The organism is Bacillus sp. BC08 (genome assembly GCF_054326875.1).
The window spans coordinates 115,343-173,013 of the sequence record NZ_JBTGPA010000027.1 but is presented as its reverse complement, the minus strand read 5'-3'; the positions used below and the strand labels follow the sequence as shown (position 1 = coordinate 173,013).

Below are 57,671 nucleotides of genomic sequence, written 5' to 3'. Positions count from 1 at the left end.
GATTCTACATTCTTTGCACACTGGAGAGAAGTTGAATTGTCATGGGAATGGGTACAACCAATCCTTGAAGCATTCGAGGAAAACTTGTTACCACTTCATGAATATAGGTCGGGTTCGTATGGTCCAGATGCTGCGAATGCCCTATTGCAAGAAAGTGAATTTAAATGGTGGTTAGATGAGGGATTGAAAAAATAAGTACATCCTTATAAGTAAAGCAATATGACAAAAAGATATTCATCATTTTATTAACATGTATTTATGATGAAAGGTAATTCAAGGAGGAATTATATTATGAGAGTAGGATTAATTGGTTTAGGTAAAATGGGATTAAATTTAGGGAAGAATTTAATTGATCATAAACATGAAGTAGCAGCATTTGATTTAAATACGAGTGCGGTGGAAGAAATGAAAGAGTACGGTGCTACAGGTACATCTAGTTTAAGCGAACTTGTTCAATCATTGGAATCACCAAGAATTCTTTGGGTAATGGTTCCGCATGCTGTTGTTGATTCTGTTATTAATGAGATTACACCGCTTTTATCAAAAGGAGATATTTTAATTGAAGCTGGTAATTCGCATTATAAAGAATCTATCCGCCGATATGAGCAATTAAAGAAAGATGGTATTCACTTTATGGATGCAGGAACTTCTGGCGGAATGGAAGGCGCTCGTAATGGTGCATGTTACATGATCGGAGGAGATCAAGAAGCTTGGGATATCGTTGAACCTATTTTCCGTGATACAGCTGTAGAAAATGGATTCTTATATGCTGGAAAAGCTGGTAGTGGTCACTTCTTAAAAATGGTTCATAACGGAATTGAATACGGTATGATGGCTGCTATTGGTGAGGGATTTGAAATCCTAGAGAAAAGTGAATTTGACTACGATTATGAAAAAGTATCAAGAGTATGGAACAACGGTTCAGTTATTCGCTCTTGGTTAATGGAATTGACTGAAAATGCATTTTCTAAAGATGCAAAACTGGATGAGATTAAGGGTGTTATGCATTCTTCTGGTGAAGGGAAATGGACAGTAGAAACAGCTTTAGATCTTCAAACAGCAACTCCTGTTATCGCAATGTCTCTATTAATGCGCTACCGCTCATTAGACAATGATACGTTTACAGGAAAAGTTGTCGCAGCACTGCGCAATGAATTTGGTGGACATGCGGTAGAAAAGAAATAATATAACTCGTTAACGTTAAAAAATGGAGGGAATAAATCATGAAGTTTTTTATTGATACTGCAAATCTCGAGGACATAAAAAAGGCATATAAACTAGGTGTTTTAGCTGGCGTTACAACGAATCCTTCTTTAGTAGCAAAAGAGGGCATTAAGTTTGAAGACCGTATTGCAGAAATTTGTCAGGCAGTACCTAACGTTGAATCTGTTTCAGCAGAGGTAACGCCAGATGCTGTTACAGCTGAAGAGATGATCACTCAAGCAGAAGAACTGATTAAAATTAACGGTGGCGATGAAAAAGTTACAATAAAACTTCCGATGACACTAGCAGGATTAGAAGCTTGTCGTTACCTTACTGAAAAAGGTGTGAAAACGAACGTTACACTAATTTTCACTGTGAACCAAGCTCTTTTAGCTGCTCGAGCAGGTGCAACGTACGTTTCTCCATTTTTAGGCCGTTTGGATGATATTTCTGAAGATGGCGTACTATTAGTTGCTAAAATCGCTGAATTATTCGATATTCATCTATTAGATACACAAATTATTGCGGCTTCTGTTAGACACCCAGACCATGTCACTCGTGTAGCAATGGCAGGTGCACATATTGCAACAATTCCTTATAAAGTCATTGAACAACTTGCTATGCATCCATTAACAGATCAAGGTATTGAAAAGTTTGCTGCGGATTGGGCGAAGGCGCCTAAGTTATAAGAAAGTAAAGTTTTCACAAATTGCTTTTTCATGAGAGGACCAATCTCTATGTAACTTCATCCTGTAAAATAAATTCCGATTTTGGTACCTTATTACGTGAAAGCAGCGATATGAAAAGATACCATGCAGTTTCAATACAGCACAATGGTTATAAAAAGGATCCCCTTATGAGAGTGAAGTATATGAAAACGTAGCTCTCATAAGGGAGAGTCTTTTTTGTTATCGGAATAATTTGAAAGGGGTTTCATAGTGGGTTCGAAATATATGATTGGTGTAGATATTGGAACAACTAGTACAAAAGCAGTTTTGTTTTCGATTGATGGATCTGTTATTGCAAGTCATGGAATTGAATATCCTTTATATTCTCCTACGCCAGAAACAGCAGAACAAGATCCAGAAGAGATTTTTCAAGCGGTTATACATACGATTAAAGAAACTATACAATCAAGTAATGTGCAGCCAGTTGATATTCTTTGTGTTTCTTTTAGTTCGGCCATGCATAGTGTCATTGCTGTAGACGAAGCAGGGAAGCCGTTAACGAGATGTATCACTTGGGCAGATAATAGAAGCGCGAGCTGGGCAGAAAAAATAAAAAATGATATGAATGGTCATGAAATTTACCTTCGTACTGGGACACCAATCCATCCTATGTCACCAATTTCAAAGTTAGTTTGGCTTAAAAATGAGCATGCTGAACTGTTTGCCAAAAGCTATAAATTCATCTCTATTAAAGAGTATGTTTTCTATAAGTTATTTAAGGAATATGTAATTGATTATTCTATTGCATCAGCGACAGGAATGTTCAATTTGAAATCTTTAAAATGGGATGAAGAGGCCTTGCGTGTTGCAGGAATTACAGATGAAAAGCTATCTACAGTTGTTCCAACGACGCACAGTTTAATAGGGATACATGAAGAACTTGCAAGAGAGATGAATGTACTTGTTACTACTCCTTTTATAGTCGGTGCCAGTGATGGGGTACTATCGAATTTAGGTGTAAATGCAATAGAACCTGGAGTAGTTACTATTACAATTGGTACAAGCGGTGCGGTGCGAGTTGTCACAAATCAGCCTGTAACGGATCCGAAGGGTAGGACTTTTTGTTACGCGTTAACTGAGGAACTTTGGGTAATTGGTGGACCGGTGAATAATGGCGGTATGATTTTTAGGTGGGTTCGTGACCAGTTATGTGCGTTAGAAGTTGAGCAAGGGGAGCGCTTAGGAAAAGGTCCTTATGAATTGCTTACGGAAATAGCAGCAAAAGTGAATCCTGGATCTGACGGTTTATTATTTCATCCGTATTTAGCAGGAGAAAGAGCTCCCTTATGGAATGCGAATGCACGGGGGTCTTTCTTTGGGCTTGGACTACATCATAAGAAAGAACATCTTATCCGTGCTGTTTTAGAGGGAATCATTTATAACTTGTATACAGTTCTTCTTGCTTTAAAAGAGCTAATTGGTGAACCGAAAAAAATTCAAGCGACAGGTGGCTTTGCAAGATCGAAACTTTGGAGACAGATGATGGCAGATATTTTTCATCAAGACGTATACGTTCCGGAAAGTTTCGAAAGCTCTTGCTTAGGAGCGGCAATTCTCGGGTTATATAGTTTAGGTGAAGTAGACTCATTACACGTAGTTTCTGAAATGGTAGGTGCCAACTTTTATCATGAGCCAAACATGGAAAGTGTGGAGAAATATAAAGAATTAACACCGATCTATATTCGTTTGGCCCGTCATCTGGAAGAAGAATATGAAAGTATAGCAGCTTTTCAAAAAAAGTGGGTTTAGAGGCTATTTGGCAGGAAAATATGGTAACGTATAAAGAGGTACTCAAGTTTTTTAAGATGTTCTTTCAAAAAATAGTTTAAGGTTGTTCTGTAAAAAATATGATGAACAAAAACTATAGGGAGAGGGTTATGAAAATGGCGGATAACAAAGAGTTTATTGGATATGTTGGAACGTACACGAAAGAAAATAGTGAAGGAATATATAAGTTTACGTTAGACACGAAAGCAAAAAAAATTAGTAATGTAACACTTGCGGCTAAGCTGGATAACCCTACATATATAACGATTAGCAAAAATAATGAATATCTCTATTCTGTTGCTAAGGAAGGCGAATCTGGTGGTGTAGCTGCTTATTCGATTCATAGTCATACTGGAGAGTTAACAGAACAAAACAGACAGGTAGTAGAAGGGGCTTCTCCTTGTCATATTAGTGTCGATAGTGGAAATCGTACGGTAGTTACAGCGAATTACCATAAAGGAACGATTGAGTCTTTTGTAGTAGATGAGGAAAATGGGACTGTTAATGCTGCCTCTATTATTACACATGAAGGTTCAGGTCCGAATAAAGAAAGACAAGAAAAACCACATGCACATTACGCGGGATATACTCCTGATGAAAAATATGTAGTGGGTGTTGATTTAGGGATTGATAAAATACTTACGTATGAAATAAAAGATAGTAAGTTAAAAGAAGTGAATAGCTTGTCTGTGAACCCAGGAAGTGGTCCGAGACATATTGCTTTTCACCCGAACGGAAAGTACGCTTATGTGATGACTGAACTTAGTTCGGAAGTCATTGTGTTAACGTATCATCCGGAAGAAGGGTCCTTTACAGAGTTGCAGTATATTTCTACTGTTCCGAAAGAATTTGATGACAATAGTCAAGGAAGTGCGATTCATATTTCTTCTGACGGCCGTTTTGTATATGCAGCGAACCGCGGCCATAATAGTATCGCTGTTTTCAGTGTGGATCAAAATTCAGGTCAGCTTACATTTGTTGCACATACATCTACAGAAGGAAATTGGCCGAGGGACTTTGTATTAGACCCGACTGAAAAGTTTCTTATTGCTACAAATGAAAAGTCACATAACCTTGTGCTATTTTCAAGAAATGAAACGACAGGAAAATTAACACTGCTACAGTCTGATGTTGTTGTACCAGAGCCTGTTTGTGTAAAGTTTTTGAACGTTTAATTGGAGTTTCAATGCATATAGAAACGTCGTTATTTGTCGGTAAGTCGATATCCTTTGTCGAAACGTCGATATATTAAAAAAATCGTTGATATAATTTCAAATCCCCAAAAACAGTAAAAAGCAAAGCGATATCGCTTTGCTTTTTACTGTTTCTTTTTCGGTCTACGTACTAATTCGCCGCCGCAGTTTGGGCAAACGTTGTGTCTTTCTTCTGTACATGGTGCACAAAATGTACATTCATACACGCAAATGTAAGCTTCGGAATTTGATTCGAGAGATTGATCGCAAATTTGACAGTTTGTTTTCATTTCAAGTGCCATAGTAAGTCTCCTTTTAATTTGAATATTTGTAATTTAATTATAATTCATTTGATAGAAGCTGTCTTTTTCAATTGAAAGGAAATTGCATGATAAAGTTATGATTTGAAATGAAAGAGGCTCTTTTATTTTAAAATTGATTATTTCATGCAGTTGGAATATTATGAAATAGTCAAAAGACAACAGGGGGTATATATTTTGACTAATCATAACGATCATTTAAAAGCAAACTGCGAAAAATGCTTCGGTCTATGTTGCGTGGCGTTACCGTTCGCAGCATCGGTAGATTTTGCGGTGAATAAAGATGGTGGGAAGCCATGTTCTAACTTACAGTCAGATTATAAATGTAGCATACATAAAAATCTTAGAGAAAAAGGTTATAAAGGTTGTACAGTATTTGAATGTTTCGGCGCTGGGCAGAAGATTTCGCAAGTTACGTTTAACGGGATTGATTGGCGGAAAGATGCTAAGCATGCGAGAAAAATGTATGATGCTTTTCCGATTATGCATCAGCTTCATGAAATGCTTTGGTATTTGAATGAGGCTATTCTTTTACAGGCGACACAATCGATTCATAAAGAACTAAGTAAAGCAATTGAAGAGACGGAGCGTCTTTCAAATTTACATGCGGATGAGTTAATGAAAGTAAATATTCCGTTACACCGTGCAGAAGTAAATGTGTTACTTTTAGAAACGAGTGAGCTAGTTTGGAAGGAAATGAATGCCACGCATAAGAAACGAATGAGTCACCGCGGGGCAGACCTTATGGGGGCAAATTTGAAGAAGAAAGATTTGCAAGGAGCGAATTTAAGAGGAGCATACTTAATTGCGGCTAACTTAAATGGAGCAAACTTAAGAGGAGCAGATCTTATCGGAGCAGATTTGCGAGATGCAGATATTCGCGGGGCGGATTTTACAAATAGTATTTTTCTGACGCAAGTTCAAATTAACGCGGCGAAAGGGGATACACATACGAAATTACCGAAAATGTTGTCCCGTCCATCGCATTGGAGTGCGTAAAGAGTATGGAACAGGCAGAGATTAAAAATCTCTGCCTGTTTTTTATTTCTTTTCAAAAGTAGTAATGAAAACACTACATATAATAAGAATACCACCAATAAAAAAGTTACTATTTAATGTTTCATTTAATAAGAGCCAACCAAGCAATGATCCGACGATAGGTTGGAAGAAGAAAAATAAGGAACCGATGCTTGCGTCCATTAATTCTAATCCTTTATTCCAAAGGAAAAAGGCACCTGCTGTTGAGACGACTCCTAAGTAAACTACGCCTAATATTACGTACGTATTTACTGTTTCGATAGAGGTTGATTGTAGTTCCCATATCATAAAAGGTGTAATGAAAAAGAGTGAAAAGAAAATGGCGTACGTTGTAATAACTAAAGATGAAAATCGAGTTGAAGCGATTTTTACATAAATGGATAGTAAAGCCCACGTAATAGCTGCTCCAACTAATATGATTGTACCGATAAAATAGGAGCCAATTTCAATATCCCATCCGATTACGATAATGACACCGATTGTCGCTATGATAGTAGATAGCAGTCTACGAGCGGTTAGTTTTTCTTTTAAAATAATCGCTGCAAATATAACCATAAATGCAGGTGTAGCTGATGTTACTAACGAGCCTGTATGAGCGTCAGATAATTTTGTTCCGATAAATTGACATGTGATCGAAATGAAGTATCCGATAAATCCAATCCAAGCGAATAAAAGCCAATCTTTTTTGCGAATGGTTACTTTCTTCTTTTGCTTTTTCTCAGCTATTTTCAAAATTGCATATAAAACAACAAAAGCGATAATAAAGCGTAGCCAAACGAGTGTCAGTGGTGGGATAAAGTCGAGTACGTATTTACTAACAACATACATACCGCCCCATATACTAGCTGCTAGTGATAAACATATAGCTCCTAAAATTGTTTGTTTCATGTAAAGTACCTCCGTCTATTTTTAGGGTATTATGAGTTCCCTAAGACGAGGCAAAGTGTGTATGTTTTATAAATGCCCGCCTTAGTTTATAGACGGCCTACAGGTTGATCGTTTTCGAATGAAGTGTTGTAGTACATGAGTGCATTCCTCCTTCATATTTTATAATGATATTATAACTTAATTTTCAGTTTATTGGAGGTGTTTCTTTAGAAAATGGTGGTTGTTTAAGAAAGCATAGTATATGGTAGAAAAACATATTTTTAAAATAACAGAAACCAATTACATAACTGATAAGTATAGTAAGAGTAGGATGAAAAAGTAGATTAATAGAGAACGAGGAGGAGATTTACATTACTACAACCGTTATTTCTCATTTTTATAACGAAGAGTATTTATTGCCGTGGTGGCTTGCTCATCATACGAAACTGTTTGATCATGGTATTTTAATTAATAAAGGTTCAACAGATCGTTCGGTTGAAATTTGTAAAAAATTCGCACCACACTGGGAAGTACGAGATTCTGCAAATCCAGAGTTTGATGCGCTAGCGACAGATCATGAAGTAATGATGGTAGAACGAGAAGTAGAAGGATGGAAAATGATTTTAAATACGACTGAGTTTCTTTGTGTGCAAGATAAAAATCAGTTTTGGAAATCACTGAATGAATTGGGAGGGAGGATGTATTGGCTGGAAGGGCTTATTATGGTCGATGATCTTAACTATAATTATCCAGACCTTAACTTTGGAATACCTTTAATGAAACAGCGATTTCACGGTTATTTACCAGAAGATTGGCCGTTATGGAGAAGAGGTAGATTTATTCATAATCATGAACACGGAAGTTATACGGTTGGAAGACATTTATCTGCACATGAATCTATGATTTATCCGCCACTTGCTTGTATATTATGGTTTGGATTTAGTCCGTGGAACGATGCGATGAGAAAGAGAAAGTTACAAATTGGTCCGACTCTTTCTGAAGCTAGTAAGCATGGTGGGATGGGAACGCATCATATTATTACACCTGAAAAATTAGAAGAATGGTATAAAGATTTAGCAAGAGGGACGAAGGATTTACGTTTTAGTGGTGCGTATCGTTATGTTTTTTTATAAATGATTCCCACCATAAAATTGTTTCTTCGATTCCTGTATTTAGATCGTATGTTGGTTTCCAGTTTACTTCAGTTTTTAAACGTTCTACATTAACGCCGACGAATAAAGGTTCATTTTTAGAGAAAGGGATTGCGCCTAGTTTAATTAAATGTTCTTTTCCTATCTTTTTAGCAATGATAGAAGCTAATTCTTTAATTTGTACAGATTGACCAGAAGCGATATTGATTGTGCCTGTAACGTCGTGTTCTAATATTGTTACGAGAGCATCAGCGACGTCACTCACATGGAGGAAATCTCTTGATTGTTTTCCATGTGTACATAGTGCTTCCTCATTCTTTAATAAGGAAGTGATAATGTTAGAAACGAGCCGATTCCCTTGTTCGTGAGGGCCATACATATGAAAAATGCGGCCCCAACACATGCTGAGGCCTGTTTGCTCAGCATATGATTGTAGCCAGGAGTGTAGTGCGTTTTTACATAATGAATACGGGGTTTTATAGGAAAGAAGCGGTGAATCTTCAAATAGTACGCCGTTATACCATTCATATTCTGCGCCAGTACCTGCAACAGCGACGCGCTCTCCGCCGCATGTTGTGAAGTGTTGAATTAATGAGATGCTAGATGTAAGCCAATAGTAATTATGAATCGATACATAACACGCTGGCGGCACTGCTTCCCAAGCTAAATGAATGAGATGACTAGGCTTCATGTCGTAAATGAGTTTTTTTACTTCTTCATCGCAAAGTAAGTTTACTTTATGCCAATGACAAGAAAGGTGAGAGGGTTTATTTGTATTGTAAGTGGCGTGCACTTCATAGCCCTTTTGTATAAGAGAATTTACAACATATTTACCAATCCATCCACTACCGCCTGTTATAAGGATTTTTTTCATGGCTCAATTACCTCAACTTCTGGTATCGTTACTAAAAATTTGCCGCCCCATTCACGAATGAAAGAGCATTCTTTCATAATTTCATCTTTTAAATTCCAAGGGAGAATGAGGATGTAATCTGGTTTTGTACGCTTAATTTTTTCTGGAGATTGTATTGGAATACGAGTTCCTGGTAGAAGAAGATTTTGTTTGTGAGGGTTTTTATCTACTGTATAAGCTAGAAATTCTTTTCCAATCCCGCAATAATTTAAAAGGGTGTTTCCTTTAGCGGGAGCACCATAACCGATAATTTGTTTGTTTAAAGCTTTCGCTTCGATAAAAAATTTTAAAATATTTATTTTCAATTGTTCGATGTGTTTAGAGAAAAGGAGATAGCAATCTAATGTATTTAGCCCGTGATCTATTTCTTTTTGGATTATATTTGTAACAGTGGAATGGATTGTGGATGAATTACTGTGATGGTTTACAAAAATACGCAAGGAACCACCGTGCGTTGCAAGCTCTTCTACATCGACAATTTGTAAATGATGATGAGCTAAAACTTTTTGAAGACTTATAAGTGAGAAATAGGAGAAATGCTCATGGTATATAGTATCAAACTGTTTAAATGATATGAGATTTAATAAGTGCGGGAATTCAATTGTTATCGTGCCATCTTGTTTTAATAACGTTTTTAAACCTGCGACAAAATCATGTAAGTTCGGAACGTGTGCTAATACGTTATTTGCGACGATTAAATCTGCTTGAGGTAACCTTTTTGCTAAGTCATTGCTGAAAAAATTCACTTCAGTAGGGATTCCTTTTTGGATAGCGATTTCCGCTACATTTTTTGCTGGTTCAATTCCTAACGTCTCGATATTTTCTTTTTGAAAATATTGTAATAAATACCCGTCGTTACTTGCGATTTCAATCACTTTCGAATGGTTTGTTAAGTTAAAACGCTTAATTGCCATTTCTACATATTGCTTAGCGTGTAGTAGCCAGCTTGATGAGTAAGAACTGAAGTATAAATAGTCATGAAAAATATTGTGCGGAGATTCAAATTCATCTAATTGTACAAGCAAACAAGAGTTACAAACAAATGTGTGCAGCGGATAAAATGGCTCCAATTTATATGAGTTTTCAGGAGCTACAAATGAGTTAGCGAGAGGGGAAACTCCTAAATCTAAAAAAGTATTTGTTAGTAATGAGTGGCAAAAACGGCATTTTTTCTGTTCCATTTTATAGCCCCCCTTATAAATTTTTGAATGCATCGATTTGTTGTCGCGTGAAAGATTCCATATTTTCACCAGATGCATATTTTTTGTACCAATCAACGGTCCAAGCGATAGAATGGTCTGTTGATAACTTAGGTGTCCAACCGAGTTTATTTATTGCTTTTGTACTATCGAGTGTTAAGATAGGTGATTCATAAGGAGTGTTTGTATGAGGAGAAAGGATGGTTAGTGGTTGATTCCATAATTTCATTATTGATTGAATGACATCATGAACGGTTCTGTTAGGTTCATTCATCGGACCGAAATTCCACGCTGTTGCATATTCAGCGTTTTTCCAAAGCTTTTCAGCTAAAAGGATATATCCATGTAAAGGATCTAATACGTGTTGCCACGGGCGAATAGCGTGTTTGTTTCTAATATTTAACGTACCATCTTGTAAATACGCACGAATGACATCTGGGAATAATCGGTCTTTTGCCCAATCACCGCCGCCGATGACGTTACCTGCTCTTACTGAGGCAAGTTTCTGAGTGTTAGTGCGGAAGAATGATTTTTGATAGGATGTTGCAACTAGTTCAGCACACGCTTTACTAGCGCTATAAGGGTCGAAACCACCTAACCGGTCAGTTTCCACGAATGCCTGGTTACCGCTCCCGTCATTTTCATAGCATTTATCACTTGTAACATTAATGATACTACGTATACTGTCTATCTGTTTTGCAGCTTCTAATACGTGGACAGTACCTAAAACATTTGTTTTAAATGTTTCGATAGGATTTTTGTATGAAATGGTGACAATCGGCTGGGCTGCTAAATGAAAAAGTATGTCCGGGTTATGTTGTTTCAGGGCACGGAATAAAGGATCGTAATCTGTAATGTCGCCATTAATGGTTATACAATCTTTTGCTACGTTACCTTGTTCAAAAAGGTTAGGGATGGATGGAGGCTGAGAAGAGTATCCGATTATTTCTGCACCTAATGAAGTTAAAAAAAGAGTGAGCCATGAGCCTTTAAAGCCGGTATGTCCTGTAATAAATACTTTTTTCTTATTCCAAAAAGATGATGAAGCCATATTACCAAACCTTCCACGGAGCGTTATTATTTTCCCATAGCTCGACTAATTTATTTTTATCGCGCAATGTATCCATAGGATGCCAAAAATCAGTATGTTGATATGCGGCTAATTCGTTTTTGTTTACTAACTGAACTAAAGTGTCTGTTTCAAAAACTGACTTATCTCCACTGATGTAATTGAAAACATCAGGATTTAAAATGAAAAATCCACCGTTAACCCACCCACCATCACCTAATGGCTTCTCTTGAAAAGATGTGACAGACTGTTTATCTAAGACAAGAGAACCAAATCTACCAGGAGGTTGTACGGTTGTAACAGTAGCTATTTTTCCATGTTTTTTATGAAATGCAATAAGATCTTGTATATTTACATTGCTTAATCCATCACCATAAGTAAGGCAAAAAGGTTCGTCCCCGACGTAATTTTGTATTTTTTTAATCCGTCCACCTGTTTCAGTATTTAGACCGGTATCGATCAGTGTAACTTTCCACGGTTCAATACGATGAGAATGACTAGTAATTGTATTGTCGCTTAAATGTATTGTGAAATCTGACATGTGTAAGTTGTAATTTAGAAAGAATTCTTTAATTGCATATCCTTTATAGCCTAAGCAAATAATAAACTCAGTAATGCCGTAATGGCTATACAAACTCATAATGTGCCATAGAATAGGCTTTGTTCCAATTTCAATCATAGGTTTTGGTTTTAAATGTGTTTCTTCCCCAATCCTTGTTCCGTATCCACCTGCAAGAATAACAGCTTTCATTTTTTCCTCCTAAAATAAAAATTTATAATATATACAGTATTCATATGAAATACAAATGGTTTGGTTTTCAGCTAAGTGCGTAAAAATGTGTGGTACATGATAGGATGAGAAATATTAAGGTTTGAATTTAGGGAATAGTTGTTGATACTCGGGGTGATTACGTAGATCTTGTGTCGTCTTAGTTAACAGTAAAAATCGAATTTCGAGTTCTTCAGAGGACTGACCATAATGTGTTTGAAGTCCCATTTGAACGGCCTCTTTTGAGAGGGTAGGTGTAATTTGTAATTTTCTTGCCTTTGTATGTTCGTTCCAAGGGCTAAAATAAAATTTAAAAATGGATGAAGGGGAGTTATAAACAATATGTTGGTGCTGCGTAAAATGTCTACCAGGTAAATATGCGCCGTCAAGATGGTTGTGTATAAATCTCCAGGCACATCCGATTTCTGGTTTGTAAGGAAAAAGACCATGGTATCGTTGCTCTACTAATGGAATAGAATATCTTAGTTTTGAATAATTGTAATTATGCTTATCAATCATGACAATCATTCTAATCGCATACATATTTTGTTCTAACGTATGAAGTGATGAGAAAAATTCTTCTACATTGTTACAATAAAGAAATTCCGTAGTATTTAATACCATTTTCCAACCTGAAACTTCTCTTTCAATTTCCATCACCTCAATATCAGTATTAGTGGGATCGAAATCAAGGAATCTTGAATTTCGAACTTCCCAGTGGGGAGCAAATAATTTGCAAATTTCAACAGAACGATCTGTAGAACCTCTATTAATTAATATGCCGTGATCAAATATTTTTGTATGATGCATAAGCCACCATGGTAATAAATATTCCTCATTATAAAAGTGAGAGATAATTGTCCTGGTGATTTTAATCTCCTCCAATTACATAAATGATGATTTTATTTCAATATTATCATCATATGTTTTACATTAAGTAAGGTTGAAAGAAACGTGTGATTCCATTTTTACATTTTGGTATGGGCATATCGGAAAAACAGTAATCTAACTATATAGATAGAGTTATAGAGTGTGAATATACTACATACTTAGATGGCATGTGGAATTTTGTATAAATTATGAAAAAGAAACCGTCACGTTTGACTGTACAGTTTATGTATTGTATGATGGTAGTAATATAAACAAGGGGGGAAGATCGTTGGGAAGGTGTATCGAATCGGACAGTTGGCTCTCATGGCTCACGTGTCGAAACGAACGATTGATTATTATACGAATCTAGGAATCTTAAAAGCGGAGCGATCTCAATCTAATTATCGCTATTACGACGAAACAGCATTTGAGACATTACAATTTATTGAGAAGTGCAAAGAAATGCATATGCCGCTTTGTGAGATTAAAGAGAAAATCGAGGAGAAGAAGAAGCTGCTCGGTATCAATGAACACGTTTCGAAACATGTGAATGAAGTGACAGACCATATTCATCGATTAGAAGCAGAATTAACGGAGTTAAAGCCGTTATTAGATGGATTGACTGATTCACAACGTGAAAAAATATCGAAATCTTTATCTGGTCAAACGACAGCTTTAATACAGACACTTGCTCTATTATTATAGAAAAAAGTGAAATCCGACCTCTTTAATTTTTGTATCGGGCTATGTTTTCTAAGAAACAAATAAGAAAACATTATAGTATACAGGAGGTGGACACCTTAGTTTTTTAAACTAAGGGGATTCATTGGAAATATTTAATTTAGTCATGGTTGCGATTTTAATCGCATTTACTGGATTTTTCGTAGCAGCAGAGTTTGCGATTGTAAAAATACGTTCAAGTCGTATTGATCAGCTTGTTGCGGAAGGAAAACGCGGTGCTTTAGCAGCGAAAAAAGTAACAACAAATTTAGATGAATATTTATCTGCTTGTCAATTAGGTATTACAGTTACAGCTATGGGATTAGGTTGGTTAGGTGAACCGACAATCGAAAAGTTATTACATCCGTTATTTGAGAAATGGAACTTAAATCCTTCTATTTCATCAGTATTAACATTTGGTCTTGCTTTTATGTTAATGACGTATTTACACGTTGTAGTAGGGGAATTAGCTCCGAAAACGATGGCAATTCAAAAGGCTGAAAAAGTAACGTTGTTATTGGCAACACCGTTAATGATGTTCTATAAGATCATGTATCCATTTATTTGGGTATTAAACGGTTCAGCTCGTGTTGTAACTGGCTTGTTCGGTTTAAAACCAGCTTCAGAACATGAAGTAGCTCATACAGAAGAAGAATTACGTCTTATCCTTTCAGAGAGTTATGAAAGTGGCGAAATTAATCAAGCTGAATACAAGTATGTAAATAACATTTTTGAATTTGATAATCGTATTGCAAAAGAGATTATGGTACCGCGAACAGAAATCGTTGGTTTCTACCTGGAAGATTCAGTAGAAGAACACATGAAAGTAATCCAAAATGAGCGATACACACGTTATCCGATTTTTGGAGAAGATAAAGATGATATTATCGGTATGGTCAATGTAAAAGATTTCTTTATTCGATATATGACCGAGGATCAAAAAGATTTATCATCTATTCGCTCGTATATGCGTCCGATTATTGAAGTGATGGAAACAACTCCAATTCACGATTTATTACTTCAAATGCAGAAGAAGCGAATTCCGATGGCTGTTTTATATGATGAGTACGGAGGAACAGCTGGAATTGTAACGCTTGAGGACATCTTGGAGGAAATCGTCGGCGAAATTCGTGACGAATATGATGAAGATGAAGCACCACCAATTCAACATGTAAATGAGCAACATATCATTGTTGATGGAAAAGTGCTTATCTCAGAAGTGAAAGATTTATTTGGATTGCACATTGAAGAAGACGATGTGGATACAATCGGTGGTTGGATCATGATGCAAAATCATGAAATTGAAGAAGGACAACATGTTGAGGCAGAAGGCTATGAATTTAAAGTGTTAGAAAAAGACGCTTACCAAATTAAACGTGTTGAAATTCGTAAGATGGAACAAGAGCAAGAAGAAGAGAAAGCAGCAACTGTGTAAGTTGCTGCTTTTCTTCTAAAGTATAAAATGCAAAATTAGGAGCGGATATTTTGATTCAAGCAGCCTTACGTGTATATCGATTACAATTGTATGCGATCTTTAGTGGTTTACTACTTATGTGGACGATTACTCCGTTTGGAAAACAAGTAACAGGGTTTGGTATCGGGTTAGCTGTAAGTGCATATTGTCTTTGGTTATTAGCTCGCAGAGTGGAGAAACTGGGGAAAAGTATCGTAATGAAAGAAAAGGCTCCTGGATTAGGAGTTTTAAACCGATTTGCAGCAGCCATTTTAGGGGCCATTATCATGTATGAAATTGAGCATGAAATGGAAATGTGGGCATTTGGTACAGGCATTTTAGGTGGTCACTTTTTAATGATTGCAAATTTAGCTTATGCGAATATGCAGTTAGTGAAAGAGGAAGAGAAGCAAAGGGAACATGCTTCGAAAAACATAGAGCTATGATGAAAGGGGCCTAATGGGGTTCCTTTTTTGTATTTAAGCGAGCTAATGAAAGGAATCAAATTTGCGACAAATATAATACGCTTCTTTTTTACGTTTTTCAATAGTATGAAAAATAATGTGAAAAAATTTAAAAACCCATCGATTTCTAAAGGTTATGTATGTTATTATGACAAAAGACTTTTTGAAAGAGGTGGATACCAATGTTACAAGCGTTACTTATTTTTGTGCTTCAAATTATTTACGTTCCAATTTTGACAATCCGTACGATTTTGCTTGTAAAGAATCAAACAAGATCCGCTGCTGGTGTTGGATTGTTAGAAGGAGCTATTTACATTGTCAGTTTAGGTATTGTGTTTCAAGATTTATCAAATTGGATGAACATCGTTGCCTATGTCATTGGCTTTAGTACAGGACTATTATTAGGCGGGTATATAGAGAATAAATTAGCAATTGGTTATATTACGTATCAAGTTAGTTTACTAGACCGTTGTAATGAATTAGTAGATGAATTACGTCACTCTGGATTTGGCGTTACAGTATTTGAAGGTGAAGGTATTAATTCAATCCGCTATCGCTTAGATATCGTTGCAAAGCGTTCTAGAGAAAAAGAACTGTTAGAAATTATTAATGAAATTGCACCGAAAGCGTTTATGTCTTCTTATGAAATACGCTCATTTAAAGGCGGATATTTAACGAAGGCAATGAAGAAGAGAGCATTAATGAAGAAGAAAGATCATCATGCATCGTAAAGACGAGGGAGTAGTGCTGCATTAAAAGTGCAGTATAAGCCGATATGTAAAAGAGAGGAATCTATTTGATATAGATTCCTCTCTTTTTTATACAAAAAATGTATCTGTTAATTGAAAAACTAAATCGTATAATTATTTTTTCTACTCATTCTCAAATTAATGATTAGCCATATAACTTGAATAAATACAGGTATGATAAAAGTGATTAATAAAACGATAAGTGATATGGATTTAAGTTCAGGTGTTTGAGTAACACCAGCACCATCAACATCTCGTATCCATATAATAGCAGCCCATATTCCAAAAATGATAATCCAAAATAGGTTACCAATCCACCAAGAAATCCATTGTTTTTTCATGTTAACACCCCTTACATTTCTCCTCTGTTAAAAGTATATTTTCGTTCGTTATATTTATAATGAAATGAATATTAAATTAATTTTTTTTAACGGTATATCTAACTTGTTTAAAGGTTACCATTTCTCCATCTTTATCATCATCTTCATTCTGTAAAAGTTGAACTCGTGGCTTGTAGTCTGTCCGATGAGCATCCTTGATACCTGTAATATCAAGTTTGTAGGATTCACCATTCTTTATTTTTTGTTCGAATACTTTTGTATTGGCAACATAAATAAAAGTCACTTTATTTTCATCAATGCCCTCGGTCTTAATTTCTAATTCATTATCTTTTGTTGTAATCGTCGGTGTTAATAATTCAATACTGCCGTTTCCGGTTTCTAAAGAATTTTCTACTATAGTTGAACATCCGGATAATATGATTGCGGTGAATAGCAGAACCATTAATTTCTTTTTCATAACATCCCCCAATTTCAAGTGATTTTTGATTTTGGTAATACTAGACTGCTAGTGTTTTATGTAGATGTTTAGTTAACATTCTTTTTGATTATACCATAATATGTAAAGTTAAACAGGCTGTATATCCAATTTAAGGGAGATTGAAAGTTTACTTATTGCCGTAAATTAGTATTTTTACAGTAGGTATATATCTTCTTTAGGAAATCCTTTTTCATATTTAAAATATGTAGTGAAATAAAACCAATAATTCCTATTCCACCGAGAATAAGCCATAGTGTATACATTCCGCTTAAGTTGGCTGTAAAAGATGTACCGGTATAATTACCGATGATAAAACCAAATGCAAGTGATAGTTGATAAAATCCGAAGTAAGTAGCTGTATAGGTTTCGTTACTGTAATTTGCAATAGCAATATCAGCGTTAGGTAATACGAGTGTTTCACCAATTGTAAATAAAATTACACAAATAAATAACCAATATGGATGCTGGAATAAAGGGATGAGTAAAAAGGAAATGCCCATGAATAAAATACCGTATTTAATAATCGACAGCGTGTTGTATTTGTGAAATAGTTTTCGAAATAACACCATAAATATGACGCCTGTTATTGCATTTATCGTAATAACGAGTGTAGCAAGCTGATTGCTATTACTAATGTTTTTCATATGAAGTGGGAGTGCGACAGTAAGCTGAGTAAACATAATATAGAAGAAAATCATAATAAATGAAAACAGAAGAAAAGACTTGTTTTGTAAGATAGCCTGTAGCCCTAATGTAATAGACGTGTTTTCAGTAGTGACTTGGAAGTGATTTTTAAGTAAGTAAAAGATAAAAGCGAATAACAGCATAAGAGATCCTGTTAGAAAAAAAGCATAGATGGGATCGAGTAAGAGTAAGAACCCTCCGGCAATTGGTCCAATTATTGCACCGCAATTAAAACTAAGGTTTAAATATGTAAATAAATTTTTTCTTGTATGAGCTGGTTGTGAGCCGAATATAGCGCGCGCAGCAGGTTCGTAAAATGCAGTTCCGAAGCCGATAAGTGCAGAAGAAATAGAAATTGTATAGAAATCAGAGCATATTCCTAAAGCGATAAACCCAATTCCTCTTAAAGATAATCCGGCTATCATCATAATGATATAGCCTATTTTGTCAGCGATTAATCCTGAGAATAAAGGGACAATTCGTGATGTGATTGTCATAACCGTCAACACTGTTCCTACTTGGACAGCAGAAAAATGAAGAAAGGTTAATAGATAAATAGCTAAAAATGCGTATACTGCAAAATACCCAAAAGACATAAAAAATGAAGAAATAAGCATGAAACGTATCGGTATTGAGAAACTTTTCATAGAACTCCTCCTAATATTGTAACCAGTAAAATAATTTGATGGTTAACTATTTTATATTATAATTATACATAAAGTCAGAAAAAAGTGAAATTTAAGAAGAAGGTGGATGGAATTGAATCAAAATGCACCAAATGAACTAGAATATATTCGGGAATTTTTAAATACATGGAGAATACCAAATGATACGAGAGAAGCAATTGATTTATTGCAGACCGAAGATGATATAAATCAATTTATGAACAAACATTTTCATGAAGAGTTTCCGTTTCATACGATAGAGGAATTAAATAGTTTTCGAGAAGACATTCGGATGACGATTGAAGGCGAAGGATCATTGCAAAAGTGGTTAGAGAAATATCCATTTCATGTACATGTAAAGGAAGATATGAAAGGTATTACATATGAACCAATGCACGAAGAAAATATATATACAAAAGTATTAAGCATTGTTTTAATGGCAGTTCAAGAAAATTTGTGGGGGAGGTTAAAAGCATGTCCAGATTGCCGCTGGGTATTTTATGACAATTCACGAAATGGAAGTAAAAGATGGTGCGGTATGTACGCTGGAGAAGAAGGAGGAAGAGCGTGCGGTACGATTGCGAAAGTGAAAAATTACCGGGCGAAGAGAAAAGGAAGATCTGGTTATAATGTGTAATTTAAATTAGGGGAAGAAAATGGGATGGGGGAATGTAGAATATGAAGGATACACAAATGTTAACTTTAAATAAAAAGTGTTGGGATACAGTTGCGCCTTATTTCTTTCAAGTAGATTGTTTACCGAAGTATGGTCCGTATACAGCGTCTGAAGACGAGATTCATTTGTTTGATTCAATTAGAAATAAAAAGGTTCTTGATATTGGCTGTGGAAGTGGGCATTCGTTGCAATATATGGCAGAGCATGGGGCGGAAGAGTTATGGGGTCTTGATCTTTCCAGTGAACAAATTAAAACAGCGAATGAAACGTTAAAGAGTTGGAATCCAAAGTTAATATGCGGCGCAATGGAAGAGGAAGCGGATATTCCGAAAGGATATTTTGATATTGTGTACTCCATTTATGCATTAGGTTGGACTTCAGATTTAGGGAAAACGTTAGAGCTGATTTATTCATATGTAAAGCCAGGAGGAAGTTTTATTTTTAGTTGGGAGCATCCAGTATATTCAAATTTACAGTATGGTACAGAAGAAATTGTTTTCAAGTCTTCGTACCATGAGGAAACACCTATTACGTTTGAAACATTTAAAGGTGAAAATGTACAAGCGACATTATATAAGAGAAAAATAAGTACATACATAAATGAGTTAAACCGAGCGGGTTTTACAATTGAGAGAATAGAAGAGCCTGAACCATCAAGCTCGTTTGATGGAGAACGAGCTGAGCCGTCTACGAAATATTATTCTTTATATAAAGCTAGAATGGTACCAACTACCTTTATTATTAAGGCGAGAAAGTAAATTGTTTTATAAAAAGAAGCCTATCGTTTCAAATAGATGAAACGATAGGCTTCTTTATTTTTTAAAAAATGAGGTCAGAGGTGTACTTTTCTTATAAAAATGCATTTCATATAAAAGGTGTAATTATTTTTGGGGAAGGGGGATTGTTGTGCGTCGTCATAGAAAGTGCAAAAAATTTGGAGTGGCACTGCCTCTTCCGCTTATAGGAGCAACTGGCCCTACAGGTGATAGTGGTCCAACTGGTCCAACTGGAGGGCATGAAGGTCCGGTCGGGCCTCCGGGAATTACTGGCCCTACAGGGGCAACTGGTCCACAAGGCCCTCAAGGTATCAGGGGAATACAAGGTCCAGGGGGGACAACAGGAGCGCAAGGAATACAAGGTATCGTTGGTGATACTGGAGAGCAAGGAATAACTGGTTCGGTCGGTTTACAAGGTCCTCAAGGATTAATTGGAGAGCAAGGTCCTGTTGGTGATATTGGATTACAAGGTATGCAAGGAATACAAGGAATTACGGGCCCTGCTGGTAGTCAAGGTATACAAGGCGTCCAAGGAATACAAGGAGAAATAGGTGAACGAGGAGAAACGGGCGCGCAAGGAATGCAGGGAGAAATAGGTGTAACTGGGATATCAGGTGTAACAGGTCCTCAAGGTCCTCAAGGTGCGCAAGGAATACAAGGTGAGGACGGAACGACAGGTATACAAGGGGAAGAAGGTCCACAAGGCATACAAGGAATTACTGGAGAGCAAGGACACCAAGGTGATCAAGGAATACAAGGTGTAACTGGTCCAACTGGTTCTACTGGAATACAAGGGCCTCAAGGTATAAGTGGAATAAGGGGGATAACAGGTGTAATAGGTCCTCAAGGTCCGCAAGGTGTTCAAGGTATACAAGGGATAACCGGATCCACAGGTTTTCAAGGAGCAAAAGGAATACGAGGGATAACAGGAGCAACTGGGTCTACTGGTATACAAGGTGCAGAAGGCCCACCTGGAGGACCAACAGGAATAACCGGTCCAATTGGTCCATCTAGTGGAGTGACTGGTCCATCTGGCCCGCCCGGTCCACCTGGGGGGCCAACAGGTCCAACGGGTGTAACTGGTGCGCGGGGGGTAACAGGGGGAACTGGTCTAATAGGAGTGCAAGGATTACAAGGTATAACTGGTCCCACTGGCCCTCAAGGTGTAAGGGGAGCACAAGGTCCTCAAGGGGTAATTGGTGTAGCTGGTGTACAAGGTGCACAAGGTTCTCAAGGTAATCAAGGAATAACAGGAGCAACTGGCGCAGAAGGCCCACAAGGAACTCAAGGCCCACAGGGAGAAATCGGTCCAACTGGTGCAGAAGGTCCTAAAGGTGTGCAAGGAATACAAGGGATAACAGGTCAGGCAGGAGCACAAGGTATACAAGGTTTACAAGGAATAATCGGTCCCACAGGCACAACAGGAGCGGCTGGAGCACAAGGTCCACAAGGAATACGAGGGGAAACAGGAGCAGCTGGAGCACAAGGGATACAAGGTCCACAAGGAATACGAGGGGAAACAGGAGCAGCTGGCGTTCAAGGAATACAAGGTTCACAAGGAATACAAGGGGAAATTGGATTAACTGGTGCTCAAGGTGCTCAAGGTCTTCAAGGAGTCCAAGGAATAATCGGTTCAACTGGTGCCATCGGTCTCCAAGGTGATCAAGGAACACAAGGTATAGTAGGTCCAACAGGAGCGCAAGGTTCTCAAGGTATGCAAGGGATACAAGGAATAACAGGCCCGACAGGTGCACAAGGAATTAGAGGTCCTCAAGGGAATTTAGGAGAAAACGGGATAACTGGTCCACAAGGAGTGCAAGGGGCACAAGGTACTCAGGGACCCGAAGGACCACAAGGAAATGTTGGGGTTACGGGTGTAACGGGAGAAACAGGAGCGACAGGAGAAACAGGAGCGACCGGGGCACAAGGAATACAAGGCGTTCAAGGGATTATAGGGATACAAGGAAGTACAGGAATGACAGGGCCTATCGGTGCAACTGGGGTAATCGGAATACAAGGCGTGCAAGGTATTCAAGGAATACAAGGACCAACTGGAGCAAGTGGAAGCACAGGGGTTAACGGTAGTGTAGGGTCAGCCGGAGCGCAAGGTAGTCAAGGCCCGATTGGAGCTGTAGGACCTACCGGAGCCGCTGGTAGTATAGGGGCTATAGGTTCCTTAGGAATTGTAGGGGCAACAGGAGCGACTGGCTTACCTAGCGGTGGCGGTTATTTCTTTTCTACCTCAACGAGTGTAATTGCAGCGAATGCGTTCATACCAATCAATTCTGGATCTACAGTTTTTGGTTCTGATGTGAGTTTAACAAATGCAACAACTGTAACGTTAAGTACGCCGGGAATATATTTAGTAAGCTATTATTTTCAAGGTGATCCAAATGGGGGGAATGAAACGATTTCCGTGAGGCTTACTTTAAATGGAACACAAGTCGCAGGGAGTTTTATTTTTTATGTTACAGGAGGTACTTTTGTATTAGAACCAGCGATTTCTAATACGATGGTCATTAATGTTGCTTCTTCAAATGCTACTTTATCTTTACAAAATGGCCCATTAGCTATTGGTCATGTAACGACATTATCTGGTGTAATAACGGCTAGTTTAAATGTATTAAAAATAGTTTGACACGTTAGTTATACGGGGGGAGATGCTTGTGAGGGATCAAGATAAGTGTAGTAAGTTTCAAGCACCTATTCCTTTTTCGGCGTCAGGTATTACGGGGCCAACAGGTCCAACGGGTCCGACAGGTTCTTTAGGTGGACCGACTGGCCCGCAAGGAATACAAGGCGTACAAGGGCCAATTGGTCCAACGGGCCCGACAGGAATTCAAGGAGTGCAAGGGGTGCAAGGAGAGATTGGTCCAACAGGTCCAACTGGTTTAACAGGACCAAGGGGTGCTCAAGGTAGTCAAGGACCGATGGGGGAACAAGGTCCACAGGGAATTCAAGGTGTTCAAGGTATGCAAGGGGAAAGGGGGCCGGCTGGCCCAACCGGAATACAAGGTATACAAGGAATACCAGGGCCAATGGGAGAAACAGGTCCAACTGGAATACAAGGTATACAAGGTATGCAAGGGGAGATTGGTCCAATAGGCCCAACTGGAATACAAGGTATACAAGGCGTGCAAGGAGAAATTGGTCCGACTGGCCCAACTGGAAATACGGGTATACAAGGTGTTCAAGGGAATTTAGGGAGTAGTGGTTTACAAGGTGTAACAGGAATACAAGGTATTCAAGGTCCGATGGGGCTGACCGGTCCAACAGGCTCACAAGGAATTCAAGGCGTGCAAGGTGTAATAGGACCAACCGGCGCAACTGGCGTTCAAGGTTTACAAGGTCCGCAAGGTGAGATGGGGCTAACTGGTCCAACAGGCTCACAAGGAATTCAAGGCGTGCAAGGTGTAATAGGGCCAACCGGTGCAACTGGTTTGCAAGGGGATCCGGGCCCAACGGGCTCGACAGGTCAGACGGGAGTAACTGGCCCAACTGGTTCTGCAACGGGTCCAACGGGAGCAACGGGTCCAACTGGTCCGCCAGGAGGTCCAACCGGTCCAACGGGTCCAGCAGGATCACCGGGAGGTCCAACCGGTCCAACGGGAGCAACGGGAACAACCGGTGCGACAGGAGCAACAGGAGCGACTGGAATTCAAGGAGTGCAAGGAATACAGGGTCCAACCGGTGCAACCGGTTTAACAGGTTTGCAAGGCGTACAGGGACCAATGGGGGCAACCGGTCCAACGGGTGACCAAGGAATTCAAGGTCCACAAGGAGTAATGGGAGAAACAGGTCCAACGGGTTTACAGGGTTTACAAGGAGTGCAAGGACCGATAGGAGCAACAGGCCAGGCAGGTCAACAAGGAGTGCAAGGGGCACAAGGTCCAATTGGTCCAACAGGCCCACAAGGAATCCAAGGAATACAAGGTGAGCAAGGAGTAATGGGGCAGGCAGGCCCAACCGGAATACAAGGTCTGCAAGGAATCCAAGGCTCAATCGGTCCAACAGGTCCTCAAGGTTTACAAGGAGTGCAAGGTCCAAGTGGAATAACTGGTCCAACAGGTCCTCAAGGAATCCAAGGAATTCAGGGGCCACAAGGAGGTATAGGTCCAACCGGTGCGACTGGAATACAAGGAGTGCAAGGTCCAGAGGGGCCGACAGGTCCAACGGGTGCAACAGGCCCGCAAGGAATCCAGGGAATCCAAGGAATTCAGGGTCCAACCGGTCCACAGGGCATTCAAGGTCTGCAAGGAATTCAAGGTCCGATTGGTCCAACAGGCCCAACTGGACCTCAAGGTATACAAGGAATAACCGGAGCAACAGGTCCAACCGGTCTAACAGGTGCAACAGGACTGACGGGAGCAACCGGTCCACAAGGAATCCAAGGAATTCAAGGACCACAAGGTATAACGGGGCAGGCGGGTGCAACTGGCCCGACTGGAGCAACCGGTCCACAAGGCGTGCAAGGAATTCAAGGTCCCCAAGGGATAACGGGGCAGATAGGAGTAACAGGAGCGACGGGAATAACAGGTCCTCAAGGAATCCAAGGAATTCAGGGTCCACAAGGTGTGACGGGAGCAACCGGAGCAACTGGACCGACGGGAGCGACTGGTGCAACAGGCCCAACAGGAATCCAAGGAATCCAAGGAATAACAGGAGCAACAGGGGGAACGGGAGTAACAGGCCCAACCGGTGCCACGGGCCCAACCGGCTTAACAGGATCAACCGGATCATCTGCTATATCAACAGGTGGCGGCTATTTCTTTTCTACATCAACGAGTGCCATTGCAGCAAATACCAACATCCCAATTAATTCTGGATCCACTGTATATGGAACTGGTGTATCGTTAACTAGTGCCACAACGGTTACCGTATCTACGCCAGGCATATATTTAGTAAGTTATTATTTTCAAGGAGATGCAAGTGCTGGGAATGAGACAGTATCTGTCAGATTATTATTAAATGGAGCTCAACTAACAGGGAGTTTTATACAAAACGTAACGACATCAACTGTAGTAATCGAACCAGCCATTTCCAATACACTTCTTGTGAATGTAACGAGTGCCAATTCAACATTAATATTACAAAATGGTCCATTAGGTGTAGGGCATGTGACCACTATAGCAGGTGCGATTACGGCAAGTTTAAATGTAGTGAGAATTTTATAAGAAATATAAAAAACACAAGGAATGTCTTTGTAGACACACCTTGTGTTTTTTCTTTATCTTTTTGGCTGGAAAATATGTTGAAAGAAGTATTTGTGATGTAAGTTATCTACAACTTTATTTGCTTGATATGTGCGATGTTGTTCGAGTCGAAGTCGTTGCTCCATCATTTTTATTGCGTGATCAGATAAACGTAACATTTTACATTTCTCCTTTTCTATAAATATAGGTGACTATTTGGTATCGATCCCATATTTATCATTAAGGAGGCAAAATGTGTAACATAGGCAAAAAGCACCTTCCTCTCCCATTACGCTTACGAGGTTAGCTGTCGGACTCGGGAAGTGAGAGTTTCCCTACTTAAATAAGATTCGCCCCAAGTAGCATAGCTACAAAAATGGTTCCCCCGCTCCAAAATTTGGACTCAGCAAAAGGTTTTATAAAGTAAAAGATAACATAAAAAAAATGATGAGTCAAACTATTTGTTGTTTTCTGATTTTTCTAGGGAGGTTAAAACTACACCATCGGGTAATATGATATCCTTTACTTCAATAAATCCATGTTTTTTATATAAAGACAGAGCAGGGGTATTTTTTTTCCCTGTTTGTACAATATATGTTTGGGAAGGGGAGAACATGTCAAATACATATAGTAGTAGTTTTGTTGCAATTCCTTTATGAAAATGATCAGGGGATACTACTAAACGATGAATATCAACTTCCTCTTCATCCATTTTAAAAGAAATAAACCCGGCAAGTGTATCTTCATAAAAATAGCCGTAAAACATTTCATCACATGATTGAATATCGGCTACAGTATCATAAAGGCGAGGAATAGCTGTACTATTTATATATTTTGCTTCAATTTCATAAGCGGGTATTTGAATGTTTAAAATAGAAGTAGCGGTGTTATGAGAAGTTGTAATTAATTTTTGAATCATAGGGTAAAACCTCCTTGTAGGCTTTATTTTCATAGATTTGACAAGATTTTTCTTTATTGGATATAATAATTATAATAGTTACATAACAATTTAGTATTAAAAAGAAATACACCATAATAGAAATGGAGGGCTAAAAATGGGATGGATTATCACATTAATAGTTGGTGCTATTATAGGTGCAATTGCAGGTTCTATAACGGGTAAAAATTTTCCAGGTGGTATGTTCGGAAATATTATCGCAGGTTTATTAGGTGCTTCGTTAGGTGGTAGATTATTTGGATCTTTTGGGCCATCATTTGGTGGGATTCATGTCGTGCCAGCATTATTAGGGGCAATCGTGTTAATTCTTATTGTATCATTTGTAGTGAAAGCTGCAAGGAAATAAAGATATAGATCATGATGAAAAGCCCTGAATAAGGGCTTTTCATCATTCGAAGAGGTGGTTTCGTTGGAGAAATTAAATATTAGAAAAAGAGATAAGTTGAAAAAGTTTTTTAGAGAGCAAAATTATTTAGCCGTATTACTTGGCTTTGCGTTATTGTTTATTAACATATTACTGCTAACGAAGATTTCTTTTGTGTTTACTCCGTTTATCGTCTTTTTAAAAACAATTTTCTTCCCAGTACTATTAGCGGGCGTGCTATTTTATATATTGCATCCATTCGTTTCGCTTTTAGAAAAGAAAGGTGTTTCAAGAATCGTATCAATCGCTTCTATATATATAATAGTACTGGGATTATTTGTGTTTTTAGTTGTAACAGTAATCCCGATTATTAAAGATCAAATTGATGCATTAATAGATAACTTGCCGTATTTCGGTCATGAGATTGAGCGAGCGGCACGTAGATTCGGGGAAAGTAATTTACTAGGGAAAATTCAGGAGAATTTAAATGTTGATGTAGCGAGTATGGTAAAAGACTACACCGTTGATTTTACGAAGTCGTTATCATCAGTAACAGGAAATGTAACTGGATTTTTAAGTACTATTACAGAAGTCGTTTTAACGTTTGTAATGGTTCCATTTATATTGTTCTACCTTTTAAAAGATGGTGAACAATTACCGAATCACTTTTTAAAGTTTATTTCAGAACAAAGACAACCAGCAGCGATGAGAATACTAGATGATATGCATTATGCGATTAGCTCGTATATTAGAGGACAAATTATCGTTAGCTTGTTTATCGGTATTATGCTATTAATCGGTTATCTTATCATTGGTATTAAATACGCGGTACTACTTGCAATTTTAGCGATGATTGTAAATATCGTTCCGTACGTAGGACCAATCATCGCAATTACACCAGCTTTAATTATCGCGTTTATTGACTCGCCGTCAATGGTGTTAAAAGTAATTATCGTTATGATGATTGTACAATTAGCAGAAGGTAAATTTATTTCTCCGCAAGTCATGGGGAAAAAGTTAGACATTCACCCGATTACTATCATTTTCATTATTTTAACTGCCGGAAATTTATTTGGTATTATGGGGATTATTTTAGCGATTCCAGGGTATGCGATATTAAAAGTGTTAGTGACGCATGGGTATAGATTTGTTAAGTTGAATACATGAAAAAAGAGCTAAAACAGAGAAAACTGTTTTAGCTCTTTTTTATTAACAATTGATGTGCATATTCGCGCGCCCATTGATCCGCTTCTAATATGGCGTCTAATGAAGGATCTTTTATGTTATGATGAGCTTCAATTGTTTTGTAGATTGTTTTTTCAATATCGAAAAAGGCAATTTCATTTTTTAGGAATAGTGCATTTGCAATTTCATTTGCTGCATTTAATACAGCAGGAGTTGTACCGCCAATTTTCCCACATTCATATGCGTATTGTAGACAAGGGAACTTCTTTAAATCTGGTTTTTCAAAATGTAAGCTACCGATTTCTAATAAATTTAACTTTTCATAGGAAGAAGGTAGCCGAGTAGGGTAGTGAAACGCATATTGAATTGGCATTCTCATATCAGGGGCACCGAGCTGCGCTATAACTGATCCGTCAATGAACTCCACTAAAGAGTGAATGATACTTTCTTTATGAATCATAACATTAATTTTTTCATAAGGAATATCAAATAGCCATCTCGCTTCCATTACTTCAAAACCTTTATTCATTAACGTAGCAGAATCAATCGTTAGTTTTGCACCCATTAGCCAGTTTGGGTGTTTTAAAGCATCCTTCGCTTGTAATGTTTTCATTTCTTCACGTGTTTTATCACGAAAAGCACCGCCAGAAGCTGTAACAATTAATTTTTCAATTTCCTTATTATTTTCTCCGTTTAAGCATTGGAAAATAGCTGAATGTTCGCTATCAACTGGAATTAAACGACATCCGTTTTGTTTCGCGAGTTCAGTTACGATATGTCCAGCTGCAACCAAAGTTTCTTTATTAGCAATGGCGATATCTTTCTTCGCTTTTAATGCTTCAATTGTTGGGAGTAATCCCGAAACACCAACGACGGAACTTAATATAAGATTTGAATCAGGGTGAGTAGCTACCGCAATTAAACCGTCAGTTCCATATGTGATTTTTGTGTTGGTTGAAATACGCGTACGAAGCGTGTCCGCTAATTCTTTTGTCGCAACGCTTACAATGCGAGGTTGAAACGTTTCGATTTGTTGTTCAAGAAGATCAATATTATAATTTGCGGTTAAACCGACGATTTTAAAATGTTCAGGATGGGCTGAAACGACATCTAATGCAGATGTGCCAATGGATCCTGTTGAACCTAAAATAGATATATACTTTACCATGAAAAAACCTCCAAAGTTGTTTCGAGTATTTCTGCAAACCTATATATTATTGGACAAGTAAGGTGGGAATTCCTGCTATATAAAACGGGAAATTTAGGTTTATTTGAAAGTTAGATGTGATAAACTGTAAAAAATAACGAAAGCAATGAAAGAGAAGAGTACATATTCAAAAATTTTCAGAGAGCTGATGTGTGGTGGAAATCAGTAAGGGATGAATATGGAATGGGCTCTGGAGCTTCTTGCTGAAATGAGTAGGCAAAGACGATTACTTCACGTTAAGAAGTTGAAGTGAGCTATGAATGATAGCTAATTAAGGTGGTACCGCGGGAGTCTCTCGTCCTTTTTTAAGGATGAGGGGCTCTTTTTATTTTGAGAAAGGAGGAGTTAGGTTGAGTGAAAAAATAATGTTAACAGGAATTAAGCCGACAGGTTATCCGCATGTAGGGAATTATATTGGTGCGATTAAACCTGCACTGCAAATGTCAAAGAAGAATGAAGGGAAAGCATTGTATTTTATAGCTGATTATCATGCGTTAAATGCTGTACATGATCCAAGTCAGTTTAGTAGTTATACGAAAGAGGTAGCAGCTACTTGGTTATCACTTGGACTTGGTGAAGATGTTATTTTTTACAGACAAACAGAAGTGCCGGAGATTCTAGAATTAGCTTGGATATTAGCTTGCCTAACTCCGAAAGGTCTTATGAATCGTGCTCATGCGTATAAAGCGAAGGTGGAGCAAAATAAAGAGGCGGGGTTAGAGGTCGATGCAGGAGTGAATATGGGATTATATACGTACCCAATTTTAATGGCAGCTGATATATTATTATTCCAAGCAACTCATGTACCCGTTGGAAAAGACCAAATTCAGCATATTGAAATTGCGCGTGATATTGCGACGTATTTTAATCATACATTTGGTATGACATTTACGCTTCCGGAGTATGTCATACAAGAAGAAGGTGCCATTTTACCTGGCCTTGATGGAAGAAAAATGAGTAAAAGTTACGGAAATGTGATCCCGTTATTTGCAGAACAAGAAAAACTACGAAAGTTAATATTTAAAATCAAAACAGATTCTTCACTTCCAAATGAACCGAAAGAACTAGAAACGTTATTTACGATTTATAAAGAATTTGCGATGGAAGATGAAATACAGTCAATGCGTGAAAAGTATGAAACTGGCATTGGATGGGGTGATGTGAAAAAAGAGTTGTTTCGCGTTGTAGACCGTGAATTAGCTGGCCCCCGTGAGAAATATGAGATGTATATGAATGAGCCGAATTTATTATACGAAGCGTTAGAGAAAGGTGCTGAGCGGGCAAGAGATATCGCGAAGGTAAATTTAGCGGAAATTAAAAAACAGATTGGATTTGAGAGGGAACGCTGAGCGTTCCCTTATTTTTTTACAAAAAAATCGAACGAAATTTCAATTTTTTACCAATATAGAGTGAGGAGGGATAGAAATGATTACAACTCTCGAGTTAAAAGTGTTGTTATTCCAAATAGGAACAGAAATTGTACCAACTAGTAATCTAAAAGAAAAAATTCTAATTCAGGTTAATTTGGTGGAGGGAATAAAACTTAATAATGTTGAGGTGAATAATGATGAGTGAAGTTGTGTTAGCAGTTCAAGATTTAAGTAAAACATTTGAGAGTGCAGATACAAATGTTAGGGCGTTACAAAATGTATCTTTGGAGTTAAATAAAGGGGAGTTCCTTGCCGTGATGGGAACGAGTGGGTCTGGGAAGAGTACATTACTTAACATACTTGGTGCTTTAGACAAGCCTGATGAGGGTGTTGTATATGTAAATGGTGAAGTGCCTAACAATATGTTTGTTGAACCATATGCGACGGAGTACAGGCGGGATAACATAGGATTTATTTTTCAGTCATTTCATTTATTAAAGGATTTATCTGTAGAAGAAAATATTGCGTTACCCCTCATATTATCAGCTGATTCAGAAGAGGAGATACGAGAAAAAACAAATAAAATATTAGATGTTCTTGGTTTAGTAAATTGGAGAAATCATCGACCAGCTCAGCTTTCTGGGGGACAACAACAACGTGTTGCAATTGGTAGGGCGTTAATAACATCTCCTCCAATTGTTCTTGCAGATGAACCTACTGGAAATTTAGATTTCAATACGTCTAATGATATTTTACGAGTACTAGTCGATATGAAACAAAGATTCAATCAAAGTATGATTCTTGTTACTCATGATCCTCACATTGCTACGTATGCAGATCGGGTTCTCTTTATTCATGATGGAGAAAATGTTGATGATTATACGTGTACTCATGGAGTAAATGATATGAATATCATTTTAGATAAATTTAAAAAATTAATGGAGAAATCAAAATGATAAAATCAGTACGAGGATTAAGTTTACGCTTTTTTAAGACGAATAAATTTACTGCTATTTCCTCTATAGTTAGTGTTATGTTGGCTGTTTCTCTAATTGTTACGATGATTGTATTTTCGAATCATGCGAAACAGTCTGTTATAAATGAAATGAAAAATGTATATGGAGATATGGACTTATCTGTTGGATATAACCCTGATCAAAATAAATTGATGGATAAATCTTTACTACAAAATATTAAGGAACAAGAAAATATTGAATACATGTCAAAAGTCTTAGTAAATCATTTGCAAGTGAATAAATTGAATACAGCTATTTATACAGTAGGTGTTCAAAATGATTCGTTATCTAAAAGTCGATATCACTTCTCTAAAAATCTATCAAATGAGGAAGTAACATTAAATGATGGATTAGCGGAAACTTTACAAGTAGAAGTTGGGGAAAGGATTGAAATAGAAAATAAATCCTATGTAGTAAAAGAAGTGTTACCTGATATAGAAGCTGGAGGTTCAGCTCCGGATATACTTGTTTTATCAGAAGGTGCAGTGAAACAGCACGTATATGAAAAAACAGGTAAACACAATGAGGCTACTTATGTGTTGATAAAAGCAAAAGAGAATGCCGATGTATTAGCATTGTCTAGTCAAATTCATAAAATAGACAAAGAATTAAGAATCGATATTGCGGAGGAAGATGAGTTTTTAAAAAGTAACTTAGCGTCATTACATATTTTTATAGTTATTGTATCTGTATTAATACTTATTATTACATCGTTATTATTAATGTCTAATTTTGAAGTGTTTTTATATAAATATAAAAACCAATTTGCTATTATGCGATCAATGGGAGCAACAACGAAACAAATGTTTAAAGTTATATTTATTCAATGTAGTGTAATTAATTTCTTTGGTGGAATATTTGGTTTGTTATTAGCTGTAATAAGTAACCGTTTTTTACAAAGTTGGCTAGAACAGTTATTTGCTTTTCAAATTAATTCGATGAGTTTTGACTATAAAATAGCGATTGTAACAATGATTTGTAGTATCTTTTTTATTGAACTGTTTATGTTATATCCGTCATACAGAAGTTCGAAAATATTACCAGTAAAGCTTATGCGCGAAAATGAAGAATCCGACTTTTCTAATGAAAAAACACGCAGTATGATGGGGAAAGTCCTTTTAATTAGTAGCATATTTTTAACTGCTTTAGGTGGATTTGTAGCAAATACTGGAGATACGCAGGCGATAGTGATATTAATAGGATCTATATTTCTTGTTTTAGGAGTGTATGTTTTATTTCCTATTTATCTTTCTTGGATATTAAAATTATGTCTACCTATGATGAAAAAAATATTTGGAAGGAATACATTTGTTGCTATTAAAAATGTAATTCCGCAAGTAAGGAAAAATACATTTGTTATCTTAATGATAAGTACAATGATGGTGATAGTTGTCTTCGGCTCCACTATATTTAAAACGATGCAAAAAAATAATGAAAGATATTTAAAACGAGAATTTCCAACACATATTGTTGTGGAAAATCGTTTGACTAATGATTCAACCATTACCTTACCTCATATACAAAATATATTTAAAGAAATAAGTAGTGTAAAAGCAGCTAGTACAATTAGTACGAACTCACTGGCAGAATTAAAACAAGGTGAAAAATATATTACTTTTGACTATAATTTAGGTGATTTAAAGGAAATGGAAAAGCAAGGATTACTGTCAGAAGTACCTGCAAATTTGGAGAATAGTATAATTGTTACAAAAGAGTTAGCGGAGCGGTATAAACTTCATGTAGGTGATATCGTTCAATTGGGTCTATTTTCAGAACAGGAACAAAAAGTTAGACCGACTAGTAAGGTAGAAATCGGATTAATTGTTAACGAGCTACCGAATTCTCCTTCAGTACTTATGGATTGGAGTAATGTAACATATAAACAAGATTATACAGTTTTTGAGCGGGCATTTATTAGTTCAAATAATGAGAGAGAGACGTTGGAGCAATTAAAGAAATTGAAAGGCCAATATCCACAATTAAAAATAAGTAGTTATACTCAATCGTTAAAGCAATCTAATTTAATGTTTCAGCAAAGGTGGTCCATCTTCATTGTTGTTATTGTAGTAATTTTGTTTAGTGTAACATTAGGGGTATGTAATACACTTATAAATAATATTCAATCTAAAAGACAAGAGTTTGCTATTTTACGAGCAATAACAGTTAAGAAAAAAGGGATTGTACAAGTTATTTTGACGCAAGTTCATTTATATGTACTTATTGGGATTATACTAGGGACTGTTATAGGCATATTATTAACCTACATGGTAAGTATAATAGATCATACACCTTTATTTTTTGATTTCAAACTTATCGTAACGGTAATAGCGGGGATGTTCGGAATGGTCCTTATTATTTTTATCCCTTTTGCTAATAGAATAGGAAAAAGGGATATTGTTCAAGAGTTAAATAAGGATAATAAATAAAAATATAGTCAAGATGAATTCCATCTTGACTATATTAACAATTCAATTCGAATTCCGAAAGTCAGTAACAATCCTCTCAATAACAGAAGGAAGATTACTAGGTAACTCATCAAGTGGAAAAAAGCATAGTTCTTTCGATTCCGTTTGGTCGCATACAAGCTCACCGTGGAATTCACGGCAAATGTAAACTACGAGTACACCGTGTACTTGATCGCCGTTTGGATAGACTTGAAAAAAATCAGGTCCTGAGTATGTACGGAATAGTTCTGGATTTTTAATGATAAGTCCCGTTTCTTCATATACTTCTCGCTTTAAAGCGTCTTCTAACGATTCGTTATATTCTAAGGCGCCGCCAATAATGCCCCAGCGGTTAAAATCTGTACGGAGCTGCAGTAATATTTCATTTTTCTCATTTAATATAATGGCGTGTGAACCGATTAAAATAAGAGGTTGATTACCTACTAGATTTCTCATGTCTTCAATATATCCCATAGTTGTTCTCCTTATATTTTAATAATAGTTAGGAAGTTCTTTTAACATTCTTTCTGTTTTACGTGCTGTATAGGCTAAGTTATGATCATCTTTTGTTCTGAAAAATAATGTACGTAAAAAGGTTTTAATGTTGGCACATAAAATACAATACTCATTAAGTGAAAGGCGTTTTCTAATTTGAGGAAGCCTTTTTATTTTTTTATGAATAATAGAGACTAACTCATCTTGCGGAAAGTCATGATACAGCATTGCTAGTAACGGCGTAATAATGCGTTCGTCTTCGTTATTGTGAAAAAGATCAGATGGGATAAAAATTTTATTTAATAAACAATGAATTAATTCCCCGTACCATTCAAAGGTCGTATAGGAATTGTGAACAATTTCGGTAAAGGCATCTGATACGTGGGCAATACAATGAGCCCATCCTTTATTTTCAATATAGCCTCGAAAATCCGTTTCTAAGTTTGTGTATGTAATGAGTTTGTTTTTTATGTTTTCGATGTCCTCCTCTGTAAAAAAGTAGTGCGAGTTAGCAAATTGGAGTATTAACGCAATTAACGAAACAGTATAGGAACGTGTGAAAACCCCATCTGAATGTGGGGAGTGAATGTCACAATATAAATACTCATCACTTAAACAAGTATGTAAAAGTAATTTTAATTGATCATCCATAAGGAATTCATGATGAATGAAATAGGAAAAGCATTTATATATAAGTTGATAACGAACGTAACTATCAGTCGTTCCGACATACTGAAGCATGTTGAGTGTTAACTCATTTATATCTATATGTTGCAGTTGCGTATAGTCATTTTGTTGTATAAGCTCTAACTGTTGTTGTAATGCTGTAATATCCAATGGAGAACCTCCTCCGCACTTTAAAGATGCGATGTTTTCTAGTATTCTATATATTCAAGGACAATCCTGCTCATGCAAGGAGAACAAGTAGAAATTCGAGTATGACATAGATGAGGGAAGTATATGATGACTATAGAACAGTTAGAAAAACATTTTAAAATAAGAAGAAATGCTTCTTCTATCATGATAAAAGAAAATAATGCAGAGCCTTTTACAGAAGAGCAATTAAAGGAAATGATGCAGTATTGCGTTACTGAGGCTGAAAAAGAGGGAATAGAAAATTTACATTTTGAGATTTCTTCAAAAAGCCCAAATTATGATGTGTATAAGAAATGTTTCGAAACGTATTTATTTGAATATGTTACCGAAAACATGGTTGTGTTTAAGGATATATATGAAGTAGAAGATGTAGAAAGTGAGATCGATTTTAAGCTTATTGAAGAGATAGGCGAAGACGCTTTTTATTCACTGTGGAACGAAATGACGGAAGAACAAGTCACTTATGATCAATTTGTAAATATGATGCTACAAGAAATTGGTGAGCAATGGAAAGAACATTGTTTAACAGCGAGTATCAATGAAGAGCCAATAGGAATTGTAATCCCGCATATTGAGAGAGGTACGTTAGAAGAAGGAAAACTCATGTATTTCGCAGTCGCTCCAAATATGCGAAATAAAGGGTATGAAGCAGCATTCTTTACAGGAGCAATGTTTGTCTTAAAAGAAATAGGTGCATCTTATTATATTGGCGAGACAAATGTACAAAATGAATGGATGAAGGATGTTTTTGAAAAAAACGGATGTCAGCTGCTGAGTTGTACTGAGCGATATGTGAGGAAAGTTTAGGAGGGTGAAAAAGTTCTTGAACTTGTTTAACGGGAAACCGTGTACAAATTTTGAACAAGTAAAAGAACTTTTTGCTTATTTGTAAGATAAAAAGAAAAATGAGAACGACAAAATAGATATTCCTATAATACAATAGAGAAAGATTCGATTATATGAGAAAGCGTTGGTGAAAGAATGGAGCAGCAAAGATATTGGTTACAAGCGACTGTAGAAAGAAATGAAGATAATACGTTATATATAAAGTGGGAAAATAATATAGAAGAAGTTCGTATTTATTGGAGTACTTCACCAGAGCATATTGAAGAAACTGGAGAATTACTTGCAACGGTAAATGGAGAATCATCATGTACAATTGAAAACCCGATTGAAAATGAGCGTCCATATTTTAGACTAGTTGGAAGTAATGGACAAGCAGTGACAGTAGCTGAGCGTAGATTGCCATTACAAGGCGCGTTTAACTTCCGTGATATGGGAGGGTATGAAACGACTGAAGGCCGTAAAGTAAAATGGGGCAAGTTGTACCGTTCTGAAGAACTAGCAGGGCTAACAGAGTGGGATATCGACTATTTACAAAAGTCTGGCTTAAAGTTAATTTGTGACTATCGTACAGACTTTGAAGTAAAGCATAAGCCAAACCCAGAAATTACAGGTGCTCGTCAAGTGTGCTTACCAGTTATGCAAGATTTAGCGAAAGATTTAAATATAAATGAATTTTTCCAAGTTGGTGACCTTTCTATGTTAGGGAAGCCAGGCGAGTACCTTGTGAAAATGAATCAAGATTTCGTAAGTGGTAATGAAGCATTCGTGAGTTTCTTGAACTTAGCGCAAAATCCAGAAAACTTACCGTTAGTCAACCACTGTACAGCTGGAAAAGACCGTACAGGATTTGGATCAGCATTATTATTACTTTTACTAGGTGTACCGGAAAAAACAGTAATGGAAGATTACTTACTAAGTAACGGCTTCCGTGAAAAGTTAAATGAAAAAATGATGGCCTTTTTAGGTGCAAAACTACAAAACGATGAAAGTAGAGCGATATTAGGCGCAATGTTTGAAGCGCGCGCTGAATATTTACAAGCTGCGGTTGATGAAGTGAAAAAGCAATACGGTTCAGTTGAAGCGTATGCTGAAAAAGCACTTGGCTTTACGAAAGAGTCGTTAGAGGAAATGAAAGTGTTATTGCTAGAGGATAAATAATGAGGGGGGGAGGCTGATTGGATTAGCCTCCTTTTATTATTGTTGTTATAATTTTGTTTATGAGGATTGTTGTGCACCGGGGATGAAAAGAAATTAAGAATCGGGGGATAAAATGATTCATACACGTGTAAAAGCAGAGAGGTTAAAAGGGGAGCTAGCAACAATACTAAGTCAAGATTATAAGGAACTGGCTGTTCAGAATTTAAAGGTGATTGGAACGGGAGTGCAAAATATTGTTTTTCGCGGAGATTCAGAAAAGGGGGCTTTAGCTTTTCGAGTGCCGTGGGAGAAAGAAGTAGAAAATATAAATGAAGATTTATTTAATAGTCGGATTTCATTGGAAAAGGAAGCAAAGCTCTCTGAGTTTTGTCATTCAAAAGGTATTCCAGTGCCAAAGATACACGGATTGCATCTTTCTGCCGAACTTGATTTTTTAATTTCGGATTGTGTGTGTACTGATCATATGCCAATTTCTGCGTACAAAATAGGCGAGTTAGTTGGTAAGCTTCATAGTATGCCAATTGATGGTTTACATTACGAACAAAACATTAGAGAGCCCATTAGTAAGTATATAGCAGAACGAATTGTGAAACGGGTAGAAGGGTTTAATACAATCACGAACTGTGGAATGAAACTTCCAGATACACAAACAATTGAACATATTCTTAGTACAGTAGATCATGAAAAGTGTTTATTACATATGGACATTCGACCGGCCAATTTAATTGGATATAATGGAGAGGTTAAAGCGATAGTTGATTGGGATAACGCTCTAATTGGTCACCCATTACTGGAGCTTATGAGAATAGCTGAAACAAATGAGGTTAGTTGGGATGAATTTAAAGATGGATATAAGAATGATAGTATCTTTAACGCTACTCCTCATATTGTTAGTTTATTTTTTAGGTTAGATACAGCGGTCATGCTTGCAAACTTATTTATAGCACATTTGAAAATAGAGGATAAAGGTGTATTCTATAAAGAGCGGGTTAAAGCAATCCATCACGAAATATATAAAAGTTTATAAGCTATGGGAATGAATTTTTGAAATAGAATTGAGGAGAACATCATGAAATACAAAGTTATATTATTCGACGTAGATGATACATTACTAGATTTCCCTGAAACGGAAAGAAACGCATTACATAACGCGTTTGTACAGTTCGGGATGCCTACAGGGTATAATGATTATCTTGCAAGTTATAAAGAGATTAGTAATGGATTATGGAGAGATTTAGAAAATAAAATGATTACGCTAAGTGAATTAGCGGTAGATCGATTTAGACAATTATTTGCCGTTCATAATATAGAAGTAGATGCACAGCAATTTAGTGATGTATACCTTGAAAACTTAGGGAAAGAAGTACACCTTATAGAAGGCGCAGTGCAATTATGTGAGAAACTACAAGGTTGCAAGTTAGGTATTATTACGAATGGATATACGAAGGTGCAACAATCGAGAATTGGAAATTCGCCTTTATGTAATTTATTTGATCATATTATTATTTCAGAAGAGGTTGGTCATCAAAAACCAGCACGTGAGATTTTTGATTATGCATTTGAGAAGTTTGGGATTACTGATAAATCAAGTGTACTAATGGTTGGAGATTCGCTAACTTCTGATATGCGAGGCGGAGAAGATTACGGGATTGATACGTGTTGGTATAATCCAAGTTTGAAAGAAAATAGGGCAAGTGTTAAGCCGACTTATGAAGTGGAGAGCTTGCTACAAATTTTAGAAATTGCGGAAGTGGCGAAAGAAAAGGTAGCTTCATTTTAAATGTGTTGATATTTGTCGATAAGTCGATATTCTGTGTCGAATCGTCGATATATCGAAAAAATCGTTGATATATTTTGAGTTACGGTAGATATATTGGAAAAATCGTCGATATAATTTGAGTTGCGTTCAATGTATAGGTACGATCGGTGTAATAACTAGAGGTGAGTAAAGAATGTTAACGTTTTTATTTGAGTTAGACAAGAGTATTCCGCAAAAGGATGAGCCGCGGTATGCCGCTTATGCAAATGGCTTTATTGAAGGGGATGTAACAATTCTTGTCGGTGACAGCGTACTTTTTCAGAAGTCATGTATGAAGGTCGCAGAGCTCGGCATTTATGTAGGACAGTGGATGGAACAAGTACAATACGGTCAAAACGTACATATGAATTATGAAACGAGTGACCGTGAGGAAGTAATTCTCGGATTCTTTTATGAAGAGGACGATCAATGGAGAGTTTCTTCTAGTTGGCAACAATTTGAACTTCAGGAGCGTCTCTCTACTAGAGCATTAGTAGAGAGCGTTCAACGTTATTTATTTGAGCTAAATAAGGAACTGCGCGCGATTGAATATCCCGTTACGTTTGATCAGTACTTACGAGGAGAGCGAATGATGCAGCTTTCTTACAAACGACTGTGTGATAGTAAAGCGGATACGACGTCGATAGAAGTTTACAATGAAAGCGAAAGAGTAGGCGCAGTACGGGGCTATTATAAAAATACGTTGATGAAAGTGCTAGACTTTATTCCGAAAGTCGGTAGTAATATCATATACGAAATAAAGGATAGTAAAGACAACATTCGCGTCATTGCAAAGGATGTAAGTAGGCAGCGTCAAAGAAGGATTTTAGTAACGTACATCGATCATAATGATGCAGAGCATGAAATACTTGTATGTGATGGGAAGTTATTAGATGCAAATTTCTTATTTACCTTTACATATAAGAGAGAAGAATATGTTGTTCACAAAACTACAATTGGGCTTGGAAAGTTATTGCGAAACGGCTATGTAATTGCAGATTGGAATATTCGTCTTGAGGAAGATATGTATGATATTGAGATGACTGTATATGATGAGGGTTATATAGAGGATCAATACTTATTATTAGGTGTATTTCATGCTGTTTTGTATGGGTGATAAATGAAAAATACCGGTATTCTTTGTGAAAAGAATGCCGGTATTTTTATATGATTTTGTGTATTCAATTAATCCTCAAAAATAAAAATCTCATCAATTGTACTATGAAGTGCCTTCGCTATATCGTGAGCAAGCTGTAAGGAAGGGTTATATTTTCCTTTTTCGAGATGGCTAATTGTTTCACGGCGTACACCAACAGTTTTCGCTAAATCTTCTTGTGTCATGTTCGATTTGGCGCGGTATTCTTTTATTCTCGTTACGAACGCCATGGCGCATCTTCCATTTCATCAACTGGTTTATCGTAAAAGAACATAGAGAAGCCGAACGTAAGAATGAGTGTGCTAAAAATAAGAGCGATATCAATCTCTTGTAGCACCGGGTTTGGAAATAACATTTCAATAAACATAACGATAGCGGTAGTTAGTAATGTAACGATAAATGCGTTGCGGCACGATTTATTGACGATTTGTTCAAATAATTCATCGTGTTGAACCGTTCTATAAGTCGTGAAAAAGGAGAAGAAACAGAACATAGTAAACAATCCTTTTTCATAAAAAAAGCCGAGGAAACCGAAAAAACCGAGAAATCCTAAATATTTAATCCAAGTTGTTTTCACGATAGATTCTCCTTTCAATGTTAGAAATAAAGTGAAACTTTAATCAGTGGGGGTTTTCTTCATCCCCCACTGATTATTAGTTGAACCAATCGGACTTTTATGGGCAGTTGATCCCCCACCTAACTTCTTTGCTTTCGCTGAATTTTGAGGTGGGGGTCTTACTGCCCATTAAAGCGGGATAAATCACGTTGTGTTATAAATATATCACATATAGAAATGTGTGATAATAATAGTTTTCCAATTCTTTTCATAATAATAGTAAAAAGAGGAAATATACTGCGAAATAAAGAGGATAATATTGTAAAATGGTTGTAAGGAGGGGGAGGAAGGAATGCTAACTTGGATCATGATCGTTGTATTACTTGTAGTGATTACGGTAGTGGCAACGGTGTTAATTGGGCGGAATGGTGATGCGAATTATAGTAAAGCGACAAAAGGGAATATTAAACGGCTGACGATGATCTATATTTTACTAGCTGTCGTTTTAATCGTTGGATTAGGCGTGTATATTTATTTTAAAGGTTAAAAAACTGAAAAAATATAAAAATCTAAAAATAGAAGTATGCTATAATATTGATATAGTTATTTGGTAATTAAGGAAAGGATTGGATGTAATGATTGAAATTACGAATGTGTCGAAAAGTTATAATGGGTCTACCTATGCAGTAAAAGATTTAAGTTTATCTGTGCCTAGTGGAGAAATCTTTGGATTTTTAGGACCGAATGGTGCGGGTAAATCAACGACAATTAAGATGATTACTGGTATTCATGGGGTGGACAAAGGAACGATTACGATTAACGGTAAAGATATTATGAAAAATCCGATGGAAGCGAAAAAGACGTTTGGTTATGTTCCAGATAGCCCAGATATGTTTTTACGATTAAAGGGAATTGAATATTTAAACTTTATGGCAGATATGTATGAAGTGCCGAAAGAAGTACGCCAAGAACGAATCGAGTCTTTAGCGAAGAAATTTGATCTTTATAACGCATTATCTGATCAAATTCAAAGTTACTCGCACGGTATGAGACAAAAAATCGTTATTATTGGTGTGCTCGTGCATGAGCCAGATGTATGGATTTTAGATGAACCGTTAACGGGGCTTGATCCGAAATCTGCATATATTTTAAAAGAAATGATGAGAGAACATGCGGATAAAGGAAAAATCGTATTTTTCTCGACGCACGTATTAGAAGTGGCAGAAAAAATATGTGACCGCGTTGCAATTATTAATAAAGGAAATCTTCAGTTTAAAGGAAATTTAGATGAAATGAGAGATCATTTTAAATCCAATGAATCACTTGAAAAAATGTTCTTGGAGATGACGGGCAATGAGTAAAATTTGGACGTTAACGAAAGTATTATTGAAATTAAATTATGCAGATTTTATAACAGATAAGAAGAAGCGATGGGCGTATGTCTTTTCATTTGCAGCCATTTTATTTGTCGGCTTTTTAATATTTGGTTCTATCACGCACGGAATGTATGAAGGGATGAAACATTTAGGGCAAGACCCAGGAATGATTATCGCAATGGGACTTGCGATTGCGAGTATATGGGTATTTTTAATGAGTATAACGAACATTTTGACTGTATTTTACTATAGTAATGACATTGAAATGTTATTGCCATTACCATTAAAACCAGCTCAAATTATTTCGGCAAAATTTTTAACGGTATTAATTACACAATACGTAATGAGTTCATTTATTTTATTACCAATCTTTATTACGTACGGGTTAAAAAGTGGCGCATTTATTACATATTACATATACATGATTTTTATTTACTTACTTTTCCCGATTGTGCCGTTAGTATTAGCTTCATTACTGATGACAGTTATTATGAGGTATACGAATATAGCGAAAAATAAAGATCGAGGCAATATATTTATTGGAATCGTAAGTATACTATTTATTGTAGGAATTAATGTATTTTTACAGTGGAAAAATAAAAGCTCGTTTTCTGAAGATGCACTTACGAATTACCTTGCTAACAACCAATCTTCACTTCTAGTACAAATGACAAATTACTTTCCAACTACATATTTCGGAGCAGTGGCATTAGTAGAAAATGCAAATTGGAAGGGTCCTTTATACGTAATCATCTTTGCACTTATTTCATTTGTATTCTTTGTGTTGTTTTATTACATTGCAGAGCGTACATATTTAAAAGGGGTAATTGGACTTTCAACGAGTACAGCAAAAAAAGAGGTTATTTCAGCAGAAGGCTTACAGAAATCAACGGTACAAAGTTCACATTTAAAAGCGTATGTGAAAAAAGAATTTAAAACGTTATTCCGTACACCGCAATTTTTCTTAAATTGTATCGTACAAACTTTTGTTATGCCGATTATGTTATTCTTTGTTTTATTCGTGCAAGATGGAAATTTAAAGTGGATCACAGGGTATATTGATAACCCAGAATCAGCAGGTCTTGCAATTGGCGTTGGTCTTTGTGCATCGTTATTTTTAATGGGAAGTAACGTTATCGCAACAACATCATTTTCACGTGATGGAAGCTCTTGGTTTGTGAATCGTTATTTACCAGTAAAAGCTTCAGACATCTTTTTTGCGAAAGCGATCACTGCTTGGTTAATTAATGTAATTATTTTAGCAGTATTCGGTATTACGATGGCAGTTGTAGCAGGGATTTCTCCTGTGTTCATGTTACTGTGGTTTTTACTAAGTGCGAACGGGTTATTATTAATTAATTTAATCGGTACACGCTGGGATGCACAAACTGCAGATATACATTGGGATACAGAGCAGAAATTATTTAAGAGCCGATATACAACTTTGTGGAACTTTTTAGCTAATATTTTTATAGCTTTAGTTATTGTAGCGGGAGTAAGTCTATTATACTTCTTCCTTCAAGTAGGACTGTGGGTTATGTTTATCGTTTTATTTGTAATGTTTACGATTACCAACTATATTTTAATTAAAATGTTAAAATTAGGTGCAGAACGCATATTGTCAAATATTGAATAAAAAGATAGATCCTCTGTATTCGTGCAGGGGATCTATCCATAGATGGAGGAGAAAAGGTGAAGAAAATAGCAATTGTAACAGGGGCAACTCGTCTGAATGGAATTGGTGCAGCTGTATGCAAGGTGCTTGCTCAAGAAGGGATAGACATTTTTTTCACGTACTGGTCTCAGTATGATAAAGCGATGCCGTGGGGAATGCATGACAAAGAGCCCTTTTTGTTGAAAGAGGAGATTGAAAGTTTAGGTGTTCGATGTGAAATGGCAGAAATCAATTTATCGCAGTCGTATTCGCCAAATCGTTTGTTTTATATGGTCTCAGAACGTTTAGGTGATCCATCTATTTTAATTAATAATGCAGCGTATGCTACTCATACGAGAATTGAAGGATTAAATGTAGAACAGTTAGATAAACATTACACAGTGAATGTCCGTGCTACTATGTTATTAAGTTCATTATTTATAAAACATTATGCGCTGAAAACGAGTGGCAGTATTATTAATCTTACTTCAGGGCAGTCGTTAGGTCCGATGCCAGATGAACTAGCATACGTAGCGACGAAAGGAGCAATCGAAGCATTTACAAAATCAGTAGCACCAGTTGCGATGGAGAAGGGGATTACAGTAAATGCAGTTGATCCAGGGCCGACGAATACAGGATGGATTACAGAGGAGCTGAAACATCATTTAGTATGGAAGTTCCCGCAAGGTAAAGTAGGAGAACCAGCGGATGCAGCACGCTTAATTTCTTTTTTAGTAAGTGAAGAAGCAAAATGGATTACGGGTCAAGTTATTCATTCAAATGGTGGTTACTCATAAATATATTATGTTAACAACTATTGAGAAACAAAAAATGAAAGAAAATTTTATTTTTTTGTTTAAATAAAATGTCAGTAAAGATAAAAATTTGATAGGAGAGTATATCGGCATATGAAGATAGTAATTCTTCATGTGACAATATACTCTTTTTCTTTTACTACAGAGAAGAAAAATGAAGTAGAAGAAACTCGAATATTCAAATTGGTTTATCAGTTTTTGTACGTATTATTATGAAGATTACTGTCGGAAAGATGGTAATTCGTATGAAAAGGGATTTTTTAAGGGGAAATCGAATCGTAAAGGGGAGGATAAATAAAGTAAACATAGGGGGATTTATATGAAAATGAAAAAGGTCGCTATCGCATCGATAACAATTGGTACAATGCTTACTATGGCAGCTTGTAGTCCTTCAGCAGAGAAAGAGACAGAAAAGAAAGAACAAGTAACAGCGCAAAATGAAGGAGAAGCAAAAACGACAAGTACAGATGAGACGTCAAAAACAACGAAAGATAATGAAAAAGAAACAAATACTTCTTCAAATGAAAAAACAGATAAAGATGCAAAAAATACGAAAGAATCATCAGGAACAGAAAGTAACGGCAAAACGTCATCTCAAAATGAGAATGTGAAAACAAAAGAAAAAGAGACGACAGGAAAAACGAATGACGAAACGACTAGCGGAAAAACGACAGATCAAAGTACAAGTACAAACTCAAACGGAAAAACAACGAAAGATCCGAAGAAAAGCGTAGCTGTGAAAACAAATGTTAAAGAAGTTGCTGCATTAATTGAAAGCTTAGACAAGCAATTAGCTGCAAACCCTAAATTAGAAACAGTAAATAAACTTGGAAAACAAATTAATGAAAAGTGGGATGTAATCGAGAAAGAGTTAGAAGCATCTCACCCAGCTGAATATAAAACAATTGGGCAAAGTATGTATCCGTTAATTGTAGGAGCGGAGAAAGAAAAGATAGATATTACTAAAATGAAGTCATTAACGACGAAAACGAAAAAAGATTTAAATCAGTTATTAACGAAACTTTCGTAGTTTCAAAAGCCTACTTTTGTGAGTAGGCTTTTTTATGTTGAGAGTGTAAGTAAAGATTATGGGAATCCTAGTGAAAAAGGATGGTGATAAAAATGACAATCGATCGAGTTTGTACAATTGGGCCAGCAAGTAATAATAAAGAAACGTTAGCGCAGTTAATACACAACGGCATGAAAATAGTGCGGTTGAATTTATCACATGGCACGCATGAAAGTCATAAAGACATCATTCGTTTAGTCAAATCGCTAGACGATTCTATTAAAATTTTAGGCGATGTACAAGGTCCTAAAATAAGGTTAGGTGAAGTAAAAGGAGAACAAATTACACTTCAGGCGGGAGATTCTTTTATTTTACATACACAACCAGTTACAGGGAGCAATAAAGAAGCAAGTGTTGATTATGAAGGAATCGTGAATGACGTGAAAGTTGGAAGTAGAATTTTAATTAATGATGGCGAAGTTGAGTTAATCGTTGAAACGGTAAGTGCGGATAAAATAGAAACAAAGGTGAAAACAGGTGGTAATATCTCATCTCATAAAGGGGTGAACTTACCAGGGGCAATCGTTAGTTTACCAGCTATTACAGAGAAAGATAAAAAAGACATTCAGTTTCTGTTAGAAGAGGATGTTGATTTTATCGCGTGTTCTTTCGTAAGAAAACCTAGTCATATAAAAGAAATACGAGATTTTATACAGCAATATAAAGAAACATCACCTAATGTAATTGCAAAAATAGAAACGATGGAAGCGATCGAGAATTTTCAAGATATATGTAAAGAAGCAGACGGAATTATGATTGCAAGGGGGGATTTAGGAGTAGAGTTGCCGTATCAATTTATTCCGCTCTTGCAGAAAATGATGATTCAGGAATGTAATCGAACGAATACATATGTTATTACAGCGACACAAATGCTTCAATCAATGGTAGATCATTCTATTCCAACAAGGGCTGAGGTGACCGATGTGTTTCAAGCTGTACTGGACGGAACGAATGCCGTTATGCTTTCTGCTGAAAGTGCATCAGGCGAGCATCCGATTGAAAGTGTAAAAACATTACGTCTCGTTTCTGAATTCGCTGAGCATGTGAAAAAAGACGGGCCTTTTGTGATGAAAGATGTATTGGAATTGCTGCATAAGTCTTTGGATGATTGATAAATAAAAAGAGGGCGGATATGTATCCGCCCTCGTGTTTTTCATTCATATTATTCTTGCTCTTGCTCGTCCAAAATTTTATCAAAAGCAGCAGATACTTTATCAAACTCTTCATCATTTTCAATGTATGAAAACTCATTATCTTCTTCTACTTTTAAAAAGAAAATATCAATGTCTTCCTCAGATTCTGTTTGAATGTCTTCTACGAAGGCAACTGCAATATATTCTGCGCCTTCGACATCCATCGCTCCAAGTACTTCTACTTCCTGATCCTCATTATTCTCATCACTGAGAGTAAACACTTCGCCAACTTCAATATCAGACATATCCATTCTCCTCCTGTTCGACTCTAAAAAATAGAGCGCTCAAACTGTATACATACTAACATATCTTTCCATAAAAAATCAATTTCATACATTGGAAAAACAACTGATTCTTCAATAGAATAAGTATTTAGCTAGAAGGAGTTTTATTTGTGAGTGCTATATTACTTAATCCATTCAACAATTGTATCCATAGTCTGTCTTGTTTTATCACGCTTTGGCTCTTCTTTACGGTAACCAAAGGCAACCATAACAGACACTTCAAGATTATCGTCTTTTATAATGCCTTCTTGACGAAGTAAAGAATCTACTTTCTCTTTATCAAATCCTTCTATTGGACAAGAATCAATGCCGATTTGAGCTGCGCTTGTCATCATATTACCTAAAGCAATATAAGATTGCTTAGATGCCCAATCGAATACAGCACGATCGGATTGTAATAAGCTAAAATCTGTTTCCTGGAACTTTTTGAAGAATTCATATCTAATTTTTTGAGTGTCTTCAGGTAATCCAATAATATCGTTCATCATATATTTAATATACTCTGCATCATAATGCATATCTTTAATATTTCTTGAAAGAACAATAACAAAGTGACTAGCTGTTGCAAGTTGCCCACCAGCGCCCCATGAATACGGTTGTAGTTTTTCTCTTAATTCTTTATTTTGTACGACAATAAATTTCCATGGTTCATAACCAAAAGAAGAAGGAGATAATCTGCCTGTTTCTAAAATGAATTTCAAATCCTCTTCTGAAATTTTGTGCATAGGATCGAACTCTTTACATGCATGTCTGAAATGAAAAGCCTCCATAATTTTTTCTTTTGTAATTTGTTTTGTATTTGTCATAAAAGTACCTCTTTTCATTAATTTGTTTTTGTAAGTAAATTATATTTTTAAAGTAACATAGATACAAGTACGCACATTTATGTGTTATAGTATCAAAAAAGATACTATTGGTAAGGGAAGGGATTTATGATGGATTGTTCGAATGACAATTATATAAATTACCCATTTCTAAATAAATATTCTTGTCCAGTGGAAGCTATGGTTGAGGTTATTGGCGGAAAATGGAAAGGGGTTATTTTGTATCATTTATTAGATGGTACAAAGAGATTTAATGAATTAAAAAGATTAAAACCTAATATCACACAAAGAATGTTAACACTGCAGCTGAGAGAACTTGAAGCAGATGGCATTATACATCGTGAAGTATACCGTGAAGTGCCGCCAAAAGTAGAATATTCGTTAACGGAGCTTGGTGAATCACTACGTCCAATGATTCTATTAATGATGGAATGGGCAACTCATAATATGGAGAAAGTTTTGGAGAGTAGAAATACGAAAAATAATAGTTAAGAGTTGTAGAAATAAAAGGTGTTTTCCATATGTGAAGACACCTTTTATTTTTTACTTTCTAAAATTTTGGTTGTCATTAAAATGCATGTGAATCTATTCTTGGGATGTGCTATTGATTTTGCTATGAATCAAAAACTTTCTTTTTAGTAGTGGAAATTGCATCTAATAAAAGGAAAACAGCTGCTATAATATGTAGAACGACGTCTATATAAGGAAAGAAGGCAACTAGAGTAACGATAATACCTATATAATGAGCGTACGTATTCATGCCTGCTTTGTTAGCTAATAAAATAGTAGTAATATGTAAAGCAATCAATAGTAGTAAAGGTATCCCGCCTAGGTTAACAAAACTTGGAAATAAATAATAACAAGGAAGTAATAATAGGTGAGAGATCCCTGTAGTCCACTTTAGTGCTTGTATGTAAGTTTTCAAAGTAAATCCTCCTAAAACAATCCATATCTATATATTACCAAAAATAATAGGTAATTGGATATTAAATACTTGTGATTTTTAGTAGAATATAATTGTTTTATGTTAACTAATGATTTCGTTATCTATAAAATAGAAAAACCACCCAAACGAGGGTGGTTCGTATTATAAATAACTATTTAAAGAAGAAAGGGGAACCTTCACCCCACTACCTTCCTTCATATTCCGCAGCATAACGGTTTCTGTACTAAGTTCTTCTTCCCCAATAATAAGCACATAAGGGATGTTTTCCTTATTGGCATAATTAAGGGCCCGTTTTAATTTGCGTCCTGCTAGTTCGAGTTCGACTTTTAAGGAAGTTGTAGAACGTAATTGCTGGGCAATTTGTAAGCATTGTAATTCTGTCCCGAGTGGGATGATAAATACATCCGCTGTAGATGATATTGTTTCTTTCTGCGATAGTGCTGTGTAAATAACGTCTAAACCGAATGAAATACCGACTGTTGGATAGTTCATATTATCACCACGGAATGCTCCGATAATATTATCGTATCGACCACCGCTACCGATGCTGGATGTAATCGAGCCATCTTTTAAAAAGATTTCATACACGGTACCTGTGTACATTGTAAGTCCTCGTGCTAAAAATGGATTGAATATAGCATTATCATTTATTCCAAGGGCGATTAAATATTGCTGTAATTGTTGTAGTTCGTTTACTCCATCGGCAACGAGTGGATTATTGAAAGCTTCTTTAAAATCAGCAATTGAAAGCTTTAGACAAGATAAAACGGTATTACATATCGTATCAGCCATTTCTTCAGAAATTCCGCGCTCTAATACATCTTTTCGTACACCATCAATCCCAATTTTTTCGATTTTATCTAATGATAAAATGACGTCACTCGTTAATTCAGTAGGGATTTTAATGGACTCGAGAATACCATTTAATAATTTTCGGTTATTATATTGGATCGTTACTTCTAAGTTTAACGTTCGGAACAGTTCAAACGCCATACTCATAAGTTCCGCTTCTGCCATGACAGATTCTACACCAACTATATCAACGTCACATTGAATGAACTCACGAAATCTTCCTTGTTTAATTGGTCCATCTCGAAATACTTTTCCAATTTCATACCGTTTAAAAGGGAGGCGGATGTTCGGATTCATTGCTACGACTTTTGCGAATGGAATTGTTAAATCGTAGCGTAGGGCAAGGTCGCGTTTTCCTTGATCTTGAAGCGTATATATTTCTTTTAAAATTTCATCACCACCACCGTATTTGTAAGACATAAGCTCATACATATTTAACGTTGGTGTTTCTAACGGTTTACATCCGTATCGTTCAAACGTGTCTTCACAAGCTCTTTTAATTTTATTTCGCAACACTTGTTCCTCTGGTAAATAGTCTTTCGTTCCTTTTACATTTTTCATTTCCATTGTAATCACTCCTTTTTAAATTAAAAAAAGCTATGCGGGTATAAAAATACCCACATAGCTTTATGAATGCTTCGTGGGTCAACAGGAAAAGCCCTGTACCCACGAAGAAAAATTTTTCTTCGGATACACGGCATTACGTATGATGATGAAGTTGGAAAGAAGTATTAACATTTTGCATTGCAAATCTCTCCTTAACATAAGTTTTTCCAAATTATATCAGTTGATTTTTGAATTATCAATATTTTTGATTTTGAAGCGAAATGTATTCATTTCACATTGCCTACAAGATGTTTTCTGTTCGTGCCATTTTTATCGCTTCTTCACGATTGTTAACACCTAGTTTTGAATAGAGGTTTGAGCAGTAATTACGGATTGTTCCTTCAGATAAAAATAGCTTAGCTGCAATAGATTTATAGCGTAATCCGTTTGATAAATGTTCTAAAATTTCCATTTCCCGTTTTGTAAGTCCGTATGGAAAAGTTTGTTTAGTTGATTTGATTTTCGCTAATTGCTCACGTTGAAGTTTCATTTCTTCAAAAATACGTGTAGCAACTGATTGGTCAATCCAAGTTCCACCGTTATAAATAAGTTTCAAGGCCTCCTTCATTTCTTGTGGATGAATAGATTTCAACATGTAACCTTCAGCTCCATGCTCGAGTGCAGTTGATGCTTGTAAGGAATCTTCAAATGTTGTCATAAGTACAATCTTCATATTAGGCCAACGTCGCTTCATTTTTAGTAAAGCCTCAATACCATTCATTTCTGGCATCTGAATGTCCATTAGTACAATGTCAGGTTGTAATTGTTCACATAATATTAATGCCTCAGATCCATCGTATGCCTTCCCAGCAACAATAAAATCATTTTGATTCTCTAAAATTTGCTCTAAACTATTTGTAATAAGTGCCTGATCATCAACGACCAATAAGCGAATGATGTCATGTACAGGTTTTGCTTGTAATGGAATATTACAAACAATTAATGTTCCCTGTTCAACATTAGACTGAACCGATAATGTCCCCTGAACTTGTTCAAGTCGCTCTTTCATTCCACTGAGTCCAAAGCCAAATTGAATTTCTTTCATTCCAATCCCGTTATCTTCAATTTGCAATCGAAGTTGTTGGTCGTCGAAATGTAGTTGAACGGATATGTTGCTCGCTTTACCGTGCCGAACAGCATTTGTTAACGACTCTTGAAGACAACGGTATAGGCAAAAATTCACTTTTTGCATTACAAGGGTCTCGTTTCCGATCATACGAAATGTAACGGTTGTACCTGTAGATTTCATAAATTCATCTGTTAATTGTTGTAGTGAGTCACTTAATGAATTATTAAGTGGATTATGAGATAGCTCATGTAGATGCTTTCGAATATCATTTAGACTATGCTGAGCAATACTGATAAGGGAGTCAATTCGTTCAAACTGTGAATCCGGTACTGATGATCTTAGTGATGTGACGCCAGCGATGAGAGAAGTAAGTGTATGACCAATTGTGTCATGTAGTTCATGTGACAGTCGATTACGCTCTTCTATTAAAGTAAGCTCTTCAATCCTTTTAATATGTTGCTCTAATAGTAGTTTTTGCTCTTCAATAATTCGAGATTGCTTATGATACTGAATTAATATATTAAAAGAGATGCCAATGGCAAAACCGAGACTACAACTAACGATTAGTTCATATGGAGGTTGGTTGGCAATCCAAGCATTCAATAGCGGGAATGCAAATCCACAAAAAATACCGCTCCATATATAATTATTTTGATTACTACATAGTCCAATAATGATTACGAGTAAAATGAATGACCAAAGTAAATTTGGAGCTACGGATGCTAAGTAAAGATAAAAACAACCCGCAGTGATAATATCGAATGCAGGGTACCATTCTGGTTTCTTATATCGAATAATTAATGGTAAAAGGTAAACGACAAAAGTGAGAGAAAGTACAATCATACTTGATGTATGAATGGATGTTGGAAACATAAAATTAGCGCTGATGATAACAATTAGCCAAAATGTTCGTATGAGCACAAATATCCAGTCATACCAAATCCATTCTTTTGTGAATGAGAACATAAATTAAGCACCTACTTGTATTTTAAGATTAATTATCAATGATTCAGATTCATCATGTAACATATCTTTGAAATCGTCAATAGAAAAACAGTCAACAAAGTATGTCATATGAAGCAGTTGACAGTTTGTCACATGTTTTATATGACATTTTTGCATAAAGCGTCAAAAATAAATTAAAACGTTTTGTCACTATGTGATTTAACAATATTGAAGGTAAGGTGAGGGAGTGAGGCAACAGAAAAATTTAAAATAATAGGAGCGATGCATAATGAAGTCATTTATCTTAAAAAAAGGAACAGTCCTTACTTTAACAGGAGCAATATTGGTTGGAGCATTAGCAATACCTTCTTATGAAAACGTACATGCGGTAAACAAAAGGACATCAATTGAACAAGTTATTGATAAAGCTGCCGATGTAAAGGATATTCCAGGAGTTATTGTTACTGTGAAAAATGGAGAGGCAAGTTGGGCATATGCTTCTGGGGAAGGTAATATTGAGAGAAATCATAAAGTAGATGCTGATTCTACTTTTAGAATTGGGAGCACAACGAAGACCTTTGTAGCTACAGTAGTATTGCAGCTTGCGGGTGAAAAGAAGTTAAGTCTTGATGATACGGTAGAGAAATGGTTGCCAGGACTTATTAAAGGGAAAGGCTATGATGGCAGCAAAATTACGATTCGCCAACTATTAAATCATACAAGTGGAATTGCTGATTACTTGACTTCAGATCTTAAAGAGAAATTAATAGAGAATCCAAGTGAGAATTATACAGCGGAACAATTAATTTCTCGTGCCTTACAATTAGAACCAGTAAAAGGATGGTCATACTCGAATACGAATATGGTCATTATTGGATTAATTATTCAGAAAGTAACAGGGGAATCATATGCTGAGCAGATACAAAAACGAATTATTGATCCTCTTAGTTTAAAAGAAACGGTACTTCCTGGAAGCTCAATGGATATTCCGAAAAAAAATGCCCGTGGCTATTTAAATATGGGAGATAAATTAGTAGATATTACTTTGTTTAATCCGTCATTTGCTAATGCTAGTGGTGAAATGATTTCGACAGGAGAAGATATGACAACGTTCTTCCGTGCCTTATTAGGTGGTAAATTACTAACACCGGAAATACAGAAGGAGATGGTGACTCACACAGTAGATACCCCAGTAGGAAAGTATGGACTTGGTATTCACGCAACAAAATTACCAGATGGTACTGAAGTATGGGGACATGGTGGTGGTATCCCTGGTTTTACTAACTTTGCTGGTGGAACGAAAGATGGTCAACATGTTATCTCGATAAATATTAATGTATTAGGCGCAGAGAAACAGATTAATAATATTTTAGCTTCAGAATTTGCGGCAAAATCAAAAAAGGAACCCACTGATAAGGAAAAGAAAAGTAAACATCGAGAAGAAGTACAAAATGTAATGGATCAAGTAGTAACGAATAAAAAAATTCCTAGTGTTATAGCTGGCGGATTAAAGGATGGAAAGCGTTGGTCGTATGCTACCGGAACAGCTAGTTATGAGATGCCACGCTCTGTAGAACCTAATTTTTCGTTCCGTATCGGAAGCATAACGAAGACTTTCACTGCTTCTGTTGTACTGCAATTGGCTGAAGAGAAACAATTAAACCTTGATGATACAGTTGAAAAATGGTTGCCGGGAGTTGTACAGGGTAACGGATATGATGGGAGTAAAATTACAATTCGTCAGTTATTAAACCATACAAGTGGGATTGCAGCATATACTGATTTAGATATGCGGGATATTACATTGCCTCAAAACCCATTTCGTTATTATAGTACCGATGAGCTCATAAGTTTAGCACTTGCAAAGCAGCCTGAATTTGCACCAGGGGAGGGCTGGGACTATTCAAACACAAATACTGTTATAGCCGGGGAAATTATTCGGAAGGTAACAGGAGATACGTATGCGGAGCAAATTAGAAAAAGATTTATTGAACCGCTCGGGTTAAAAGAAACGTTCGTAATGGAAGCAAGTTCGCACATACCGGGTAAGCATGCGAATGGATATAATATGGATAGATCAGGTCATTTATATGATTTGACAGAAATTAATCAGTCATGGGCAAATGCAGCTGGAGATATGGTTTCAACAGTGGAAGATTTGACTACATTCTTCAGTGCACTGTTGGGTGGAAAGCTCTTAAATCAAGAGCTAATGGATCAGATGTTCACAACAGTAGATTCACCTATAGGTAAAGTTGGACTAGGAATTTATGAAGAGAAAACATCAGATGGACAATCGTATTGGGGGCATGCTGGTGGGACTTTTGGATTTGAAACAAGGGTCGGTGGACCTATTGGAGGAGAACATATTTTAGTAACTGCTATTAATGCAGTAGGTCCAGAAGTTATTACAGGCAGGGATAAAATATTTAATAAAGAATTTGGACGTTAAATGTAAAGTCGACATCGACCCTTCCGTTTGAAGGCTCGATGTCGATTTTCTCTATGTGATTTTAAATTTAATGGGAAATAAAATCTTTGTAGGATGATGTATAAATATATCTACAAAAATGTGAAGTTATGTAGGAGAAATGGAAAAGGGTGTATAATAAAACTTAATAATATGAAATAACCTTTTAAGGAGATCACTATGAAAAAAGATAAAACAAATGCGATGCGAATATTAGATAAAGAAAAGATCGAATATTCGATGATGTCATATGATCCGGACGATGGAAAAATTGATGGTGTATCAGTAGCTGAGAAAATTGGACGAGAAGTGAGAGAAGTATATAAAACGTTAATCGCTCAAGGGAATAGTAAAAATTATCATGTGTTTATTATCCCGGTAGATGAAGAACTGAACTTGAAAGCAGCGGCAAAAGCAGTAAGTGAAAAGAAGATTGAAATGATTCCTGTTAAAGATATTACGAAAGTATCAGGATATATTCGCGGCGGTTGTTCACCAGTCGGAATGAAGAAGTTATTTTCAACATGCATTGATGCGAGTGCACAATCGCTTGATACGATGATAGTAAGCGGCGGGAAAATTGGCGTGCAAATTGAGATGAAAGTGGATGACTTGGCGAAAGTGACGAGAGCGCAGTTTGGTGAGATAACGAAATAATGATACATAGGAAAAGAAGTTTTAGTTTTATTAAGTTTAGATAAGAAGTTATAAGATAATTAGTCCGTTTTGTCTTAGAAAGGTGTAGATTTTTTTGAATACGAAATTAATCATAGTAGAAGGGCTTCCTGGCTTTGGGAAATCCACCACTGCAAACTTGCTTTACGATATTCTAATTGAAAAAAATATTGATGTTGAATTATTTCTTGAAGGGAATCCAGACCACCCTGCTGATTATGATGGGGTATCTTGTTTTGATAAAAGTGAATTCGAAAGTTTGTTAGTGAATAGTGGTGATTTTAGGGCAGTAATTAGTGATAGAGTCACGAAGCGTGGAAACAATTATTTATTGCCATATAAAAAAATTAAAAATGAATACAGCTCTAATTTTCCTGAAAATTTATTAAATACCATTTTCAAAAATGATATATATGAATTATCGCTAGAGAGGAATATTGAATTAATAACTGAAAAGTGGAGGGATTTTGTTGAAATAGCCAACAATGAAAATAAAATTTATATTTTTGAATGTTGCTTCATACAAAATCCATTAACAATTGGGATGGTTAAATATGGTGAAAAAAAAGAGAAAGTTATAAGTTATATTAATGCATTAGCAAAAATCATAGAAAAATTAGATCCAGTATTGTTTTATATAGAACAAGATGATTTGGAATTCTCATTCAGAAAGGTATTTAATGAAAGAGCAAAAGAATGGTCTGCTGGATTTATTGAGTATTATACAAATCAAGGGTATGGGAAAATGAAAGGCTATCACGGTTTAGACGGAACAATTAAAGTTTTAGAAGCAAGAAGAGATATTGAAAGAGAAATATTTAATATGTTAAATATAAAAAAGACAAAAATTGATAATTCACAGTATGAAGCTATCAAATATAAGTCAATGATAATTGAAAAATTGAAATCACTTGAAATTCTAGATTAATGTAGTGCTTTAATTGAGTCAGAAACTAAGGATTTTTAACTTCCGCTTTCGAAAATTATGCAAATAAGCTAATCACTGGATTCTCATAGAAAACGGTGGGGAGATAAAAAATTTGATTTTGCAGCACTTCAAAATCTTAGCTAGATGGCTATGTATCGGTACCCCACAATAAAAAGGCAGGAACATATCAAATATGTTCCTGCCTTTAATTTTAGAGAGATGTTTCCTAACGGTTGATTTTGTTAACGAAAGTCGACTTTAAATCCATATTTTGTATAGCATATAGTACATATAATAAAAGTATGAGGTGATACAGTGAGAGAGATTCAGATTCATAAAATTATTGCGGATAAGAGAAAAGAAAAGGGAATTACACAGGAAGAGTTAGCGGCGTATATCGGTATTACGAAGGCATCTGTTTCCAAATGGGAGACAGGGCAGAGTTATCCGGATATTACATTTTTACCACTGTTAGCATCGTACTTTAACATAAGTATTGATGAACTAATTAGTTATATACCACAAATGGAGCAGGAAGATATTAAAAATTTATATCATCGACTAGCGGAAGCTTTTAGTGAAGAACCGTTTGATGAAGTAATGATAGAGTGCAGAGAAATCATCAAAAAATATTATTCTTGTTTTCCGTTATTACTTCAAATGGGACTACTTTTTATTAACCACCATATGTTAACAAAGGATACGGATAAAAGAATTGAAATTTTAGAAGAGGCAATGTCTCTTTTTAGCAGGGTGCAGGGAGAAAGTGACGATGTTTCTCTTGTGAAAGAGGCGGTATCGTTTCAAGCAACTTGCTATCTTATACTCAATAGACCAAATGAGGTGCTTCAATTACTTGGCGAAACGATACGTCCTAATTTTCCAGAGGAAGATTTAATCGCACAAGCGTATCAAATGCTTGGAAATACTGAGAAGGCGAATGAAATGATGCAAATTAGTATGTACCAACATTTAATATACCTCGTTGCGACAATACCGAATTATGTAGTAATAAATGCCTCAAGCGCTGAAAAGGTAGAGTTAATTTTAAATAGAGCTTTTATGTTAATAGACGTGTATGAAATAGAAAAACTACATCCTAATATGACTTTAAAAGTATACTATGCTGCTGCACAAGTATATTGTATGCAAGGAAATTTTGAAAGAGCATTAGAAATGTTGCAGAAATACGCAACAGTTTGTGCAGCTAGTTTCACAGTAAATAGTCTGCATTTACACGGCGATTCCTAT

Annotated in this window: 59 protein-coding genes, 1 riboswitch and 1 other annotated feature (2 of these 61 running past the window's edge); of the genes, 37 read left to right on the top strand and 22 right to left on the bottom strand. The window is 36.2% G+C overall.

All coding sequences use genetic code 11. The annotated features are described in order from the left end of the window. From zwf to ACXVYO_RS07125, 5 genes are all read left to right on the top strand, one after another. Positions 1-195, top strand: partial view of a glucose-6-phosphate dehydrogenase gene (gene zwf / locus ACXVYO_RS07145; protein WP_458466462.1) — the final stretch only. It extends 1,290 nt beyond the left edge of the window; 195 of the gene's 1,485 nt are visible here — the last part of the coding sequence; its start codon lies beyond the left edge, outside the window; the stop codon is at positions 193-195. Between the two features lie 96 nt (positions 196-291). After that, positions 292-1,185, top strand: a complete 894-nt coding sequence (gene gnd / locus ACXVYO_RS07140) for a phosphogluconate dehydrogenase (NAD(+)-dependent, decarboxylating) (protein ID WP_097864027.1) — start codon at positions 292-294, stop codon at positions 1,183-1,185. Positions 1,186-1,223: 38 nt separating this feature from the next. Next, complete coding sequence (fsa, locus tag ACXVYO_RS07135) at positions 1,224-1,892, top strand: fructose-6-phosphate aldolase (protein WP_458466461.1); 669 nt, start codon at positions 1,224-1,226, stop codon at positions 1,890-1,892. Between the two features lie 246 nt (positions 1,893-2,138). Then, complete coding sequence (gene gntK, locus ACXVYO_RS07130; RefSeq protein WP_458466706.1) at positions 2,139-3,680, top strand: gluconokinase; 1,542 nt, start codon at positions 2,139-2,141, stop codon at positions 3,678-3,680. 134 nt (positions 3,681-3,814) lie between these two features. Next, entirely contained in the window at positions 3,815-4,873 is a 1,059-nt protein-coding gene (locus ACXVYO_RS07125) for a lactonase family protein (RefSeq protein WP_458466705.1), read from the top strand. A gap of 143 nt (positions 4,874-5,016) precedes the next feature. Here the strand turns inward: ACXVYO_RS07125 and ACXVYO_RS07120 are convergent, their stop codons facing one another. Beyond that, positions 5,017-5,193 carry a DUF1272 domain-containing protein gene (locus ACXVYO_RS07120; RefSeq protein WP_060487780.1) on the bottom strand — a complete coding sequence of 59 codons (177 nt, stop codon included), beginning with the start codon at positions 5,191-5,193 and terminating at the stop codon, positions 5,017-5,019. Between the two features lie 195 nt (positions 5,194-5,388). Here ACXVYO_RS07120 and ACXVYO_RS07115 point away from each other — a divergent pair, with 195 nt between their 5' ends. Further along, positions 5,389-6,210 carry a pentapeptide repeat-containing protein gene (locus ACXVYO_RS07115; RefSeq protein ID WP_458466460.1) on the top strand — a complete coding sequence of 274 codons (822 nt, stop codon included), beginning with the start codon at positions 5,389-5,391 and terminating at the stop codon, positions 6,208-6,210. 42 nt (positions 6,211-6,252) lie between these two features. On the opposite strand, the gene ACXVYO_RS07110 is transcribed toward ACXVYO_RS07115, so the two are convergent. Beyond that, positions 6,253-7,137 (bottom strand): DMT family transporter, encoded by an 885-nt coding sequence (locus ACXVYO_RS07110; protein WP_458466459.1) that lies wholly within the window; start codon positions 7,135-7,137, stop codon positions 6,253-6,255. A 326-nt stretch (positions 7,138-7,463) separates the two neighbouring features. On the opposite strand from ACXVYO_RS07110, the gene ACXVYO_RS07105 reads away from it, so the two are divergent. Beyond that, positions 7,464-8,249 carry a glycosyltransferase family 2 protein gene (locus ACXVYO_RS07105; RefSeq protein WP_458466704.1) on the top strand — a complete coding sequence of 262 codons (786 nt, stop codon included), beginning with the start codon at positions 7,464-7,466 and terminating at the stop codon, positions 8,247-8,249. Here the strand turns inward: ACXVYO_RS07105 and ACXVYO_RS07100 are convergent. The 5 genes from ACXVYO_RS07100 to ACXVYO_RS07080 all read right to left on the bottom strand — a co-directional run bounded on the left by ACXVYO_RS07100 (position 8,218) and on the right by ACXVYO_RS07080 (position 13,027). After that, complete coding sequence (locus tag ACXVYO_RS07100) at positions 8,218-9,141, bottom strand: NAD-dependent epimerase/dehydratase family protein (protein WP_458466458.1); 924 nt, start codon at positions 9,139-9,141, stop codon at positions 8,218-8,220. The genes ACXVYO_RS07105 and ACXVYO_RS07100 overlap by 32 nt on opposite strands. Then, a complete protein-coding gene (locus ACXVYO_RS07095) occupies positions 9,138-10,361 on the bottom strand; it encodes a methyltransferase domain-containing protein (protein ID WP_458466457.1) in 1,224 nt (407 codons plus the stop codon). The genes ACXVYO_RS07100 and ACXVYO_RS07095 overlap by 4 nt, the downstream gene beginning before the upstream one ends. 13 nt (positions 10,362-10,374) lie before the next feature. Further along, positions 10,375-11,430, bottom strand: a complete 1,056-nt coding sequence (rfbG, locus tag ACXVYO_RS07090) for a CDP-glucose 4,6-dehydratase (RefSeq protein WP_458466456.1) — start codon at positions 11,428-11,430, stop codon at positions 10,375-10,377. A 1-nt stretch (position 11,431) separates the two neighbouring features. Continuing rightward, a complete protein-coding gene (gene rfbF, locus ACXVYO_RS07085) occupies positions 11,432-12,199 on the bottom strand; it encodes a glucose-1-phosphate cytidylyltransferase (protein WP_458466455.1) in 768 nt (255 codons plus the stop codon). 114 nt (positions 12,200-12,313) lie between these two features. Then, positions 12,314-13,027: a glycosyltransferase family 2 protein gene (locus ACXVYO_RS07080; protein ID WP_458466454.1), complete on the bottom strand. Its 714-nt coding sequence runs from the start codon at positions 13,025-13,027 to the stop codon at positions 12,314-12,316. A gap of 357 nt (positions 13,028-13,384) precedes the next feature. Between ACXVYO_RS07080 and ACXVYO_RS07075 the strand changes: the two genes are divergently transcribed. The 4 genes from ACXVYO_RS07075 (at position 13,385) to ACXVYO_RS07060 (ending at position 16,455) form a co-directional block, all read left to right on the top strand. Then, positions 13,385-13,792 (top strand): MerR family transcriptional regulator, encoded by a 408-nt coding sequence (locus ACXVYO_RS07075; protein WP_087958918.1) that lies wholly within the window; start codon positions 13,385-13,387, stop codon positions 13,790-13,792. A gap of 121 nt (positions 13,793-13,913) precedes the next feature. Next, positions 13,914-15,242, top strand: a complete 1,329-nt coding sequence (locus ACXVYO_RS07070; RefSeq protein ID WP_458466453.1) for a hemolysin family protein — start codon at positions 13,914-13,916, stop codon at positions 15,240-15,242. Between the two features lie 50 nt (positions 15,243-15,292). Continuing rightward, the gene (locus tag ACXVYO_RS07065; RefSeq protein WP_046957915.1) at positions 15,293-15,706 is read left to right on the top strand and encodes an ATP synthase subunit I; all 414 of its coding nucleotides are present in this window, start codon (positions 15,293-15,295) and stop codon (positions 15,704-15,706) included. A 200-nt stretch (positions 15,707-15,906) separates the two neighbouring features. Continuing rightward, a complete protein-coding gene (locus ACXVYO_RS07060) occupies positions 15,907-16,455 on the top strand; it encodes a DUF2179 domain-containing protein (RefSeq protein WP_002172712.1) in 549 nt (182 codons plus the stop codon). A gap of 119 nt (positions 16,456-16,574) precedes the next feature. Here the strand turns inward: ACXVYO_RS07060 and ACXVYO_RS07055 are convergent, their stop codons facing one another. The 3 genes from ACXVYO_RS07055 to ACXVYO_RS07045 all read right to left on the bottom strand — a co-directional run bounded on the left by ACXVYO_RS07055 (position 16,575) and on the right by ACXVYO_RS07045 (position 18,623). Further along, entirely contained in the window at positions 16,575-16,814 is a 240-nt protein-coding gene (locus ACXVYO_RS07055; RefSeq protein WP_458466452.1) for a DUF3923 family protein, read from the bottom strand. A 76-nt stretch (positions 16,815-16,890) separates the two neighbouring features. After that, complete coding sequence (locus tag ACXVYO_RS07050; protein ID WP_458466451.1) at positions 16,891-17,271, bottom strand: hypothetical protein; 381 nt, start codon at positions 17,269-17,271, stop codon at positions 16,891-16,893. A gap of 152 nt (positions 17,272-17,423) precedes the next feature. Next, positions 17,424-18,623, bottom strand: a complete 1,200-nt coding sequence (locus tag ACXVYO_RS07045) for an MDR family MFS transporter (protein ID WP_458466450.1) — start codon at positions 18,621-18,623, stop codon at positions 17,424-17,426. A 112-nt stretch (positions 18,624-18,735) separates the two neighbouring features. Between ACXVYO_RS07045 and ACXVYO_RS07040 the strand changes: the two genes are divergently transcribed. From ACXVYO_RS07040 to ACXVYO_RS07025, 4 genes are all read left to right on the top strand, one after another. Then, the gene (locus ACXVYO_RS07040; RefSeq protein WP_458466449.1) at positions 18,736-19,278 is read left to right on the top strand and encodes a CGNR zinc finger domain-containing protein; all 543 of its coding nucleotides are present in this window, start codon (positions 18,736-18,738) and stop codon (positions 19,276-19,278) included. Between the two features lie 41 nt (positions 19,279-19,319). After that, positions 19,320-20,075: a class I SAM-dependent methyltransferase gene (locus tag ACXVYO_RS07035; RefSeq protein WP_458466448.1), complete on the top strand. Its 756-nt coding sequence runs from the start codon at positions 19,320-19,322 to the stop codon at positions 20,073-20,075. Between the two features lie 148 nt (positions 20,076-20,223). Beyond that, positions 20,224-22,731, top strand: a complete 2,508-nt coding sequence (locus ACXVYO_RS07030; protein WP_458466447.1) for a collagen-like protein — start codon at positions 20,224-20,226, stop codon at positions 22,729-22,731. A gap of 22 nt (positions 22,732-22,753) precedes the next feature. After that, the gene (locus ACXVYO_RS07025; protein ID WP_458466446.1) at positions 22,754-25,267 is read left to right on the top strand and encodes a BC_3345 family exosporium-associated protein; all 2,514 of its coding nucleotides are present in this window, start codon (positions 22,754-22,756) and stop codon (positions 25,265-25,267) included. Between the two features lie 53 nt (positions 25,268-25,320). On the opposite strand, the gene ACXVYO_RS07020 is transcribed toward ACXVYO_RS07025, so the two are convergent. Together ACXVYO_RS07020 and ACXVYO_RS07015 are read right to left on the bottom strand one after the other, a co-directional pair. Beyond that, entirely contained in the window at positions 25,321-25,464 is a 144-nt protein-coding gene (locus ACXVYO_RS07020) for a hypothetical protein (protein ID WP_000945246.1), read from the bottom strand. Between the two features lie 97 nt (positions 25,465-25,561). Continuing rightward, positions 25,562-25,704: riboswitch (cyclic di-AMP (ydaO/yuaA leader) on the bottom strand. 38 nt (positions 25,705-25,742) lie between these two features. Further along, positions 25,743-26,204 carry a GNAT family N-acetyltransferase gene (locus ACXVYO_RS07015; RefSeq protein WP_458466445.1) on the bottom strand — a complete coding sequence of 154 codons (462 nt, stop codon included), beginning with the start codon at positions 26,202-26,204 and terminating at the stop codon, positions 25,743-25,745. Between the two features lie 136 nt (positions 26,205-26,340). Here ACXVYO_RS07015 and ACXVYO_RS07010 point away from each other — a divergent pair, with 136 nt between their 5' ends. Together ACXVYO_RS07010 and ACXVYO_RS07005 are read left to right on the top strand one after the other, a co-directional pair. Then, entirely contained in the window at positions 26,341-26,589 is a 249-nt protein-coding gene (locus ACXVYO_RS07010; RefSeq protein WP_000539721.1) for a GlsB/YeaQ/YmgE family stress response membrane protein, read from the top strand. 63 nt (positions 26,590-26,652) lie between these two features. Next, entirely contained in the window at positions 26,653-27,774 is a 1,122-nt protein-coding gene (locus ACXVYO_RS07005; protein WP_458466444.1) for an AI-2E family transporter, read from the top strand. 28 nt (positions 27,775-27,802) lie between these two features. Here the strand turns inward: ACXVYO_RS07005 and ACXVYO_RS07000 are convergent, their stop codons facing one another. After that, the gene (locus tag ACXVYO_RS07000; RefSeq protein ID WP_429705307.1) at positions 27,803-28,960 is read right to left on the bottom strand and encodes a 1-deoxy-D-xylulose-5-phosphate reductoisomerase; all 1,158 of its coding nucleotides are present in this window, start codon (positions 28,958-28,960) and stop codon (positions 27,803-27,805) included. A 136-nt stretch (positions 28,961-29,096) separates the two neighbouring features. Further along, positions 29,097-29,305 (top strand) — a binding site (T-box leader). Positions 29,306-29,310: 5 nt separating this feature from the next. Between ACXVYO_RS07000 and ACXVYO_RS06995 the strand changes: the two genes are divergently transcribed. The 4 genes from ACXVYO_RS06995 (at position 29,311) to ACXVYO_RS06980 (ending at position 33,811) form a co-directional block, all read left to right on the top strand. Beyond that, positions 29,311-30,348: a tryptophan--tRNA ligase gene (locus tag ACXVYO_RS06995; protein WP_458466443.1), complete on the top strand. Its 1,038-nt coding sequence runs from the start codon at positions 29,311-29,313 to the stop codon at positions 30,346-30,348. A 76-nt stretch (positions 30,349-30,424) separates the two neighbouring features. After that, positions 30,425-30,574, top strand: a complete 150-nt coding sequence (locus tag ACXVYO_RS06990) for a hypothetical protein (RefSeq protein ID WP_458466442.1) — start codon at positions 30,425-30,427, stop codon at positions 30,572-30,574. Next, positions 30,567-31,325: an ABC transporter ATP-binding protein gene (locus ACXVYO_RS06985; protein WP_458466441.1), complete on the top strand. Its 759-nt coding sequence runs from the start codon at positions 30,567-30,569 to the stop codon at positions 31,323-31,325. The genes ACXVYO_RS06990 and ACXVYO_RS06985 overlap by 8 nt, the downstream gene beginning before the upstream one ends. Further along, positions 31,322-33,811 carry an FtsX-like permease family protein gene (locus tag ACXVYO_RS06980; RefSeq protein ID WP_458466439.1) on the top strand — a complete coding sequence of 830 codons (2,490 nt, stop codon included), beginning with the start codon at positions 31,322-31,324 and terminating at the stop codon, positions 33,809-33,811. Before ACXVYO_RS06985 ends, ACXVYO_RS06980 begins: the two co-directional genes overlap by 4 nt. 42 nt (positions 33,812-33,853) lie before the next feature. Here the strand turns inward: ACXVYO_RS06980 and ACXVYO_RS06975 are convergent, their stop codons facing one another. Beyond that, complete coding sequence (locus ACXVYO_RS06975; RefSeq protein ID WP_458466438.1) at positions 33,854-34,303, bottom strand: NUDIX hydrolase; 450 nt, start codon at positions 34,301-34,303, stop codon at positions 33,854-33,856. Between the two features lie 18 nt (positions 34,304-34,321). Continuing rightward, positions 34,322-35,161 carry a DUF2785 domain-containing protein gene (locus ACXVYO_RS06970; RefSeq protein ID WP_458466437.1) on the bottom strand — a complete coding sequence of 280 codons (840 nt, stop codon included), beginning with the start codon at positions 35,159-35,161 and terminating at the stop codon, positions 34,322-34,324. A 123-nt stretch (positions 35,162-35,284) separates the two neighbouring features. Between ACXVYO_RS06970 and ACXVYO_RS06965 the strand changes: the two genes are divergently transcribed. The 5 genes from ACXVYO_RS06965 to ACXVYO_RS06945 all read left to right on the top strand — a co-directional run bounded on the left by ACXVYO_RS06965 (position 35,285) and on the right by ACXVYO_RS06945 (position 40,119). Beyond that, on the top strand, positions 35,285-36,007 hold the full coding sequence (locus tag ACXVYO_RS06965) for a GNAT family N-acetyltransferase (protein ID WP_458466436.1): 723 nt from the start codon (positions 35,285-35,287) through the stop codon (positions 36,005-36,007). Positions 36,008-36,181: 174 nt separating this feature from the next. After that, positions 36,182-37,204, top strand: a complete 1,023-nt coding sequence (locus tag ACXVYO_RS06960; RefSeq protein WP_458466435.1) for a tyrosine-protein phosphatase — start codon at positions 36,182-36,184, stop codon at positions 37,202-37,204. Positions 37,205-37,316: 112 nt separating this feature from the next. Next, the gene (locus ACXVYO_RS06955) at positions 37,317-38,231 is read left to right on the top strand and encodes a phosphotransferase family protein (protein ID WP_458466434.1); all 915 of its coding nucleotides are present in this window, start codon (positions 37,317-37,319) and stop codon (positions 38,229-38,231) included. A gap of 42 nt (positions 38,232-38,273) precedes the next feature. Next, complete coding sequence (locus tag ACXVYO_RS06950) at positions 38,274-38,984, top strand: YjjG family noncanonical pyrimidine nucleotidase (RefSeq protein WP_458466433.1); 711 nt, start codon at positions 38,274-38,276, stop codon at positions 38,982-38,984. Between the two features lie 172 nt (positions 38,985-39,156). Then, positions 39,157-40,119, top strand: a complete 963-nt coding sequence (locus ACXVYO_RS06945) for a tubby C-terminal domain-like protein (RefSeq protein WP_458466432.1) — start codon at positions 39,157-39,159, stop codon at positions 40,117-40,119. A 68-nt stretch (positions 40,120-40,187) separates the two neighbouring features. Here the strand turns inward: ACXVYO_RS06945 and ACXVYO_RS06940 are convergent, their stop codons facing one another. Beyond that, positions 40,188-40,388: a helix-turn-helix transcriptional regulator gene (locus tag ACXVYO_RS06940; protein ID WP_087984149.1), complete on the bottom strand. Its 201-nt coding sequence runs from the start codon at positions 40,386-40,388 to the stop codon at positions 40,188-40,190. Further along, a complete protein-coding gene (locus ACXVYO_RS06935; protein ID WP_458466431.1) occupies positions 40,376-40,735 on the bottom strand; it encodes a DUF3796 domain-containing protein in 360 nt (119 codons plus the stop codon). Before ACXVYO_RS06935 ends, ACXVYO_RS06940 begins: the two co-directional genes overlap by 13 nt. 331 nt (positions 40,736-41,066) lie before the next feature. Between ACXVYO_RS06935 and ACXVYO_RS06930 the strand changes: the two genes are divergently transcribed. The 6 genes from ACXVYO_RS06930 (at position 41,067) to ACXVYO_RS06905 (ending at position 46,740) form a co-directional block, all read left to right on the top strand. Further along, positions 41,067-41,261 carry a hypothetical protein gene (locus tag ACXVYO_RS06930; protein ID WP_000958866.1) on the top strand — a complete coding sequence of 65 codons (195 nt, stop codon included), beginning with the start codon at positions 41,067-41,069 and terminating at the stop codon, positions 41,259-41,261. Between the two features lie 88 nt (positions 41,262-41,349). Then, on the top strand, positions 41,350-42,075 hold the full coding sequence (locus ACXVYO_RS06925; protein ID WP_000570199.1) for an ABC transporter ATP-binding protein: 726 nt from the start codon (positions 41,350-41,352) through the stop codon (positions 42,073-42,075). After that, positions 42,068-43,726, top strand: a complete 1,659-nt coding sequence (locus ACXVYO_RS06920) for a putative ABC transporter permease subunit (protein ID WP_458466430.1) — start codon at positions 42,068-42,070, stop codon at positions 43,724-43,726. The genes ACXVYO_RS06925 and ACXVYO_RS06920 overlap by 8 nt, the downstream gene beginning before the upstream one ends. Before the next feature lie 56 nt (positions 43,727-43,782). Then, entirely contained in the window at positions 43,783-44,541 is a 759-nt protein-coding gene (locus tag ACXVYO_RS06915; protein WP_458466429.1) for an SDR family oxidoreductase, read from the top strand. Between the two features lie 337 nt (positions 44,542-44,878). Then, positions 44,879-45,589: a hypothetical protein gene (locus ACXVYO_RS06910; RefSeq protein WP_458466428.1), complete on the top strand. Its 711-nt coding sequence runs from the start codon at positions 44,879-44,881 to the stop codon at positions 45,587-45,589. Positions 45,590-45,669: 80 nt separating this feature from the next. Next, positions 45,670-46,740: a pyruvate kinase gene (locus tag ACXVYO_RS06905; RefSeq protein ID WP_458466427.1), complete on the top strand. Its 1,071-nt coding sequence runs from the start codon at positions 45,670-45,672 to the stop codon at positions 46,738-46,740. 50 nt (positions 46,741-46,790) lie between these two features. Here the strand turns inward: ACXVYO_RS06905 and ACXVYO_RS06900 are convergent, their stop codons facing one another. After that, on the bottom strand, positions 46,791-47,072 hold the full coding sequence (locus tag ACXVYO_RS06900) for a DUF1292 domain-containing protein (RefSeq protein ID WP_002008111.1): 282 nt from the start codon (positions 47,070-47,072) through the stop codon (positions 46,791-46,793). A gap of 155 nt (positions 47,073-47,227) precedes the next feature. Continuing rightward, positions 47,228-47,911: an NAD(P)H-dependent oxidoreductase gene (locus tag ACXVYO_RS06895; RefSeq protein ID WP_458466426.1), complete on the bottom strand. Its 684-nt coding sequence runs from the start codon at positions 47,909-47,911 to the stop codon at positions 47,228-47,230. A gap of 129 nt (positions 47,912-48,040) precedes the next feature. On the opposite strand from ACXVYO_RS06895, the gene ACXVYO_RS06890 reads away from it, so the two are divergent. Further along, positions 48,041-48,421 carry a winged helix-turn-helix transcriptional regulator gene (locus ACXVYO_RS06890; protein WP_458466425.1) on the top strand — a complete coding sequence of 127 codons (381 nt, stop codon included), beginning with the start codon at positions 48,041-48,043 and terminating at the stop codon, positions 48,419-48,421. A gap of 121 nt (positions 48,422-48,542) precedes the next feature. On the opposite strand, the gene ACXVYO_RS06885 is transcribed toward ACXVYO_RS06890, so the two are convergent. The 3 genes from ACXVYO_RS06885 to ACXVYO_RS06875 form a co-directional block, all read right to left on the bottom strand. Continuing rightward, a complete protein-coding gene (locus ACXVYO_RS06885) occupies positions 48,543-48,854 on the bottom strand; it encodes a hypothetical protein (RefSeq protein WP_429705299.1) in 312 nt (103 codons plus the stop codon). A gap of 162 nt (positions 48,855-49,016) precedes the next feature. Beyond that, on the bottom strand, positions 49,017-50,294 hold the full coding sequence (locus ACXVYO_RS06880) for a histidine--tRNA ligase (RefSeq protein WP_458466424.1): 1,278 nt from the start codon (positions 50,292-50,294) through the stop codon (positions 49,017-49,019). A 280-nt stretch (positions 50,295-50,574) separates the two neighbouring features. After that, on the bottom strand, positions 50,575-52,368 hold the full coding sequence (locus ACXVYO_RS06875) for a hybrid sensor histidine kinase/response regulator transcription factor (protein WP_458466423.1): 1,794 nt from the start codon (positions 52,366-52,368) through the stop codon (positions 50,575-50,577). A gap of 268 nt (positions 52,369-52,636) precedes the next feature. Between ACXVYO_RS06875 and ACXVYO_RS06870 the strand changes: the two genes are divergently transcribed. The 4 genes from ACXVYO_RS06870 to ACXVYO_RS06855 form a co-directional block, all read left to right on the top strand. Beyond that, positions 52,637-54,799, top strand: coding sequence for a serine hydrolase domain-containing protein (locus ACXVYO_RS06870; RefSeq protein ID WP_458466422.1), 2,163 nt, complete (start codon positions 52,637-52,639; stop codon positions 54,797-54,799). Between the two features lie 198 nt (positions 54,800-54,997). Continuing rightward, entirely contained in the window at positions 54,998-55,474 is a 477-nt protein-coding gene (gene ybaK / locus ACXVYO_RS06865; RefSeq protein ID WP_458466421.1) for a Cys-tRNA(Pro) deacylase, read from the top strand. Positions 55,475-55,568: 94 nt separating this feature from the next. Beyond that, positions 55,569-56,420, top strand: a complete 852-nt coding sequence (locus tag ACXVYO_RS06860; RefSeq protein ID WP_458466420.1) for a hypothetical protein — start codon at positions 55,569-55,571, stop codon at positions 56,418-56,420. Between the two features lie 315 nt (positions 56,421-56,735). Beyond that, positions 56,736-57,671: the 5' portion of a helix-turn-helix domain-containing protein gene (locus ACXVYO_RS06855; protein WP_458466419.1), read on the top strand. It continues 189 nt past the right edge of the window; only the first 936 of its 1,125 coding nucleotides appear in the window; it begins with the start codon at positions 56,736-56,738; its stop codon lies off the right edge, out of view.

What these genes read in the sequence shown, in the direction of transcription:
- ACXVYO_RS07095 (WP_458466457.1), bottom strand. Translation starts at nt 10,361, where the DNA reads ATGGAACAGAAAAAATGCCGTTTTTGCCACTCATTACTAACAAATACT.
- ACXVYO_RS06965 (WP_458466436.1), top strand. Translation starts at nt 35,285, where the DNA reads ATGATGACTATAGAACAGTTAGAAAAACATTTTAAAATAAGAAGAAAT.
- ACXVYO_RS07060 (WP_002172712.1), top strand. Translation starts at nt 15,907, where the DNA reads ATGTTACAAGCGTTACTTATTTTTGTGCTTCAAATTATTTACGTTCCA.
- ACXVYO_RS06930 (WP_000958866.1), top strand. Translation starts at nt 41,067, where the DNA reads ATGCTAACTTGGATCATGATCGTTGTATTACTTGTAGTGATTACGGTA.
- ACXVYO_RS07050 (WP_458466451.1), bottom strand. Translation starts at nt 17,271, where the DNA reads ATGAAAAAGAAATTAATGGTTCTGCTATTCACCGCAATCATATTATCC.
- ybaK (WP_458466421.1), top strand. Translation starts at nt 54,998, where the DNA reads ATGAAAAAAGATAAAACAAATGCGATGCGAATATTAGATAAAGAAAAG.
- ACXVYO_RS06955 (WP_458466434.1), top strand. Translation starts at nt 37,317, where the DNA reads ATGATTCATACACGTGTAAAAGCAGAGAGGTTAAAAGGGGAGCTAGCA.
- ACXVYO_RS06975 (WP_458466438.1), bottom strand. Translation starts at nt 34,303, where the DNA reads ATGGGATATATTGAAGACATGAGAAATCTAGTAGGTAATCAACCTCTT.
- rfbG (WP_458466456.1), bottom strand. Translation starts at nt 11,430, where the DNA reads ATGGCTTCATCATCTTTTTGGAATAAGAAAAAAGTATTTATTACAGGA.
- ACXVYO_RS06945 (WP_458466432.1), top strand. Translation starts at nt 39,157, where the DNA reads ATGTTAACGTTTTTATTTGAGTTAGACAAGAGTATTCCGCAAAAGGAT.
- gnd (WP_097864027.1), top strand. Translation starts at nt 292, where the DNA reads ATGAGAGTAGGATTAATTGGTTTAGGTAAAATGGGATTAAATTTAGGG.
- ACXVYO_RS06980 (WP_458466439.1), top strand. Translation starts at nt 31,322, where the DNA reads ATGATAAAATCAGTACGAGGATTAAGTTTACGCTTTTTTAAGACGAAT.
- ACXVYO_RS07000 (WP_429705307.1), bottom strand. Translation starts at nt 28,960, where the DNA reads ATGGTAAAGTATATATCTATTTTAGGTTCAACAGGATCCATTGGCACA.
- ACXVYO_RS06940 (WP_087984149.1), bottom strand. Translation starts at nt 40,388, where the DNA reads ATGGCGTTCGTAACGAGAATAAAAGAATACCGCGCCAAATCGAACATG.
- ACXVYO_RS06920 (WP_458466430.1), top strand. Translation starts at nt 42,068, where the DNA reads ATGAGTAAAATTTGGACGTTAACGAAAGTATTATTGAAATTAAATTAT.
- ACXVYO_RS07055 (WP_458466452.1), bottom strand. Translation starts at nt 16,814, where the DNA reads ATGAAAAAACAATGGATTTCTTGGTGGATTGGTAACCTATTTTGGATT.
- ACXVYO_RS07125 (WP_458466705.1), top strand. Translation starts at nt 3,815, where the DNA reads ATGGCGGATAACAAAGAGTTTATTGGATATGTTGGAACGTACACGAAA.
- ACXVYO_RS06905 (WP_458466427.1), top strand. Translation starts at nt 45,670, where the DNA reads ATGGTGATAAAAATGACAATCGATCGAGTTTGTACAATTGGGCCAGCA.
- ACXVYO_RS07020 (WP_000945246.1), bottom strand. Translation starts at nt 25,464, where the DNA reads ATGTTACGTTTATCTGATCACGCAATAAAAATGATGGAGCAACGACTT.
- ACXVYO_RS06870 (WP_458466422.1), top strand. Translation starts at nt 52,637, where the DNA reads ATGAAGTCATTTATCTTAAAAAAAGGAACAGTCCTTACTTTAACAGGA.
- ACXVYO_RS06895 (WP_458466426.1), bottom strand. Translation starts at nt 47,911, where the DNA reads ATGACAAATACAAAACAAATTACAAAAGAAAAAATTATGGAGGCTTTT.
- ACXVYO_RS07110 (WP_458466459.1), bottom strand. Translation starts at nt 7,137, where the DNA reads ATGAAACAAACAATTTTAGGAGCTATATGTTTATCACTAGCAGCTAGT.
- ACXVYO_RS06995 (WP_458466443.1), top strand. Translation starts at nt 29,311, where the DNA reads ATGAGGGGCTCTTTTTATTTTGAGAAAGGAGGAGTTAGGTTGAGTGAA.
- ACXVYO_RS07015 (WP_458466445.1), bottom strand. Translation starts at nt 26,204, where the DNA reads ATGATTCAAAAATTAATTACAACTTCTCATAACACCGCTACTTCTATT.
- ACXVYO_RS07100 (WP_458466458.1), bottom strand. Translation starts at nt 9,141, where the DNA reads ATGAAAAAAATCCTTATAACAGGCGGTAGTGGATGGATTGGTAAATAT.
- ACXVYO_RS07010 (WP_000539721.1), top strand. Translation starts at nt 26,341, where the DNA reads ATGGGATGGATTATCACATTAATAGTTGGTGCTATTATAGGTGCAATT.
- ACXVYO_RS06990 (WP_458466442.1), top strand. Translation starts at nt 30,425, where the DNA reads ATGATTACAACTCTCGAGTTAAAAGTGTTGTTATTCCAAATAGGAACA.
- ACXVYO_RS07045 (WP_458466450.1), bottom strand. Translation starts at nt 18,623, where the DNA reads ATGAAAAGTTTCTCAATACCGATACGTTTCATGCTTATTTCTTCATTT.
- rfbF (WP_458466455.1), bottom strand. Translation starts at nt 12,199, where the DNA reads ATGAAAGCTGTTATTCTTGCAGGTGGATACGGAACAAGGATTGGGGAA.
- ACXVYO_RS06950 (WP_458466433.1), top strand. Translation starts at nt 38,274, where the DNA reads ATGAAATACAAAGTTATATTATTCGACGTAGATGATACATTACTAGAT.
- fsa (WP_458466461.1), top strand. Translation starts at nt 1,224, where the DNA reads ATGAAGTTTTTTATTGATACTGCAAATCTCGAGGACATAAAAAAGGCA.
- ACXVYO_RS06985 (WP_458466441.1), top strand. Translation starts at nt 30,567, where the DNA reads ATGAGTGAAGTTGTGTTAGCAGTTCAAGATTTAAGTAAAACATTTGAG.
- ACXVYO_RS06890 (WP_458466425.1), top strand. Translation starts at nt 48,041, where the DNA reads ATGGATTGTTCGAATGACAATTATATAAATTACCCATTTCTAAATAAA.
- ACXVYO_RS07080 (WP_458466454.1), bottom strand. Translation starts at nt 13,027, where the DNA reads ATGCATCATACAAAAATATTTGATCACGGCATATTAATTAATAGAGGT.
- ACXVYO_RS07035 (WP_458466448.1), top strand. Translation starts at nt 19,320, where the DNA reads ATGAAGGATACACAAATGTTAACTTTAAATAAAAAGTGTTGGGATACA.
- ACXVYO_RS07120 (WP_060487780.1), bottom strand. Translation starts at nt 5,193, where the DNA reads ATGGCACTTGAAATGAAAACAAACTGTCAAATTTGCGATCAATCTCTC.
- ACXVYO_RS06880 (WP_458466424.1), bottom strand. Translation starts at nt 50,294, where the DNA reads ATGGAAATGAAAAATGTAAAAGGAACGAAAGACTATTTACCAGAGGAA.
- ACXVYO_RS06875 (WP_458466423.1), bottom strand. Translation starts at nt 52,368, where the DNA reads ATGTTCTCATTCACAAAAGAATGGATTTGGTATGACTGGATATTTGTG.
- ACXVYO_RS06900 (WP_002008111.1), bottom strand. Translation starts at nt 47,072, where the DNA reads ATGGATATGTCTGATATTGAAGTTGGCGAAGTGTTTACTCTCAGTGAT.
- ACXVYO_RS07025 (WP_458466446.1), top strand. Translation starts at nt 22,754, where the DNA reads ATGCTTGTGAGGGATCAAGATAAGTGTAGTAAGTTTCAAGCACCTATT.
- ACXVYO_RS06925 (WP_000570199.1), top strand. Translation starts at nt 41,350, where the DNA reads ATGATTGAAATTACGAATGTGTCGAAAAGTTATAATGGGTCTACCTAT.
- ACXVYO_RS06910 (WP_458466428.1), top strand. Translation starts at nt 44,879, where the DNA reads ATGAAAATGAAAAAGGTCGCTATCGCATCGATAACAATTGGTACAATG.
- ACXVYO_RS06960 (WP_458466435.1), top strand. Translation starts at nt 36,182, where the DNA reads ATGGAGCAGCAAAGATATTGGTTACAAGCGACTGTAGAAAGAAATGAA.